Origin of the sequence: uncultured Granulicatella sp. (assembly GCF_963515095.1) — a bacterium.
In the GTDB taxonomy this organism is placed as follows: Bacteria; Bacillota; Bacilli; order Lactobacillales; family Aerococcaceae; genus Granulicatella.
Genome location: NZ_CAUPXD010000006.1, coordinates 1 through 57,671, shown reverse-complemented (window position 1 = coordinate 57,671; position 57,671 = coordinate 1). Strand labels below are relative to the sequence as shown.

Here is a 57,671-nt window from a genome sequence, read left to right as displayed (position 1 = left end):
ATATCTCCTTCAGTTTGAACTAATGCTTTTTTAGCATCCATCATCCCTACGCCAGTCATGTCACGTAGTTGTTTTACTAATTGTGCTGAAATTTGTGCCATTTCAATTTCCTCCTAAATGTTATAAATTTACAAAAAATATTTTTAAAAAAAGCTGTTTGGATGAAAGATTTCTTTTTCGATTCCAAACAGCCTACTGGTTAGTGATTATTCAGCGTTGTCGCCTTCAACTAATTTTTCAATATCTTCTAATGAAGTATCTTTATCTAAGTCTTCTTCGTCAACTGCTACGTCTTCACCTTGGTTACCTTCAACGAATGCATCAGCCATTTTAGCTACGATTAATTTAACCGCACGGATTGCATCGTCATTTGATGGAATAACAACATCGATTTCATCAGGGTCACAGTTTGTGTCAACCATAGCAACGATTGGAATGTTTAATTTGTGAGCTTCTTGAACTGCAATGCGTTCTTTACGAGGGTCAACGATAAACATTACATCAGGAATGCGTGGCATATCTTTAATACCACCTAAGTATTTTTCAAGTTTGTCTAATTCTTTTAATAGAACACCAACTTCTTTTTTAGGTAATACATCGAATGTACCGTCTTCTTGCATTTCTTTAATTTTTTTCAAGCGGTTGATACGTGTTTGGATTGTATCCCAGTTAGTCAACATACCACCTAACCAACGATGGTTAACATAGTATTGACCAGTACGGATTGCTTCATCTTTAACAGCATCTTGTGCTTGTTTTTTAGTACCTACGAATAAAGCAATACCTCCGTCTTGAGCAACTTCACGCATGTAGTTGTATGCGTCGTCCACTAATTTAACGGTTTTTTGTAAGTCGATGATATAGATACCATTTCTTTCTGTGAAGATGTATCTCTTCATCTTAGGGTTCCAGCGACGTGTTTGGTGACCGAAATGTACACCAGCTTCTAACAATTGTTTCATTGAAATAACTGCCATTTTTGTTTTCCTCCAATTTTGGTTTTATTTTTCCTCCCCAATTTTCATCGACAAGGGTACTTATTCCTAAGCACCACCCTTATCATCCAATTAGGTGTGAAATATGGTTTTTATACCGTTAGTTATATTACACTAATATGAATTAGAATGCAACTATTTTGATACATTCCTTATACTTTTTTTAAAGTAACACATTCCTCATCGTCCACTTCATGTAATTTCACTAAAATTTCCTCTTTTTTAGAAGTTGGAATATTTTTTCCGACATAATCTGGACGAATCGGTAATTCACGATGTCCTCTATCAATTAAGACTGCTAAACTAATCGTTTTTGGTCTACCGTATTCCATTAGTGCATTTAATGCAGAACGAACTGTTCTACCAGTAAAGATGACATCATCTACTAAAACGACATTTTTTCCATTTAATGAAAAAGGAATATTCGTTCCATTAATAATTGGATCTACCGTTGGATCTGGTTCGTGACGATCATCTCTATATAATGTAATATCAATTTCACCTAGTAAAACAGATTGATTTTCAATGGATTCAATTTTCTTTTGAAGTCGTTTAGCAATATGAACTCCTCTAGTTTTAATTCCAACAAGTACTAAATCATCAACTGACTTGTATTGTTCAATAATCTCATAAGAAATTCTCGTCATTGATCGATTCATCGTTTCTTCATCTAATAAGAATATTTCTGACATATCCATACTCCTCTACTGTAATTCTTGAATCTTTTCTTCAAATTCTTTTGGTAATGGACTTTCAAAATATAGTTTTTCTTGTGTAATTGGATGAACGAATCCTAAAGTCTCCGCATGTAAATATTGCCCAAATTCTGTTGCATTTTTTCCATTTGGATGGTACATCGGATCATTTAAAATCGGATGCTGAATAAAATCCATATGGGCACGTATTTGATGAGTTCTTCCAGTTTCTAAATTTAATCGTAACACACTTGTGTCTTTTAACGCTTGGATGACTGTAAAATGAGTAATCGCTTGTTTTCCTTCTTTTTGAACACAACGTTTTAGACGATTATGTGGGTCTCTAGCTAATGGGGCATCCACCGTTCCTGTAATATGTTCAAAACTACCTTCCACAATTGCCACATAATTACGAGTCATGGAATGATCCATTAATTGATTCGATAAACCAATATGAGCTTGTGGTGTTTTTGCTACAACTAATAATCCAGATGTATCCTTGTCAATTCGGTGCACAATTCCCGGACGATAGGTTTCAGAACCCTTGGATAATTGATCCACGTGGTAAAGTAATGCATTTACTAAAGTTCCAGTTGAATGTCCCTTAGAAGGATGTACAACCATTCCACTTGGTTTATTAATGACTAATAAATATTCATCTTCATAAACAATTTCTAATGGAATATTTTCTGCAAGAACCGTTAATTCTTCCTCTTCTTCAATTTGAATGGTAACATGGTCTCCTTCTTTTGCTTTATAGTTCGCTTTAACAATTTCTCCATTCACCGATACAAACTCTGATTTTAACCATTGCTGAATGACTGAACGAGTATGAGATAATTCTTGGGTTAGAATTTTATCGAGTCTTTCACTTTTTTCCAATGATAGTGTTAATTCAATGATCTTATTTTCCACTTTTTTCCTTCTTTCTTTCGACAATTAAAATATATAAGAATAATGCCGCTACCCCAACAGTTAAACAAATATCTGCAATATTAAAAATTGGGAAATCGATAAATTCAAATTGAAACATATCTACAACAAATCCTAATCGAACACGGTCAATAAAATTTCCTAATGCTCCAGCTAATAACAAACTATACGTTGTCAATGCAAATTTTGATTTTCCTCTTTCTTGAAACATTAAATATAAAATCGCAGAAACTCCAAAAGCTGTAATAATATAGAAAACAAATTGTTGTCCTGCTAAAATTCCCCATGCTGCACCAGTATTTTGAATATAAAATAACTTCACAATACCTGGTAATAATTCTTGTCCTGTATGTAATGCAAAATTAGAAACAATCCATATTTTCATTACTTGATCTGCTGCAATCAATAATAAACTTAAAACTAAATATATAATCATAAAATACCTCTTTCTACTCTCAATAGTTCTATTGTACCTATTCTATTAATCTTCGTCAAACAAGAGAATGTAGAATAGAAAAAATTCATATTTGAACCAAAAATTGTAAAATTATCCCCACTTTCACATGAAAAAGGCATCAAATCAGTTAATAATTTGTATATTTCACAAAAAAACTGTATAATGACAAAGTAATTTGTGTGTCTATAAATGAAGATGCGAAAAATAAGGAGTGTGTTATGAAAAAAATTGCTACGAAGGTATTCTTGATTAGTGCAAGTTTGCTAGTATTTGCAGCCTGCTCTAATACAAAGAAGAGTGCTGAAAAAACTGTTCAAGAAGTACAAGATACCTTACCTGTGGTTGTTGATCATTTAAACAACATCCAAACTTTTGAAGCAAATTTGCAAAATGATTGGGAAGATGATATCTCTGATGATTCAACTCTAGCAAATTACGCTAAGAAAAAAGGTAAAGTTTTTGATAATCTACAACAAAGAAGAGATATTCAAAAACAAATTACTAAAACGTTAAAAGTGATTCGTGATGATGCGTCTCACCTTAGTAATTTACAAGACAAAAACTTGCCAAGTGTTGAAATTAAAATTGTAAGCTTAAACTTGCAAAAAATTGTCGACAGTATAACGGATTATATCAAAAAATCCGAAGAACAATTAAATAATGAACAACAATTCTTTGTTGAAATTTCTGGAAATAAATTATCAAATGATGATTTAAGAGAGAAAATCAAAGTTTTGAATCAAGCGGCCATTGATCGTCAAAAAATACTTGAAGAAATTAACGAACCTCTGACAGCCATTGACAAACCAATCCGAATTCTGAAGGCTCGCTTGAGTGCAAGAAAGGAGTAGTTGAATATGGAAAAAATAAATAGAATTGTTCGTATTCTTTTATTAGGAATGTTCATCCTTCTTTTTAATTCTGTTCATGCAGAAGAAGAAGAAAATCCACAAAAATTAACCTTAAGAACTTCAAGTTTATTAAAAGTTCCCGTAAATTTTCCTACAACTAGTACTTATGATTCAGGAATTACGATACCCTATCCAAGAGATGGTGTTAAAGGGATTTATGTTCAAGCATTTAGAGCAAAAGGAGCTGAACTAGATAGAATTGTTCAGTATGTTGATAAAACAGATGCTAATGCTGTTGTAATCGATGTTCGTGATGGATATGGAAAAATTACAATGCCATTAGATACGGATAATCAAACAATCCAAAATAATACCGTAAATGAAATTACAGACACAAAACAATTACTAAAAACTTTGGAAAAACATCAAATCTATCCAATTGCTCGAATTGTAAGTTTTGGGGATCACTTAGTACCCTATCAAAATCCTGATTTAACATTCCGCACGCAAATGGGAACTGTTTGGGAAAATGATGAAGGTGAATCTTTTTTAAATCCTTTCCTAAAAGAAAATTGGGAATATATTGCTGAAATTGCTGTAGGTGCAGCTAAAGCAGGATTTAAAGATATCCAATTAGACTATGTACGTTTCCCGCTAGGGTTTGAATTAATTGAAAAATATTTAGATTACGACTTAGGGGATTACAATCATTACACTGATATGGATGAGGCACGTATTGCTGCAGTCACAGACTTTGTAGAATATGTTCGTGCTAAGTTAAAACCTTACGGCGTTCATCTTTCTGCCGATATTTTGGCACACGCGATTACCGCTTCAAAAATCGGTGGAATTGGTCAAAAATTCACGGATATTGCAGAACATGTTGATGTTATTTCTCCTATGATTTTCCCAAGTCACTGGGTAAATGGAGCTTTCGGTGTAAAAGAACCGGATAAACAGCCTTATGATATCGTGAGTCAATATATGAAAATTGAGAATGGGTATTTTAAAGATTTAAATCCCTCTCCTACTTCAAGACCTTGGATTCAAGCATTCACAGCTGATTATTTAGGCGAAGGAAACTATCAGTTATATACAGCTGATGTCATTAGTCAAGAAATTAAAGCTTTAAAAGAAGCCGGAATTAAAGAATACCTACTATGGAATGCAGCCAGTCAATATTCAACAGAAATTGATTTTTAAGACAAAGAAAAGACAGAATCGAATTTGATTCTGTCTTTTTTATACGCCAAAGACTTTCTATAGTAGTATGAGCATGATAAGCCACTGGCTTATCACGCAGGAAATTTTGAGACCAAGGCTCAAAATTTAGCTATGAAACTCGCAGAGCGAGTTTGCTAGCGTCCTAATACTACTATTACAAAGAAAGTCTATTAAAATTCATAGACGTTTCTTCATAAAAAATATGATCCACCCCAAAGACTTTATATAGTAGTATGGGCATGATAAGCCAATCGGCTTATCACGCAGGAAATTTTGAGACCAAGGCTCAAAATTTAGCTATGAAACTCGCAAAGCGAGTTTGCTAGCGTCCTAATACTACTATACAAAGAAAGTCTATTCAAAATTGTATACAAACTTCTTCAAGACCGTTTTCGTCAATCCATCCGCAACATTTAACAATATTGAACCATTACTTGTACGATCCACTAAACTTAAGTCCATTGGACGAATCTCTTTCATTTCTCCATTTATCGAAACAATAACATATTCTTGTTTTGACGTAATAGTACCATCTAAATAAACAACACGGTGAGGATTACTCTTCAATTCTCGTAAGACCATTAACCCTCTCTTAGCTCTTGTAAGCATAGAAACTTCTAAAATATTGAAGCGTTTCACCGCTCCACGTTGAGTCACCATAAAGGCTGAAACAACTTTATGATCTGGACTATAAACCATTGCACCAGCAACAAAATCATCTTTTCTTAAATTAATCGCCTTAACTCCACTTGCAACAGTACCTACAACAGGAACTTCACTTAATTCATAACGTAAGCCAAAACCACAATGCGTCACAATAAAAATTTCTTGCTCCTGATTTGGAACTAGCTCAATAGCTACTACTTCATCCGTTGCAGTCTTTAATTTAATGGCATTACTTGTACGAGTTTTATAGCCTCGATACGTATTAAATTCATTCAACGCAGTTTGTTTCACAAGTCCTTCTTTTGTAAAGAATACAACTGTCCAGTCTTGATAAGCATCATTACTATCTTTTTCTTTCACTATACCGGCTAAAATAATTTCATTTGTCGCTAAAGAAATGGATTGACTTAAATGATGCCCTACATCTTTCCATTTTGCTTCAGGAATTTCATGAACTGGTAGATGTAAATAATTCCCTTTAGACGTAAATAACACTAAACTATCTAAAGTTGATACTTTTTGAACTAGTAAGACTTCGTCCCCTTCACGCAATCCATTCTCTTCAGGAGCACTCGAAGCAAAGGAACGCGGACTAACACGTTTGTAATACCCTTGTTTTGTAGCTACTACATATACTTCTTCTTCCGGAATTAAGATTTCTGTTTCAATTTTAATTTCTTTAATTTCTGCTTGAATTTCTGTTAAACGAGGTGTCGCATATTTTTTCTTTAACTCACGTAATTCTTGTTTCATAACTTGTAATAACGTTTTTTCTGATTTCAAAATACTTGTTAAAGTCGCTACACGTTCATTTAAGTCTAGTTTTTCTTCTTGTAAAATTGTAATATCTGTATTTGTTAAACGATATAATTGCAAGCTTACAATTGCTTCTGCTTGTGTCATTGTAAAATCATAAGTTTCGACTAATTTTTCTTTCGCATCTTTTTTATCATTACTATTGCGAATTAATGCAATCACTTCGTCTAAAATCGATAAAGCTTTCATTAAACCATCTACAATATGTAAACGATCTTGGGCTTTATTTAAGTCAAACTGAGTTCTTTTTGTAATGACTTCTTTTTGATGGGCAATATAAGAATCGATTATTTTCTTCAATCCAACTTGCATTGGACGTCTAGCATCAATGGCAACCATATTGAAGTTATAATTAATTTGAAGCTCGGTATTTTTTAGTAAATAATTTAAAATTCCTTCTGCATTGGATTCTTTTTTCAACTCAATGACAATTTGTAAACCAGTACGGTCTGATTCGTCCCTTACTTCTGCAATGCCTTCAATTTTTTTATTTAAACGAATTTCATCAATTTTCTTCACTAATAAAGCTTTATTCACTTCATAAGGAATTTCTGTGACAACAATTTGACTCTTTCCACCTTTAATGGCTTCAATGGATGTTTTAGAACGAACCACTACTTTCCCTTTACCGGTTTCGTATGCTTGTTCTAATTCATCAATTCCTTGAATGATCGCTCCAGTTGGAAAATCTGGTCCTTTTACAAATTGCATTAATTCCTTAACTGTTGCTTTTGGGTGATCAATGGTATGAATGGTTGCATCAATGACTTCACCTAAATTATGTGTTGGAATTTCAGTTGCATAACCAGCAGAAATCCCTGTAGCACCATTGACTAATAAATTCGGAAATCGAGCAGGTAAAACTGTTGGTTCTTCTTCTGTATCGTCAAAGTTTAAGACAAAATCAACAGTTTTCTTATCTAAATCACGTAATAATTCTTCAGAAATTTTTGATAAACGAGCTTCCGTATAACGCATGGCAGCAGCTGGGTCTCCATCCATACTACCGTTATTCCCATGCATTTCTACTAAAACATCTCTTAATTTCCAATCTTGGCTTAAACGAACCATCGCTTCATAAACTGATGAATCCCCATGAGGATGATAATTACCAATTACATTACCGACAGTTTTAGCAGATTTTCTAAATTGTTTTTCGCTTGTATTCCCTTCTACAAACATCGCGTATAAAATACGTCTTTGTACAGGTTTTAATCCATCTCGAATATCTGGTAAGGCACGATCTTGAATAATATATTTGGAATAACGTCCAAAGCGATCGCCCATTACATCTTCAAGATTTAACTCTTGGATATCTTGTTGCAAGCTCATATTATTCCTCCTCCATTAAAAGTGATAATTGTTCAACAGATGATGGAGAATTTATTTCTTCTTTTGTAGCTTTAGAAACTTTTGGTTGTTCATTCACTGTTAAATGCCCCTCTGTTTCTAAAATACTCTTTCCATCTTCTAAGCTAAACTCCACGTGACTTTCAATCCATTTTCTACGTGGCTCAACTTTATTCCCCATTAATGTACTTACACGACGTTCAGCTTGAGCTTTATCATCGATGACAACACGAATTAGTGTTCTTGACTCAGGATTCATCGTTGTCTCCCATAATTGGTCTGCATTCATTTCACCAAGACCTTTATAACGTTGTAATAAGTAGCCTTTACCAACTTTTTTAATTTTTTCCTCTAATTCTTTTTCAGTCCAAGCATATTCTACAACTTGTTTCTTACCAGTACCTTTTGAAATCTTGAACAATGGAGGTAACGCTAAATAGACTTTTCCTGCTTCAATTAATGGCTTCATATAACGATAGAAGAATGTTAATAGTAATACTTGAATATGCGCTCCATCGGTATCGGCATCGGTCATAATGACAATTTTATCGTAGTTACAATCTTCAATATTAAAGTCATTCCCAACTCCAGCACCAATTGTATAAATAATGGTATTAATTTCTTCATTTTTTAAAATATCGGATAAAGATGCTTTCTCCGTATTAATCACTTTTCCTCGTAATGGTAAGATTGCTTGGAATTTACGGTCACGCCCTTGTTTAGCTGATCCACCCGCAGAATCTCCCTCTACTAAGTAAAGTTCATTCTTTTTAGGATTTTTCCCTTGAGCAGGGGTTAATTTCCCGGATAGAAGTGTTTCTTTTTTCTTTCCTTTTTTACCATTACGGCTCTCTTCTCTGGCTTTACGACTCGCTTCACGTGCTTCTCTTGCTTTTAGAGCTTTACGAATTAATTCTTGAGCGATTTCACCGTTTTCTGTTAAAAAGATTCCTAATTGTTCAAAAATCGTATTATCTACAATACTTCTTGCAGCTGGAGTTCCTAATTTATCCTTCGTTTGTCCTTCAAATTGTAAAATCTCTTCAGGAACACGTAATGAAACAATCGCTGTTAAGCCTTCACGAACGTCACTACCTTCTAGATTTTTGTCTTTTTCTTTTAATAGCCCCACTTTACGAGCATATTCATTAAAAGCTTTTGTTAAGGCAGTTTTCATCCCAACTTCGTGAGTTCCACCATCTTTTGTACGAACATTATTAACAAATGATAAAATTGTTTCAGAATAACCATCATTATATTGGAAGGCAAATTCTGTTTCTACTCCATCAATCGTACTATTGAAATCTACAATTGGAGATAAAGTATCTTTTTCTTCATTTAAATATTGAATAAAATTACGAATACCTTCTTCATAACAAAATACATCACTTGTATCCGTTCTTTCATCCGTTAAAGTAATCGTTAATCCTTTTAATAAAAAGGCTGATTCGCGTAAACGTTCCGCTAAAGTTTCATAAGACCAAACAATAGTTGAAAAAATATGTTCGCTTGGTAAGAAACGAACTGTTGTCCCTGACCCTTTACGATTTGTTTTTTCTTTTTTTATGGAACTAACTTTTTCTCCACCTGTTTTAAATGTTTGAGTATATAATACGCCATCACGTAATACTTCTACTTCTAACCAATCCGATAAGGCATTTACAACGCTGGCTCCTACCCCATGAAGTCCTCCAGAAGTTTTATATCCACCTTGTCCAAATTTACCACCAGCATGTAAAACGGTAAAAATAACTTGAATTGTTGGAATTCCTGAAGCATGTTTTCCGGTTGGCATTCCTCGCCCATTATCTCTTACAGATAGTGAGCCATCTTTATGAATTGTGACATCAATCTTACTTGCATATCCAGATAAAGCTTCATCGACTGCATTATCAACAATTTCATAGGCAAGATGATGCAATCCACGATGGTCAGTTGAACCGATATACATCCCTGGACGTTTTCGAACGGCTTCTAAGCCTTCTAATACTTGAATTGAATCATCATTATATTGGTTAGTGACTTTACTCATTCACGATTCTCCTTCTTCCTATTTATAAAACATATCTACTCTATCATACTTAATTTTTCAAATATTGCAAGAATTCTTCCTAGCAACCTTTAAAATCATACTAATTTTTTTAAAATATGCTATAATACAATGAGTATTATTTAAATTTAACGGATAAAGGAGAAAGACATATCTATGCTATCTATTTTTTTAGGTGCTACGATGGCATACTTATTAGGATCCATTCCTTCTGGATTATGGATTGGACGTAAGTTTTTTCAAATTGATATTAGACAACACGGAAGTGGAAATTTAGGAGCTACGAATTCTTTTAGAATTCTTGGTAAAAAAGCAGGAACGATTGTTTTATTAATGGATCTTTTAAAAGGTTCGATTAGTGTTCTTCTGTTAAAGCAAATGGATTTACACGGGGTTTCCCCTCTCATTATTGCATTATTTGCTGTAATTGGTCATACGTATCCATTATTTGCAAATTTCAAGGGTGGCAAAGCTGTTGCGACTTTTGCTGGAGTTATATTAGCGTATCAGCCTGTATTATTTCTAATTGGTTTAGGAATCTTTATTTTAACTTTAGCTATTTCAAAAATGGTAAGTTTTACAAGTATGCTAACAATTTCAATAGGTGTTCTTTTATCTCTATATTTTCAAGATATGGTTCTGACAACAATTGCACTACTTGCCGATATCTTTATCATTTATCGACACCGTACGAATATTCAAAGAATATTAAATGGTACAGAAGCTAAAGTTGATATATTTAAACGTAATAAAAGATAGGAAGAAAAATATTTTTTGGTTGTGAGGTCGCCAGTAGCCTCTTCGAGTCTCTTGGCTAAAATTCGAGCCTTGGTCTCGAATTTCACCTGTAATGGAAGCTAGTTCTCTAGCTTCCATTACTTTCACTACAAAAAATTTTTCCTCCTATTTTTTATACTCTAATACGTAATTTCACACTATCAAAATCTTATACACTTTCTTCAATTTCTTGTTGCAAATTGAGTCTCATAATCTGTTTCATCAAGTATCTTTCTTACTTTTCCTATATCTATTTCTAGACTGTGAATAATAGATACAATCTTATCTGCCCAGCCTTTAAGTAAACCTGTTAACGATAATTATTGTAAAAATCCTCTAAAATCTTCTCTTGTGGCAAACGTTTTGCTGTTAACCCATTATCTTGTACTTAAATTAATACAATTCGTAAACCTTCAAAATTAGCTGTGAATAAGAAAACCTCTAATAAATTCAACATCTCTCCAGTATTTGTTTTTCATATAGACGAGAAACTAGTCTAACGACTAAACAATAATATTCCTTTCGAATCTGTCAAATATTAAAAAACGATTAATGGTGTAAATAAAGATAGGAATAAAAATTTTTTTTGTAGTGAAAGTAATGAAAGCTAGAACCTAGATTTCATTACAGGTAAAACTCCAAGACGGTTTCACCGTCTTACTCATGACAGAAACAAAATTTGGTACTATACTTACCTTAGAGAACAATACTAATCCGTTCGAATTATTGGGGAATTGTCGTTCCTGTCAGGAAAACTGGATGAACAGGGGTCATGAGAAAACTCGATTATGCCTAGAGCATGAAAATAAAATTACATTTTACCTTCTGTTCCATTGTTCTTAAACAATTAGAATAGGAGGTTTTATTATGGATGTAATGCACCCAATTTGTTGTGGAATTGATGTACATCAGAAATCCATTGTTTGTTGTATTTTAGATGGCCCTCTAACTTCAAATGAACCTAAAAAATATCAAACAAGCTTTGGTACCACAACTAAAGAATTAAATGCAGCTCTTGATTGGCTACTTGAACATCAAGTTACCCATGTTTTCTTCGAAAGTACAGGACAATATTGGATTCCTCTTTTCAATATCTTTTCAGATTCTGGCTTAGAATTAATCCTTGCCAATCCTCAACATATTAAAAATGTCCCTGGTCGTAAGACAGACGTCAAGGATGCTGAGTGGATTGCACAACTTGGTCGGTGTGGTTTAATTAACCAATCTTATATTCCTTCTCAAGAAGTGCTTCAATTACGTTATTTAACTCGTTATCGTCTCTCAGTAAAACAACGTTTAACTCAAATAAAAAATCATATCCATGTTATTTTACAAAGAGCTAATATTAAAATAACAAGTTACTTAGCAGATATTTTCTGCAAGACAGGACAAGCATTGTTGACTCTATTTATTGATGGTGAAGTTATCAATGAAGATAATGTCGAAAGTTGCATACATGGTAGAATAAAAGCCTCTACTAGACAATTAATTGAAGCTATGGAAGGTAAACTATCTACAGTGGATCGTTTTCTAATTAAAGAATGTATGGAAGAATATCAACTTCAGAAAAAGATATCAGAAGAACTCAATAAAGAAATAAATGAATATATTTTAGATCATTTTCCTGAAGAATATCAACTTCTTCTAACAATTCCTGGTATTAGTGATAATTGTTGTGCCACTATATTAGCTGAAATTGGTCCAAATGTTGATGCTTTTAAAACAGAAAAGAAGTTAGCTTCATGGGCTGGAATGTGTCCAGGTTCTAACGAAAGTGCAGGTGTTAAAAGATCTTCACACACGACGCAAGGCAATAAATATCTTAAACAAGCCTTAGTAATGTCGGTGTTAAGTGTTCAACGTGCTAAAGAAGAAACCTTTTCACTTTTCTATCAGCGAATATCCAGCAGAGGAAGTAAAATGAAAGCTATTATCGCTTGTGGTCATAAAATGCTTAGAATTATCTATAAAATACTTCAATCGCACCAACCTTATAATAGTCAAAAAGCGTTAGGTCTGCGACAACAGACTAACGCTTAATCTTTGACAATTAAAAAAATTTTTCACTTATATTATAGCATAGGTAGTATCTTTTTGTCTTTTTTTGGTACTTTGTTTCAAATAAAATTCGAGACCAAGGCTCGAATTTTAGCCATGAGACTCGCTTGCGAGGCTGCTGGCGACCTCACAAACAAAAAATATTTTTTATTCCTATCTTTTATATATTAATGGCGATTTTACAATAAGTTCTATACTTACAAAACGAAAAAGGAATAACCTACTTTCTAGTAAGTTATTCCTTTTTTCTATAAATTTTTTAATTCAGCATTCAATGCTTGGTGAATGTGTTGGTTCTTGATACGTAAGAATGTTCCTTTTGTTCCTAAACTTCTACTCTCAAGTACACCTGCAGATTCTAATTTACGAATCGCATTCACAATTACCGTACGTGTAATATCAAATTCTTTGGCAATTTTTAATGCAGTGAATCGTAATTCAATCCCATCAAATAATGATAAAATAATTTTAATGGCTTCAATTTCGCTATAAGAAAGAGATTTTAAAGCTAGATGGACATTTTGTTTTTCTCGGTTTTCTTGTTCAATTCGTTTCGTTTGCCAGTGCAATAATTCTGTTCCAATTACAGTGGCAGCATGCTCTGCTAAAATCAAATCTCCCGCTGAAAATGATTCTTTAGCTTTCCCCATTACAACAAATCCTAAACGGTTCCCAGAAGCATAAATCGGAATGATCGTTGTTTTTGCTTCAAGATATTCCTGTTTTAATTCCACAGGAAAAATCGTTAATTCAGCATCTACTGATATATTTTCTAAATTTGTTTCAATAGAATTCAAAGCATTCATATAAAAATCAGGAAATTGTCTTGTTGAAACATATTCATGCATCCGAGCATTATTTAACTGGAATTGATCATGAAATCCTAGTATCCTACCTTCTGGTGAAGCAATAAATAAATCCACTTTCAATAGAGTCCCTAATACACCACTTAAAGTATTAAATGGTAAATCAGCCTTTTCATCTAATGTCCATAAATTATCATATTGTAAAACCGAATTGATTTTTCTTAAATCCTTTAGTACTTGTTGCAATGTTCTCTCTCCTTCCTATAAAATATAACGACTTAAATCACGATCAGCAGTAATCGTATTTAATTTTGATTCCACATATTGCTCAGTAATTTGAATACTTCCCATTTGCATCTGAGGAGCTTCAAATAATAATTCTTCTAATAATGTTTCTAAAATAGTATGCAATCTTCTTGCGCCAATATTTTCCATATTACTATTCACTTCAAATGCTGTTCTAGCAAGTGCTGAGACAGCTTCTTTTGTAAAGATAACTTCAACATTTTCAGTAGCCAATAATGCTTTATATTGTTTTAATAGAGCATTCTTCGGTTCTGTTAAAATACGTTCGAAATCTTCTTTTGATAAATCTTGTAATTCCACACGAATTGGGAAACGACCTTGTAATTCAGGCATTAAATCGCTTGGTTTAGCAACATGGAAAGCTCCAGAAGCAATAAATAAAATATGATCAGTTTGAATGGCACCATATTTTGTTTGAACTTGGCTTCCTTCTACGATAGGTAAAATATCTCTTTGAACACCTTCTCTAGAAACTTCCCCTCCATTATGTCCTTTTGCAGCAATTTTATCAATCTCATCAATAAAAATAATTCCTGATGTTTCTGCTAATTTTAATGCTTCTGCATGTACATCATCTTTATTCACTAATTGATTTGCTTCTTGTTCTGTTAAAATATCTAAAGCTTCTTCTACACTAACTGTACGTTTTGAACGTTTTTTAGGTGTCATTTGGTCTAACATGGATTGGATTTGCATCATTTGCTCCATTCCATTCGAATTGCCTGCCATACGTAATGGTTTTTCTTCTACTTCAATCGTAACTTCTTGATTTTTTAATAAACCATTTCTCAATTGTTGCTCAATTTCACGTCTTGATGCAGCAATTTCCTCTGTTACTTCTTCTTTTTCCTCTTGTGGTAGTTCTGTTTTTGGTAAGCCCATTGATTGGAATAAATTCATTAGAGAATCTTGTTGAGGATTTGCCACTTTTTTCATGATGCCAGGTTTTAAAATTTTTGCTAATTTACGAACAGCTTTATCATAAGCTTGAGGACGTACATCTTCTTGCTTTTGTTTCTGAACAATACTAATCGCATTTTCAACTAAGTCACGAACCATCGATTCTACATCACGACCGACATAACCCACTTCTGTAAATTTAGTGGCTTCTACTTTAACAAATGGAGCATCAACTAATTTAGCTAAACGTCTCGCTAATTCTGTTTTCCCTACACCTGTTGGTCCAATCATTAATAAGTTTTTAGGCGTCACTTCTTTTTGCATTTCTTCATCTAATAATAATCGACGATAACGATTACGTAGAGCAACTGCTAAAGCACGCTTGGCACTAGCTTGACCTACAATAAATTGGTCTAATTCTTGTACGACCTCTCTAGGTGTCTTACTAATTTTTGAATTCATTTTCCCGTCTCCTATACTACTTCTGTAATAATTGCATCATTTGTATACACATCAATTTCTGAAGCAACTTTTAAACTTTCTCTTGCAATATCTTCTGCACTTAAATTTTCATCCCCAAAACGTAATAAAGCTCTAGCAGCTGATAATGCAAAGTTCCCACCTGAACCAATTGTTAAAATCCCATCATCTGGTTCAATCACTTCACCAGTACCTGAAACTAATAATAATTGATCTTTATTCATTACAATCAGCATCGCTTCTAATTTTTGTAAAGTACGGTCAGTTCTCCATTGTTTTGCTAGTTCAATAGCTGCACGTTGCAAATTCCCTTTAAATTGCTTTAATTGATCTTCAAACATTTCTTCTAAAGTAATCGCATCTGCAACACCACCAGCAAAACCAACGACGACTTCTCCACCGAAAATACGTCTAATTTTTCTAGCGCTACCTTTCATAATAATTCTTTCACCCATGGTAATTTGACCGTCACCTGCAATAGCAGATTGATTCCCTTTTTTAACGGCACATATTGTTGTCATTTTAAAACCTCCTATGGTTTATGGTTAAATCTGGATGCATCAAAAGTATCTTCCTCTTGTTTTGCTCTAGGAAAATATAATTGATAATTTTGTTGCAAAGCATCTTTTGTGACATGTGTATAAATTTGAGTAGAACTTAAACTAACGTGTCCTAATAATTCTTGAACAGTTTTCATATCTGCTCCATTATTTAATAAATGAGTCGCAAAAGTATGTCGCAACATATGCGGATGAATTTTTAATTGTAATCCACTTTCTTGTAATAATTGATTTAAAATGTAGCGAACACCTGTTGTTGTTATCGGATCACCTAGATGATTCACGAATACAGAAGCATGTTCTTTTTTATATTGGCTCATTAAAGAAGTTCGACTTTCTTCTAGATACAGCTGTAAAGCTTCTGTAGCAAAATCTCCGATTGGAACATAACGTTCTTTTGAACCTTTCCCAATGACTAAAATAACGCCATTTTTTAAATCTAATTGCTGTAAAGTTAATTCAGTTAATTCACTCACTCGCATCCCTGTAGCATATAATACTTCAATTAACGCACGATTACGTTGGTCTAAAGGCTGATTTCCATCAATGGAAGCAATAAATTTTTCCATCTCATCTTCATAAAAAAATTCAGGAAGTCGTTTTTGTCCTTTTTTATAAGAAACACTCGCAAATGGATTTTCCTCAACAAATTCATGTTCTAATAAGTATTGATAGAACGATCGAAGGCTTGATAAAAATCGTGATATACTGGAACGATTATATTGTTGTTGATGTAATTTCCCAAGATAAATTCGTACGTCCACTGCTGTAACTTCTGATAATTGTGTTAATGGAATTTCTTTTAAAAAGATCAAAAATTGTTCAATATCTCGTTGGTACGCTTCAACTGTTTTTATCGAATATCTTCTCTCGACTGTTAAATATTGAATAAATGCATGAAATTGTTCTTCCATTTAACGACATCCTTTCTCCATATAAAACTGTAGCATAGTTTCTAACAACTGACAACTAAATTGTCAAAATTTTCCAAACAATTTTCACTACAAAAGAAATCTCCTTTGTTGCAAAGGACGCTAGCAGCCACCTGCGGTGTCTCATAGCTTAAATTTGAGCCTTGGTCTCAAATTTACCTGTAATAAAATTCGAGTCGAATTTTATTACTAATGCAACTAAAAAAAATTTCTTTTTCCGTTTTTTCTATAACCACATAAAAAAGAAGCCTTGCGGCTTCTTCATCATTTTTGAATTTCTTCTTTATAATCGCATTGGCTACATACAATTTGTTTGCCACTTTTCACTTTCTTTTCTACAAGATAGTGAGAACATTTCGGACATTCTCTTCCTACAGGTTTATCCCATGAGACAAATTCGCATTCAGGATAACGATCACATCCATAGAATAAACGATTCTTCTTCGATTTTCGCTCGATCACATGCCCTTGATGACAATGCGGACATGTTACACCAATCTCTTTTACAATTGCTGCAGTATGACGACAATCTGGGAAATTACTACATGCATAGAATTTACCAAAACGTCCTAATTTAATCACCATTGGATTTCCACAAACTTCACAGTTAAATCCTGCAGGTTCATCTTTAATTTGGACTTTCTCAATTTGAATTTCTGCTTTATCCACTTCAGCCTTAAAAGGTTGATAGAATCGATCAATAACTTGAACCCACTCTTGTTTGCCTGCTTCAATTTGGTCTAATTCTGATTCCATTTCAGCAGTAAATCTTGTATCTACAATATTCGGGAAATAATTTTGAATCATTTGATGAACAATTTCTCCCAATTCCGTTGGCTCAAAACGTTTCGCTACTAATTTAACATAATAACGTTTTTGAATCGTTTCAATTGTTGGAGCATAAGTCGAAGGACGTCCGACACCAATTTCTTCTAATGTTTTAATTAAAGTTGCTTCTGAATATCTAGCAGGTGGTTGAGTAAAGTGTTGTTCTGGATCTAATTTTTGTACAGATACTTTATCTCCCTCAACCAATTCAGGTAAAACATTAGATTTTTTAGAATCGGCATTATCTTGATACACTTTTTGATATCCAGCAAATTTAATGGTAGAACCATTTGCTTTGAATACTTGTTGATTTTGCTCTAACTCAACTTGAACCGTATCATAAACAGCCGCAGACATTTGACTTGCCACAAATCTAGACCAAATTAAGGTATATAATTTTAATTGATCTTTTGATAAATATGATGCAATCGAATCAGGAGTTCTCATAACTGATGAAGGACGAATTGCTTCGTGGGCATCTTGAGCTCCTTCAGAAACTTTTGTTGAACGTGTTGAGTTTGAATACTCACTACCATACTCAGATAAAATATAAGATTTTGCTTCGTCTTTAGCAGTTTGAGAAACACGAGTTGAGTCCGTACGCATATACGTAATTAAACCGACTGAACCTTGTCTTCCTAATGATACACCTTCATACAATTGTTGAGCGACCATCATCGTTTTACGAGTTCTAAAGTTTAATTTATTGGAAGCATCTTGCTGCAAGCTACTTGTTGTAAATGGTGCAGCAGGATTTCTTCGTCTTTCTTTTTTCGTTACCTTTTGAACAATAAATGGTGATTTCTCATCAATTTCTTTCAAGACTTGATTCACTTCATCTTGAGATTTTAATTCAACTTTTTCAGCAGTTGTTCCATAATAACTAGCTGAAAATTTCTTTGTTGATTTTTGGAAAGTTGCATCTAATGACCAATATTCTTCTGGAACAAAAGATTGAATTTCTCTTTCTCGATCAATAATTAATTTTACAGCGATACTTTGTACACGACCTGCACTCAAGCCTTTTTTCACTTTTTTCCATAAAATTGGAGAAATTGTATATCCTACTAGGCGGTCTAAAATACGACGAGCTTGTTGCGCATCAACTAAATCCATATCTAAATTTCTTGGATTTTTAAAGGCTTCTTTTACAGCATCCTTTGTAATCTCATTAAATTCTACACGAATCGGTTTAGTCGTATCTAATCCTAATAAATGTGCTAAATGCCATGAAATAGCTTCCCCTTCTCTATCCGGGTCACTTGCAAGGTAAACAGCATCGGCTTTACTCGCCTCTTTTTTCAAAGATTTGATTAAATCCCCTTTTCCACGAATAGAAATATAATGAGGCTCATAGTTATTTTCAATATCGATTCCCATTTTACTTTTTGGTAAATCACGTAAGTGACCTTTACTTGCCACTACTTTAAAATTTTTCCCTAAATATCTTTCAATTGTTTTCGCTTTTGTTGGTGATTCGACAATCACCAAGTTTTTCTTAACCATATCGAAACTCCCTTCACAGAAGTATATGCTTGTTTTCAATAATCGTTATTCATCATAGCGAACGAAAGTTTGTTTGTCAAATCAAAAAACTATAAGAGTTAAAATTTTATGGAAAATAATGCAGAGAATTTAAAATATCATTTGCATTTCTTATCGGAAAAGCTCCGGCAGTAATCAGTTCATTTGTTCCTTTAGAATATTCACTTGTAATATTACCCGGTAAGGCAAACACTTGACGATTTTCACTTAAAGCAACATTAGCTGTAATTAAACTTCCACTATGCATTTTTGCTTCAATCACACATAATCCATGGCTTAATCCTGCAATAATTCTATTTCGATAAGGAAAATGAAATTTTAAAGGTGGACTATCTAATGGATATTCAGACAGTATCAGTCCTTTTTTTCCTATTGCATCATACAAACTTTGATTTTCCTTAGGGTAGCAAATATTAATGCCATTTCCGATAACTGCAATCGTTTCCCCTTTTAAATCTAATGTTAGTTGGTGAGCTAAACTATCTACTCCTCTTGCCAATCCACTAATAATGGATACTTTTCTTTCAAGTATATCAGGGAGTAAATATTCTAGCGCTTCTTTACTATAGGGAGTATGATTTCTTGCACCAACAATTCCAATAGACAAACGATTGAATAACTCCAGTCTTCCCTTGTAAAATAGTACAACTGGTGGCAAATAAATTTCTTTTAAACGTTTTGGATACAAAGCATCTTCGTACATCAAAAAATGAATCGCTTCTTTTCGATACTGTAATTCCAAATTGGCAAAATCTGTATTCCTTAGCCAAGCAATCTCTTCTAAACTTAATTCCTGATGAATAGCTTCTAATGTAAAAGTACCTTCTGTCCATTCATTTTGACATAAACGTTGATACAACTCCCATCTTTGTTGGCTACTCCCTTTATCCCTCATTGCTAGAGCAATCATTAATGTTCGTCTTGTCCATTCCATAAAAATAACCTTCTTTCTCGAAATAACATTTCTACTTGTTATATACGAAAAAAAAGGCTAAAAATATTTTTTTATTGCAAAAAATCTTTAATTGGAGCAAAAGTTTTTCGATGAATTGGACAAATTCCTTTTTTATTTAGTCCTTCCAAATGTTTTGGCGTTCCATAACCTGCATTATTAGAAAAATCATAGCCAGGATATAATTCATCAAATTCTTGCATCATTTGATCACGCACTTGTTTTGCAACAATACTTGCTGCTGCAATCGATATACTCTTGGCATCTCCTTTAATGATGCCAATTTGAGGGGTATTCACATCAATTTTCATCGCATCAATTAATAAATAATCTGGTTGAATCTTTAATTCACTGACTGCTTGTTGCATTGCTAAACGACTAGCTTGATAAATATTGACTTGGTCAATAATATCTGCATCCACAATTCCAATTCCAATGGCAATAGCTTTTTCTTGAATCAACCGATAAATTTCTTCTCGTTTAGAAGCAGATAATTTTTTAGAATCATCAAACCCTAAATCTTCAATATTTTTCGGTAAAATTACTGCAGCAGCTACTACAGGACCTGCTAATGGACCACGGCCAACTTCATCAACCCCAGCAATAAAACTAGCACCTTCTTGATAAGCTAATCTCTCATAATATTGCATTTCAATAAAATGTTCTGCACGTTTTTGTTCTTTTTCAATTCTTTTTTGACACGATTTAAGTGCTATTTGCACTCCTTTTCTCATATCTAAACTTAATTGTTGAAACATTGGATCTTCAATCGAATGAATCGAACTTAAGATTTCTTTAATTTGACTAATGGTATATTTTTCAGTCATTTTATACACCTTCCAAACTAATTGGTGCAGTATCTAATGTATATCGACCTAATTTACCACCACGAATATCAAAAATAATACGCTCACTTGCACGTTCATAATCATCTTTGAACCCTAACTTTTTCGTAATGAGCAATAATAAATCTACATCAGATAATTCTAAATCAGCTTCACTTAGACCATAAGGTTTTCTTAAAGCATCTGTATAGTATGTTCTAAAGATATTAATCGCAAATAATGCTATATCATCCATATGTAATAATGAATCTTTAATCGCTCCTGTTACAGCTAATTTATTCCCAATCTCTTGATTATCAAATTTTGGCCATAAAATACCAGGCGTATCTAGTAATTCAAAATCATTACCAATTTTTAACCAACGTTGTCCTTTGGTAACACCAGGACGATTCGCAGTTTCAGCCTGATTTTTTTGAATCATACGATTAATAAATGTTGATTTTCCAACGTTTGGAATTCCTAATACCATTAAACGAATCGGACGAGGACGAACTCCTTTTGCGGCTAATTTTTCAAATTCTTCAGCCATCAATGCTTTAATCGCTGCTTTTACTTGATTCAATCCTTTACCATCTTTAGCTTCAACTGTTAAAACTTCAATACCTTCTTCTTGATAATAGTTCATCCATTTCTTTGTTTGAATCGGATCGGCTAAATCCGTCTTATTTAATAGCATTAATTGTTTCTTTTGTCCTTTAATCTCATTTACAATTGGATTACGACTTGATTCCGGGATACGTGCATCAACTAATTCGATTACAACATCTACTAATTTTAGTTTTTCAATTGCTTCTCTTTTAGCTTTTGCCATATGTCCAGGATACCATTGTATCGTTGCCATCAATTTCACCCTTTCTTACTACTTGTAACTTTATTCTGAACTATTTTAACATACTCCCTTTTTATTTCAAAATTATTCATAGTCATAGGCGAACTTTTAGTGTATAATCACAATACTATTTTTATTTTGAAAGGAAGAAAGCTATGAAAAAATTGATTCAACTGATTGATAAATTTGATGGTCCTCAATCAACGTTAAGTAATGAAGAATTTTTCATTCGTGAAAAATTGTTGCTCTACTTAAAATTATTTTGGGTATTTTCCATTGTTATCTTTGTTTTATTAGGAATCATAGTCAGTATTTCTTATTTTTTCTATTTCTTTTATTATGCCATTATTTTATGGATTATTACGAAAGTGTTAGATATGTTGCTATATTTTTACTTGAACAAAAAGCCTTGAAGGGGCAATCCTACTCCTTCAAGGCTTTCATTTTTCATTATCCAATTGTTGCTTTAAATTTAACTTTCTTAATTTTAAAGTCAATTCCCTTTTCTTGAATTGTCTTTTTAAAATCTTGAACAAAAACACGAGCATCATTATCAATTTGAATATATAACTCGTATCCTTCTGGAATTTTCTTAACTTCAACATTGGCAGCTTGATACTGTTTTAAATTACAATGTCGATGAATATCATGAATAACATTCAAATGACTAATCATTCCCGTAATATTTAATTGATACATTTTTCTATGAACGCTGAGTTTACGATGTGTCAATAATTGAACTATTACCACTACGGCGCAACAAATACTGCCAAAGAACCAGAATCCACCACCAATAGCCATTCCGATTCCCGAAGTTGCCCATAAACCAGCAGCTGTCGTAACACCACTAACACGCATATCACGCATGTAGATAATACCACCACCGATAAAACTGATACCACTAACGATTTGCGCAGCAATACGTGTCGTATCTGCAGCGTCTGGAGTTTCCCAAAATGCTTCTTTTGAAACAATCATCATTAAAGCAGAAGCTAATGCAACAATGACATGGGTTTTCACCCCCGCTTGTTTATTGCGTGACTTACGCTCATATCCAATCGCCCATCCGCATAAACATGCGAGAATAATGGATAAAAAATGACGTAATTCTAACAACACATCAAATTGATGTAAAAATATTTGATTCATTAAACTTCTCCTTTCCATTCTTCCTGATATCGTTCTCATAGAATGCTTATTATCGTATAATTTTTACAAGAAAAAGTCAAGCTGAATGCTGTGGTTAATATAATATTTTAAGTTTTTGATTATATTGATTTAACCACCAATACTTTGATATTTCTTTAATCCTTGTTTCCAAAAGAATTGATAAACTAAATAAAATATAATCCATCCGGAACTAAAATTGATTAATGTTTCTAAAGTAAATCGATTAGTACTCAGTAATAACTCATGGACAGGAAAATATCCAATAAAACTAAATGGTATAATCATTAATACAGCTTTTAACCATTGAGGATAGATTGAAATTGGATAATTTCCAAGTTGAGAAACTTCCCAAAAAATACTTTTAAGCCCATCATTTGATACCCACCAAAATGCAGTAGAACTTAAAAATAAATAAATAGCATATCTAACAAAAATAGAAGAAAGTATAAAGAAAAGTAATTTAATAAAGAAGATACTTGTCCATAATCCAGATAATTGAGTGATTGATCCTATTAATAACAATAAAGCTACTACCGTTTCAAATACAGATTCTTCATCTAGTTGAAAAATAATAAATTGAAATAAAATATTTAAAGGTCTTACTAAGAAAATATCTAGCTCTCCACTTTGAATCATATATGGAATTTCAAGTACAGTTACAAAAAATATTTCCCATAGGGCATTTACTAACATCAAATATGAATAAAAAAATAACACTTCGTATCCACTAAACTCACCTAAAAATCCTGTATTCATAACAATGATATAAAGAACAAATAAGGTTGAAATTGTTTCTAGAAAAAAGCCCATATTTCCTAAAACAAAATCAATAGGATACATCATTATTCGTTTGATATCCATTCTTATAAATTCAGTATAAATTTTTCTATAAAATTTTAACGAACGAATTATCATGTTACCCTCCCATAATTTCAAGTTTTGAGTAGACTCTTTTTTGTATAATGAATAAAACTAAGAGAAAGAAAAGAATCCAACATAATTGAATTAAAAGTGCAGTCGTATAAGAAAATAATTGACTTCCACTTAATATTGCACTAGGAAAATATTGTAATGCAACAAAAGGTAGTTTTAATACAATTGATTTTAAAGGTTCTGGATAAATATCTATCGGTAAAACTCCCCCTCCAAGTAATAATATTAAGCCAGAAATTAAACTTTTAGTTCCATTTATACTAATTAAATACGGAGAAAGTAATCCTATAATATGACCAATAATTAATGAAAGTATCCAACTGAAACATAAAGATAATAATGCCAACAAAAGAACACTATTCACAGTCATGAGATTTATTTTGAAAAAAATAATATAAATAACCCAAATCGGAATAATTCGATAAATAATCTTATAAAAACTATTTCCAATTTGAATAGAGGAATTGACTAAAAACAGCATTTGTGGACGCTGTAAATAATTAGCTATTGTTCCCTTTAAAATAATATGATTCATAAAATCAGCTGAAGAAAATAAAGGTAATAAAGACGATAATGTTAAGGCAAACATAGAATAAATAATAATTTGTTGTGTATTCATTCCATTTGTTTTTTCAACATATGTCCAAATATAATACTGAATTACAATAGCAATAAATGTACTCATAATCGTCATAACATTATTCATGCGATATCTTTTATTAGACTTAAACTGGTAAAGTATGTATGCTAATAAACCTTTCATTCTAACACCCTCTTTACCGTCATTAATTCTGATAAACTTAAATGAACAACTTCTAAATTATCAGGATGAACATTATTTCGAATAAATTCAATCGCTAATTCTTCTGAAATTTCACGAGTATCAAAAAAATATTCAGTAGAAAAAATATTCTTTGCTAATACTTTTATAGTTGAATTCTCTATCAATTCATGCTGTCCTTGTTCGTGATAAATGATAACTTTTTTCAAATAAGAATATTGATTTTTAAACTCTTCAATACTTCCTTGATATGCATTGATGCCTTTGTTCAGAATAATAATTCTTTGACAAACTTTCTCAATCTCTTGAAAATCATGACTAGTAATCATGAATGTCGTATTTTTTTGCTCATTAACTTTTAAAATAATTTCCATCATTTTTTGTTTTGTTTGAACATCAATACCAATTGTAGGTTCATCTAAAATGACTAACTTAGGAGAATGAAGCAAAGCACAAACAAATTCTCCACGCATACGTTGTCCTAAAGAAAGTTCTCGAACTGGTTGATTTATATAGGCCTTTACTTCTAATTCATTTATTAACCATTCTAACCATTTATCATCTTCAACAGAGGTTTTAGAATAAATTTTTTGTAAAAATTTGAAAGAATCTAACAGTGGTAAATCCCACCAGAGATGAGATTTCTGTCCAAACATAACTCCAATTTCAGAAGCGTTTTTTCGACGATTCTTGAACGAATCTTTTTCAAAAACTGTTACATTACCAGAATCTGCTGGGATAATTCCTAACAACAACTTTATTGTCGTAGATTTTCCAGCACCATTCTCACCAATGTAACCAACAATTTCTCCTTCATTAATTTCTAAATTTAAATCTTGAATAACTGTTTTCTTTGCCTTTTTTGTAAATAATTTTTCTTTAAAAGACTTTTTTAATTGTATATCTGAATCTATATATTCTTTATATACATTTTCAAAACGAATCATACTCTTCTCCATATATCATAAATAAAATTTTATCCGTACAGACACTATATGCACACACCACCAAAGACTTCTCATAGTAATAATTATATGAGACTCGCAAATGCGAGGCTGCTTCCATCCCTTACTACTAAATCTAAAGAAGTCATTATAATACATCATAAACGTACAGACACTGTATGCCCACACCACCAATGACTTCTCATAGTAGTAATGATAAAAGTAGCCTGATTGGCTACTTTTATAGGGGAAATTTGAGACCTTGGGCTCAAATTTTAGGAATGAGACTTGCAAGCGCAAGGCTGCTTCCGTCCCTTACTACTATATTAGAAGTCATTATTAATAATATTATTACTTTTTGAAGAAATTCCTCATCGTAAACAATGGTTTACTACGTACAATATTTTCTTCTCCAACAAATGTACGCATTTCTTTTAAACATTTCCCTGCATTTTTCACCACAAAATTAAATGAACCTGCAGATTTCGTATCTATAAAGAACCCACGAATATAACGATCCTTAAAGAAAATTTGAGCACGTACTTTGTCAATCTCATTCCAAGGAATTTGAATATAATCCTCCGGATTTTTTTCATTATAAAACTCAAATGCTCTATCCCCAACGAGAATATCGCCATGTTTATTTCCAATCCAGCCAACAAAAGCATTAGCCTTTGTTGTATAAATAACTTTTGTATTTAATGACTGTGCCATAACATTCTCCTTTTTACTAAACTGATAAATCTATTTTATCATAAAACAAAAAAAGATGAACAGACATTTAAATCTGTTCATCTCAAAATTGTATCTTAATTACATAATCCCTGTTACACGACCAAGAATACCTAGTGCAAATAATCCAAAGATAATTAAAATTGGACTTACTTTACGTTTTAATAACCACATACATGCGAATGTTAATAATAAAGCAGCAAAACCTGGAATTAATTGGTTTAAGTTATCTTGTAATGTTGTAACTTTTTCAGGAGTTAATGAAGTACCACCTGCTAATGCAGATAAGATTTTTTGTAATGTTGAACCATCTACAGTACCTTCAGGGAATTGAATGTATGCTCCTTCAGATAATTTAGCACGAGCAACTACTAATGGGAAGTTAATTGAAGTCCAACGTTGAACTAAAATCCCCATTACGAACATCCCTAAGATTGAAGCACCTTTAGTGATAGTTTGTAAAATACCACCTGATAAGTCACTTGTAATTTCAGAACCTTTTTGATATCCAACTTCTTGTGTGTACCATAAGAAACCGATACGGATTAAGTTCCAAGCAATAAAGAAGAATAATGGTGCAATTAATGAACCGCCAGTTGCCAATGAAGCAGCAATTGCTCCAAGGATTGGACGAACTGTAAACCAGAATACAGGATCCCCAATACCTGCTAAAGGTCCCATCATACCAACTTTAACCCCTTGAATAGCAGCATCATCGATATCTGCTCCATTTGCTTTTTCTTCTTCAAGAGCTAAAGTTACCCCAAGAATTGGAGCAGCAATATATGGGTGAGTATTAAAGAATTCTAAATGACGTTTTAAAGCATCACTTGCTTCTTCTTTGTTAGGATATAATTTTTTAAGTGCTGGGATTAATGAAAATGCCCAACCACCATTTTGCATACGCTCATAGTTCCATGAACCTTGAAGGAACTGAGAACGTAACATAACGCTAATACGATCGCTTTTCGTTAATGAAACTTTTTTCTCTGACATATCTGTTCCTCCATTCTAGTAATCATTTAAAATATCACCAAGTGGGTCTCCTGAACCAGAATTTGATCCTGAACCACCTGAGTTATTTTTTTGTAAGTTTAAGTAAATTACAGCAATTGCTAAACCGATAATACCAGTTGCAATTAATGTTAATTCTTTAATTGGTGCTAAAGCAAAACCTAAGAAGAAGAAAGGCCATACTTCTTTAGTTGCCATTAAGTTAATAACCATTGCATAACCAACAGCTACTACCATTCCCCCACCAACTGTCATACCACCAGTAAACCATGCTGGTAATGAACCTAATGCAGCTTGTACTGCTGAAGAAGGAATGAATAATAAAGCTCCTGCTGGAATTGCAATACGTAAACCTTGTGTAGCTAAAGCTACATAGTGCCAAAATTCAACACCACGGAAGTTCCCTTGTTCTGCTGCTCTATCAGCTTGGTGAACAAGAACAACTGATAAAGTACGAACAATCATAGTTGTTACTAAACCAACAGTTGCTAGAGTGATAGCTGCTGCAATGGCGATATTACGACCATCTGTAGAGAAGTCACCAGCTTTTACATAAATAATGGCAGATGCTACTGAAGCTAACGCTGCATCGGGAGCAACCGCTGCACCGATATTAGCCCAACCTAGAGCTAATAATTGTAAAGCTCCACCTAAAATAATACATTCAGATAAATGTCCTGTTGCTAATCCAATTAATGAACATGCAATAATTGGTTGATGGAATTGGAATTGGTCTAAAATACTTTCCATACCAGCTAAAAAGGCAACAACTAGGACTGCAATAATTGCTACAATATTAAAATCCATAATGACCTCCTATTAAATGTTTAATCCTTCGCCTGCTTTTGCAGCGATTAATTTGAATAAATCAGAAGGAGAATCTCCTGATACTTTTCTAACATCAAATTTTACGCCTAAATCACGTAATTTCTTATACGTATCAACATCTGCTTGGTCAACAGATAATACATTATTAATTTGAACTTTACCTACTGAATGAGCCATAGAACCAATATTTAATTCTGGAATTTCTACACCTTTTTCAATAACTGCTAAAGCATCTTGTGGATTTTCAAATAATAATAATGCTTTTGTATCGCCAAAACGTGGGTCGTTATAAACTTGAACTAATTTATCCAATGGGATAACGTGAGCACGAACTCCTGGAGGAGCTGCTTGTTCAATTAATTTTTTACGTAAATCGTCTTTTGATACTGAATCAGATACAACGATAATACGATTTGGATTTGTTGCCTTAGTCCAGTTAGTAGCAACTTGTCCATGAAGTAAACGAGTATCAATACGAGCTAATACAAACTTAATTTTGCCATCCCCTAAAACTGTTCCTTCTGGAATAGCTCCTTTAGGCGCAACCGTTTGTTCCTCTGCTACTTCTTCTTTCTTTTGCAATTCTTCTGGGCGAACTTTCACACCTTCAATTGCAGTTGGAGCAATCGCTTGAGCAATTTCGTGAGCTGTATTCATTGAGAAACGACTCGCATACGCTTCGATTAACATTGGTAAGTTTAATCCAGCAACAATTGCACGATGTTCAGGAGCTTCTTCAAACAATTTATTTGCTTGATTGAATGGACTACCGCCCCATAAATCGACTAAGAATAAGATTTCTTCTGAATCAACTTTCTCAATGGCTTCTTGCAATTTTCTTTGCAAATCATCTGGTCCTTCACTTGGCATAAATACAACAGATTCAACTTTTTCTTGTTCTCCAAAAATCATTGAACCAGATTGCTTAATACCAGCAGCAAATTCACCATGGCTTGCAATAATAATTCCAACCATATGATTTCCTCCTATAAATCTATATTAATGCATCCTTTTATGCACCATTTGAAGTTTAACACTAATTTTTCTATTTGTAAAAGAATATAATGTTTATACAACTTCTTTATACCGTTTCCTTGAAAATATCCTAAATGAATATAAATAAAAAAGACTTTTCAAAGTAGCCTTAGCCAATAGTCACCGTTAGGTGGCTGCTTGCGTCCTAATACTACATTAAGAAAAGTCAATTTCTATACCTTATTCGGAATATAAATAACCGTAATTCTTTTGTCCTCCAATTCGACCAAATGGCCAAATTGTAAAGACTGCTTTTCCTTCAATCGCTGAACGATCAATAAAACCAATCATCCGACTATCTTTAGAAACACCACGATTATCCCCTAAAACAAAATACTTCCCTTCAGGAACTTTTGATTCACCAGTTAGACTCTCTAAAGTGAAATCATCCATAAATACCGTTTGTTTTGCCAATGCTTCAGTATTGATAAAAGGTTGATCTACTTTTTTACCATTAATATAAAGTACCCCACTCTTCATCTCAACTGTATCCCCAGGCATTCCAATAACACGTTTAATATATTCAACATTTTCATCTGGAGCCTTTAGTATAACAACATCAAATCGATGAATATCTCCAACTTTAGATAGCACCATTCGATCACCATTATGTAATGTTGGATACATTGAAGCACCGCTTACCGTAAAGGGTCTACCAAGGAAGAAATATACTCCTCCAACAATAATGAAGGCTACTATAAATGACCAAATCCAAGACCATATGATAGACAATATAGAAGGCTTATAGTCATACTCCTCTTCATAACTCATTCAAATCTCTCCTCATCATTCAGAATATAAATAAGAAAAATCTTTTTGACCACCAATTCGATTCAACGGCCAAATCGTAAAGACTGCTTTCCCTTCAATGGCAGAGCGATCAATAAATCCAATCAAACGACTGTCTCTTGACACTCCACGATTATCCCCCATTACAAAATATTTCCCTTCAGGTACAGTAGTTTCACCTGTTAAAGCTTCTAAATTAAAATCATCAATATACACGGTTTTATTTACCAGTATTTCAGTATTAATAAATGGTTGCTCCACTACTTTGCCATTAATATATAGCTTTCCTTCTTTTATTTCAATCGTATCTCCAGGCATACCTATCACTCGTTTAATATACTCTTTATCTTGGTCTGGTGCTTGTAATACAACCACATCAAAACGATTAATATCCCCTAATTTTGACATAAACATACGATCATTATTATGTAATGTCGGATACATTGATTGACCACTTACCGTAAAAGGTTTCCCTACAAAGATAAATAACAAGGCTAGAATTGCAAATGATACGGCAAAAGAGCCTAACCAACTGAATAATTCTTCCCATATAGTAGGTTTAGGAAGTTTTCTTTTACGCATATTACGTGGAATAAATGAACTAACTTCTTCCATGGAAAAACCTCCATTCTATTTTAGTAATTCTTTTGCGGCTTGATACTGTGTATCGTTTTCTTGGATTAAAACTCTAACACTATTCATTAATTTTTGAGCAGTTTCTTCATTCACTTCTCCGGTTACAGTAATTCCTTCTTTTTGTTGATAGAGTCTAACTGCATTTTGAGTAGCTTCATCAAAATAACCATCTGCTGTAACTGAATAGCCTAATCCTTTTAGAATTGTTTCAACTGATAAGACATTTTGGGAAACAGTCCCAAGTTTTAAAGTTTCTCTTGCATCAATAATTTTTAAAAATGCATAATCCGGTAAATTCACTTCTTTTGTTGGAGTGACACCTTCTTTATGAATCCAATTTCCTTTTGGTGTTAACCATTTAGCATTCGTATATTTCAATTCACTATTATCAGCAATATCAATTACACTTTGAACAGTTCCTTTACCATAAGTTTTAGTTCCAACAATTTGTGCTCCTGCTCCTTCTTTTAATGCAGCAGCTAAAATTTCCGAAGCACTAGCACTTCCTTCATTCACTAAAAGGACATATGGTTGAGTAATTTTAAAGGTTCCAATATCTGAAGAAGCTTTATAAATTTTTTTCTCTCCAAATCTATCTTCTACTTGAACAATTGGTTCACCATCTTTTAGGAACATATTGGCAACTTTATATGCTTGATCTAACAGTCCACCAGGATTGTAGCGTACATCGAACACAAAAGATTTTGCACCTTTACTAGTTAAATCTTTAACCGCTTTTTCTAATTCTTGAGCGGTATTTTTAGCAAAGCTTGTAATACGAATATGTCCAATTGTAGCATCCTCTTTATCTAATTCAGCTTTTACAGTATTAATGGCAATGCTAGCTCTCGTTAATTTGACTTCTAAAGAAGTTCCAGCACGTTCTATCGTTAACACAACATCTGTACCAACTTCTCCACGTACTTTCTTCACAACTTCAGAAATGGTCTTACCTGTCATATCTTCGCCATCTACTTTTGTAATAACATCATCCGTTTGAAGACCGACTTGTTGAGAAGGGCTTCCTTCCATTGTAGTGCTAATCACAACTCTACTTTGATCTGACTTTAATTCAGCTCCAATTCCACCAAATGACCCATTAACCGTTTCATCTAATTGAGCTGTTTCATCATTTACTAAATAAGTTGTGTAAGGGTCACCAACCGCCTCAGCCATTCCTTTTAAAGCTCCTTGAATCAACTGTTCATTCGTAACATTTTTATCAACATAAGCTTGTTTTAAATAGAAAAATACTTTTTCAATTTGAAACATTTCTTGCTTCGATAACTGATGCTCTTGATTTTGATTACCAATCAACTTTGGTAATTGAGTCCAAACAATGCCAATCGTTAATCCAATCGAAAGCAACATTGTTACAATGATTGATACAATAAAAATCCACAGTCGTATTCCTTTTTTGGGAGCTTTAACAACTTTTTCTTGATTTTCTTCCATACATTTACCTACACATTAACCGTTATGAACTGTTTCTAAAGCAATTTCCATCATTTCATTAAATGTTTTTTCACGCTCTTCAGCAGTTGTTTCTTCACCTGTTAAAATATGGTCACTAATCGTTACAATGGCTAGAGCTTGTTTTTTATGTTGAGCAGCTAATGCATATAAACCAGCAGCTTCCATTTCAATGGCAAGTACACCATATTCTTGTAATTTTTGTTTGTTTAATTCAGCATTGTAGAAACGATCTGAAGATAAAATATTTCCAACGTGTACAGTTGCACCACGTTCTTTAGCTAAATGATACGCTTTATCTAATAAATCAAATGAAGCTAAAGGTGCGAAGTTTACTTGTCCTTGGAAAATATTTGTAATAATTGATGAATCTGTTGTAGCTCCTTGAGCTAATACGATATCACGAACATTTACATCCGGTTGAATTGAACCAGCTGAACCAATACGAATAATCTTTTCAACACCAAATTCAGTATATAATTCATTGGCATAAATCATCATTGAAGGAATACCCATTCCACTACCTTGAACAGATACTCGTTGTCCTTTGTAAAATCCTGTATAACCAAACATATTTCTTACGCTATTATATTGTTCTACATCTGTTAAATAATGTTCCGCAATGTATTTTGCACGAAGTGGGTCTCCTGGCATTAATACTACCTCTGCGATTTGTCCTTTTGTTGCATTAATATGTACACTCATGTGTGATCTCCTAACTGTCTTATAGACTTTTAAATTTTTCTTACTGTAGATATTCTACTATATTGTCATTAGAAATTGAAATAGAAAAAATAAATTCATTTGTTTTTAAATTAATTTTTTTTGCTTTAATCGTATTTCCTTCATGAAGTCCCGATAAATTTAGTAGAAAATACTGTTTTGCCGTATTTAATTGAAACCATTCAGGAAACTCCATTTGTTGTAATCTACCTAATGCTAAAAATACTGGTAACGAGAAACCTCCTAATTGAACAGACTGTATTTTTAACTGTATAGCTCCTTCTTCGGTTACATATGGTACAGTCGTCATTTTATAAGGAACAGTAACCCCTAATGCTTTAGCATCTCCAGTAATTTGAATGACTGAATCATTCATCACAAAGTTTGGAAAACTTGGATTTTCTATTTGATTCTTTTTCGTAACAATTTCTAAAATATTTTGAATTTCCGTTTTACTTAAAGTTACTTCCATCCAATTCTCTCCTTGTTCTACAATTTGCGTTGTTGAAACTTGATGCTTAGTTCGGCTAGGAATTAATGAGGAAATCATTACAAATAAATTGATTGCAATTAAAGCTAAAAAAGCAATTTTCCAATAATTCCTTTTCTTTTTAGTTCTTCTTAATAGTGTCATTCTATCACCTCTTTCATCTCATTACAGCAATTCATATAAAATCTTAACCTAATCTTCTAAAAGAAATGCTTGAAATACATTATTCCCTAAAAACTTTCCTTTATGAGTTAACGCAATTCCCTCTATTGTTAATTGAATCAATTCCTGTTCTAACAGTTCCTCAATAATTTCTTGATAAATATCATTGATATTTCTTCCAAATCTTCTTTTAAATTCTTGGTTTGAAACACCTGACATTTTTCTCAATCCTAAAAACATAAATTCTTCGATTTGAGATTTTTTACTTAGTACATCCTTTTGTAAAATTGGAAGTTCAAAATTACGTAATGGTTCTAAATAATGTTGAATGGGGCCACAATTTTGATAGCGTTCTTGATTTAAATAACCATGAGCACCAGCACCAAATCCTAAATACTCATCTGCTTTCCAATAATGTAAATTATGTCTAGATTCAAAACCTGGAAGTGCATAATTACTAATTTCGTAATGATGCCGTTCAAAACTTTCCATAGAATCCATGGCTAATTGAAACATATCTGCTTCTTCATCTTGTGTTGGCAAAGGAAGTTTCCCTTGTCTCATTAAATTATAAAAAACTGTTTTTTGTTCTAAAATTAAAGAATAAATTGAATAATGTGGTAAATCTAAATCCATTGCTATTTTTAAACTATCTTCGAAATCTTGAATCGTTTGTTGAGGCAATCTAAAAATTAAATCAATACTTATATTCTCAAATCCAATTTTTCGAGCATTTCCTATGCTTTCTAAAACTGTCTTTTTACTATGTTTACGTCCAATTTTTTTTAATAATTCATCATTAAAAGATTGAACTCCCATACTAATACGGTTAACTCCATATTCTTTCATTACTTCTAACCGTTCCATTTGCCCATCATCTGGATTTAATTCCATTGTAAATTCGCAATTCTTCTCTAGTGGTAAATAGCGATGAATTCCTTCAAATAATGTTGCTAATTGCTTAGGTGTTAAAGTTGAAGGAGTTCCTCCTCCGATATATAACGTTTCTAAAGGAGAGAGGGGATGAGCCTTTGCTCGTAATTGCATTTCTCTTACTAATAAATCAACATATTCATCAACCGGTTGCCCCTCAATAAATACCTTATTAAAATCGCAATAATAGCAAATATGAGAACAAAATGGAATGTGAATATAAGCTGCTCTTACTGCGTTCATTTGTTTCTCCTTATTCTTTTGGTTTATTTTCCCGAATTTGTTGAATCACTGCTTCATCTGGGGTGATATATGTATTTTGTTGTCCTTCATACACAACAAATCCTGGCTTAGATCCATTTGGCTTTCTAATTTTTGAAACAGAAACATAATCCACAGGAACAGTTGCTGAATGACGATATTTTGAATAGTAAGCTGCTAACATCGCTGCTTGTCCAATTGTTTCATCGCTTGGACTTGCCGATTCTACAATGACGTGTGATCCAGGAATATTTTGGGCATGTAACCATAAATATTCTTTTTTGGCTTGTTTTAACGTTAAGGTATCATTTTGTAAATTATTTCTACCCACTAAAATTCTTGTTCCATCATTTGAGTAGAAAACATATGGTTTTGAAGGTTTTGTTTTTTGTTTTCCTTTTTTCATAGCGGAACGCTTTAAGTAACCACTTGCTACTAATTCTTCTCGAATAATTTCTAAGTTTTGCACATCTGCTTCTTCAATTTGATATAGTACTTGTTCTAAATATTGAATTTCTTGATGAGTAACTTCCTGTTGTTTTTCAATATGTTCAATTGAATTTCTTAATTTTTGATATTTTTTAAAATAAGCTTGTGCATTTTGAGAAGGTGTCAACCATGTAGACAATTGAATCGTCAGTAATTCATTATTATCGTAATAATTTTCCACTTGAATTTCAGTTTGACCTTTTTCGATTTGGTACAGGCAAGTATTTAATAACTCCCCTTTAATACGGTATTGTTCAGCTTTTTCACTTTTTTGTAAATCTTCTTCAAATTTAACCAATTTTTCGCGATTTTTTTTCAATTCTGATTTCAACATTTGAAGTAAATTCCCCGCCAACTGTTGAATTTTCTCTTCCTGAACTTTATGAACATAATAGGCAGTTACTAATTCAGATAATGTTTCAAATGATTGATTTTCAGCATTTTGGAATGAATAATATGGACAAACTGTGAAATAGCTTTTTCCATTCAAAAGTTTTGCTAAAGTAGGCGTTGGTTTCTCATTATTTTGTTCTAAAAACTTCCATAAACTCTCAGCAATCGTCTCATCAAACATCATGGATCGTTCAACAATTTCATTTGCTGTTAATGTACTCAACCCTTGAACAAGACTCATTAATGATTTTGCAAGAGAATCTTCTCCTAATCCCTTTGTTAATCTAGCATCTAGTTCAAATAACGTCATTTCAAATGGATTCATTTTCGTTTGATGAGGAGGTAATTGATAAGTAGCACCCGGTTGTAATGTACGATAAGTATTTTGACTTAATGGGATACGTTTTAAACAATCAATAATTTGTTGGCTTCTTCGATCAACTAAGAAAACATTACTATGTTTCCCCATCATTTCAAGTGTCAAACGCCATTTTGCTTCATCTCCAAGTTCATCCCTTGTGTCAACATCTAAATGAATAATTCGGTCAGCTCCAACTTGAGTAAAATCTTGAATAATCGCCCCTTCAAGATATTTTCTTAAAATCATACAAAAATTAGGAGCAATTTCAGGGTTATCGCCTTTTTCTGTAATAAATTGAAATCGTGCCATCATTGGATGAGCACATAATAATAGTAAGTAATTTTTACGATTGGAACGAATCGTTAATTGAATTTCATAAGGAAGGGGCTGATGAATTTTACTAATTCTCCCTCCTATAATTTCTTTAGAAACTTCATCCGTCATCCATTTTGTAAATAAACCATCAAATGTCATAAGTTCCTCCATATAGATAAAAAAATAGATTTGAATTTATCTAATTATAAATCCAAATCTATTATATTTTGTATCGTCATTAGATTAGATTTTACTGTTAAACTCTACTCTATTGTAACGATTTTTAGAAAATTTATCTACTGATATGATAAGAAACCTCAGACAATAAATACAATTGGCTTTTCTAAAGTAGCTAAGGACGGCATCAAACAGCTCTGCTGTTTCATGCCTAAAAATTGAGCCTAAGGTCTCAATTTTCCCTGCACTATAAACCTATCTGGCTTATAGTGCTAAAGCTACAGAGAAAAGCCAATTTTATTTTTGACAGATGCTGATGAATTTTCGAAAAAAAGTATGGACTTTTCTAAAGTATATGCTGACGTAAAATGATCACATAAAAAGTCACAAGATGTTTAAACACTTCCGTCAAAATATAATTGAAATTTCGTTTTAGCAATGAAATTCGCATTTGCGAAGCTGCTTGCATCCTAAGCTACTAAAGAAAATTCATATTATTTATCTTCATGATTCACATAATAATGCTCTAAAAAATAAAGATTTTCTTGAATACGTCGTGCTGTTTCAGTATTTTGTAAACCATTTTCAAAAGCTTCGTGTAATGAAAATTTTAAACCGTCTCTATACCAAAGTGCATGATTTTTAATATCATAACCTAATGCTGACAATAACGCTAATCGCTCTCCTCTTGCTTCCGGAGCAAAAGAAAGTTTATCTTCTGACATTTTTACACCAGTTTGACTAGATAGATGCTTACGATACATATATAAACTTTTTTTCACAAAAATTATTTTTTCATATTGTAAAAATAATTTATACATAATAAAGGTATCTTCTGCTAATTTATTTAATGGAAATTTCACATGATCAAATAAATGCTTTTTAAATAATTTTCCCCACGAAGTCACAAAAGATAAATCAATTCTTTCTAATTCCGGAAGATTGTCAATCAGTTCATCGCGAAAGTATAATTTCTCAATATAATCTTCATCCGTAAAATGAATATAAAAACAACCATCTTGTTCTAAATATTGATGATAGCTTCCTATAGCAATATCTGCATCATATTCCACTAATTTTTCATATAATAGTCTTAATTGGTGGCGATCCATTATATCATCTCCATCAATAAACACGACATAATCTCCATTAGCTTCTTCAATGCCACGATTACGTGCACCAGATAACCCTTTATTTTCTTGTGAAATATAAATAATCCGTTCATCCTGTGTTGAATAATACTCACAGATTTCAGAACTTCTATCTGTAGAGCCATCATTCACTAAAATCACTTCAACATTAGGATAGGTTTGATTTAAAACACTTGTGATACATTCTTCTAAATAATTTTGAACATTGTAAATAGGAATAATCACACTAATAAGTGGTGTTGATAGTTGCCTAATCGTTTGTATCATCTCTTCTGGTGTTTGAGAATTTGTTATAATTTCATATTCAGGATTTTTACTCGTACAATCAAAAGCCAAAATTTTCTTATGTTGTCGAATAAATTCCTCAACGAACCTCTGTTGATTATTTCCAAAATGCGTATCGAGATAGGCATCACAAACATTCATTAACTCATCAAGTACATCACCTACAATCTCAGGATAGAGATATACATTCGAATACTGATTAAGTTGCAATAATTTATCACCCATTTGTGTATAAGCTCCAATATGAAAAGCAACATCTGGTAGCGATTCTACTAATTCTTTTATGTAAAGAAAATCTTGACTATCCGTAAATGAAAAAAGATTTACAACATATCGTTTGTATAAATTTTTAAAATCAAATTCCCCCATATAGTGCATTTGAATTTGCTCATAAGTAAGAGACAAATAGTCAAACCATACATTTCGATAACGATAACCAACAATACTATTCCATGGTTTTCGGTGAGTCGTATAATGGATGACTTTCGGTACATCTTTTGATATAAAATGTTGGGTCCAATTTCCATAAAATGCATAAGTATCATGACCTACTTGCAAATTATACAGTTGTTCTAAAGGAAGCCAATTCTCTCCAAAAACATGATTCAACACTTCTTGATCACCCATTAAATTCTGTCCATTTCCAACATTTTCAATCGTTTGATGAATAAGCTTTTTAGTAATAGAAGCATGACGCCATTTTTGATTATCGATTACCATCATACCAGAATTAAAACCTATACCTTTAGCATCTTGAACTGCCGCCAAAAAATGTCCTTGCAAATCTAATTCAAACAATTCATCTAAAGGCTGATGAACAATCATATCGCAATCTAAATAGAGGACTCTATCTTCCTCAATGAGTTCTGGAATCCAATAGCGAGCAAAACCAATAGGGGAAATATGATCAAATGTAATCCAATCGGATTGCACAGTATTCTCTTGTAACTGAATGCCTTCTAACACACTTCCAAGATTCGTAACTTCTGTTTTCAATCGTTCTAACCATTCTGATGATACATCCTGATGAATAAAATAAATTTTCACACCTTGATGATGATATAAGATAGATTTTATTACCGTTTCGATTGGAGTCAAATAAGTAGCATCCCCTGTTAAAACGAATGTTTTCATAACTGCTCTCCTTTAATCTGCTCAATAAAATTTTGAATATCCTTTACTAATGTTTCTTTCTCTGCCAAATCATATTTTCTACTATAGTCACTCTCATCATGAGAAGTTTGATAAAAAGAAAAAATAGTAATTTGTTTTTCTTTACAAATTTCTATAATATTAAGAATTTCATTTTCATAATTAATATCTAAGTAAAAATCAATTTTCTGAATGATTTCTTCTGCTTTTATCATTTCAATCGCAGGATAAAAGGCAATATTGGTATAGGAACGAAGTTTCCATATATCTTCTCCAAAAAAGGTATGCGCTCCAACATGAAATTGAACTTGAGGGAATGAGGTTGCTAAATATTCCAGTTGTTCGACATTTGCAGTATTAGTAAAAATCGCAGTGTTAACATTCGGTAAGTTCACTAACTGATTCCAATGAAGATAAGCCATTGGTTTTTTCAGAAGAATATCTGACCATTCAAGCATATAATATTTCCACCAAATATCACGATAACGATTCATTCGAACTTCTTTCCATGGTTTTTCCTTCAATGTATAATGAATAACAACTGGAAATTCTTTACTTTTCTCAAACCAATCAGAAGATCCGATTAAATTTAAGTAATTATCTGCCCCCACTTGTAAATTATATTTTACAGGGAGTTTTAACCAACGTTCTTTAAAATATTCATTTAATACGCCTTGATCTCCGTAAACAGTTGCTCCAATGTCATTAGTTAGCTGTAATAAAGATTCTAAGCAACGTTCTTTTCTAAATTTTGTAACATCTATTACTAACAGCCCAGCATTAAATGTTATCTCTTCTTTTGGTAAATCAGGAACGGCACCAATCATATAATGATCTAACGATACCTCAAACAAAGGTTGTAAAGAATCTGTTACAATCATATCGCTATCCAAATAAATAGCTCGTTCTTCTTGAACAAATTCTCCAATAAAATATCTATAATACGTTCGATAATTAATATGAGAACTTGGAAGAACAAAATGACTAACTGAATCTGCATTTATTTTTACATCTGTTACTTTACAATCAATCACTTTCAATCGACGATTCATCATTAAGAACCATTCTTGAGGAATATCATCATTAAAAATATAAAAATGGATCCCTTTATTGTACATACAAATGGACTTCATTGTTGTACTTATTTTTTCTATATATGCATTGTCTCCACATAATACAATAGCATGATATGACATATTGATTCCTCACAATTCATTATAATTCATTTCCACCCTTATTTAGCCAACTAATGACATCCCAAGCTTGTAAAGGAGTATTGATAATTCCAACTTCATCTTTTTCACTACCTTCTACTACTTGTTGATGCATTAAATGTGGATATTTTTTATGTACTAAAATAATTTTATTATGATAGGGTAATTGATCTACTTTCTCTAATAATTCATCACTTATACCATCTCGATTATCGAATTTAAAATAAATATTATTCCAATTCATTCGTTTTTTTCTTCTATTCCACTTATCTCTTGCTTCCTCTACACTCTCATAATGCAGAAAATGTAAGGTAACATCTCCTAAATGTCCTACAGGATAAAAATATTGACCAAGTTGAAATAACTTTAACTCCTCATCAAACACTATTGGTAACTCTAAATAAGAACGAATATCTTTAGTCAAACGATAATAATCTTCTGGTAAGATAAACAGTCCCACAAATGGTGTTGTGTATGGGAGTCCCATTTGTTTATAAATTAAGCCTCCAACGCAATTATTACTAATAATTGTAAAATCTAATGATAATAAATCTAAAAAAGGAAAAATACCATTTTCTGCTGTGATTAGCATTTGATAAACACGATTTGATTCTTTAATAGCTCCTTCGTTTTTTAACCATTCAGAATAATTCGCTAATAATTGAATATACTGTTTTTTTGCCTTATCCATAGAAAAAATATTCAAAGATTGTCCAACTTTCATTAATTCCTGAAAACTTTGTAATGATTCTTTATAATAAGATTGAACAGGAATTTGTTGAGAGATTCTCACAGAGGTTGGATAATTCACATAGGCAATATTTTGGGCTTCAATCGCTAATCTCCAATTTAGTTGAGAGGATATCCATGTACATAAATTATAAAACAATCGCTTATGAAACAATTTTCCTTCAAGTGATCCGTAAAGGGAAAAATTAGCAACTTCACTTGTCGCATTGTTTTCTAAATAAGTTTCTTTTGAAACAGATTTAACAATCCAGTCCTGTCCAAAATTATAAAAATAAAATTGTCCATCAGAGTAGTCAGCATAATTTCCCATTGTAATATCCGCATCTGTTAAAGCAGCTGTATGATATAATTTTTCAATAGATTCTTCAAACATTGAATGATAATCATCAATAAAAATCACATAATTAGTATCTGATTGAAGTAATTCTTCTACTTGAAATTCTGTCATTCCCATTGGTAAACGAGAAGTTGTATCTTCATTGAATACTCTTATGATAAGATTAGGATACGTTTGCTTTTTAATAATTTCAAGAATACGTTCTAGTTGGTTAGAATCTCCATGATATAAAATGATAATCATTATCACTGGCAACATGAACTACACTTCCTTTAAATAAGTTTTGATTGCATCTATCATTTGATGAATTTCAAAAGGTTCATATTTCTGACTATAGTCACTATTGTCATGACTAGTCGTTGTAAAAGCGAAAATTGGCTTTTCAAGTTCTTTTACCTTTTGAATAATGTCATAAATTTCATCTTCATCATTAATATCTAAATAGAAATCCATATTTTCCAAAATTTCTTCAGCATTAAATGGACTAAAATTAGGGTATAGGGATAAATTCAAATGACGTTGCTGATCAATCACACTTGGTGCAAAGTCTGTATATGCTAAAATACTGAAATGAACTTCCGGTAAAGCATCTAATAACAAGTCTAACTGTTCCATATTTGCAGAATTAGTAAAAATACACGCATGATAACATGAATGAGATACTAATGTTGAAAAGTCGCGTTTGACAATATCATTTGATAACAAAATGTCACTCCAGCTAAGTCCGTAATAAAACCACCATACTTTCCTAAAACGTGTCAAAGTTATATGCGTCCAAGGTTTAAATTCCATTGTATAATGAATAATAACAGGGAGATGATTTAAACGATATTGAGAAGAAAACCAATCATGATTTCCTCTCAAATGCATAAAATTATCAATTCCAACCATAAAGTTATATTTTTTATCCAAGTGAATCCACTGATTTTCAAATAGCATATTTAAAATTCCTTGGTCACCATAAGTGCTTTCATGATGAATTTCTGTTAATGCTAATAATTGATGAGAAATATTTTCCTCACGCCATCTTTTTGTAGGTATTACTAACATACCTGCATTAAACGTTTCAAGAAATCCTGTAGGAATATAGTCACGAACCGCAGCAATAGGATATTCCTTCAAATCAAGATAAAATAAATCATCCAGTGAATCTGTCACAATCATATCCGAGTCTAAATAAACAATTTGATCTTCTACAACAAAATCAGCAATGAAGTATCTAAAAAATGTAGCATAGCTTAAAAATTCATTAGGAAGATGATAGTTTTTTAATGAATGTGCTGTAATTTTGATATTAACTATTTCTGAGCCAATAACAGAAAGATGTTTTTGCATTATTTGAAACCATTCTGTAGGTAGTTCATCGTTAAAAACATAAAATCTGACTTGATGGTTATAAACAGAAACTGATTTTATTAACGTTTCTACTTTGTCCATATAATGATTATCTGCACATAAAGCAATCGCTTTTTTATATGTTTTCATCTTTAAAGTCCTTTCTTTTTAAGTAATCTCGAATAGCGAGAATCATCCCTTCTGTATTTGTAGGTTCAAATAATTGACTTTCCTTACTATCATCGTGAGTAGTAGTCGTAAAAGCGAAAATTGGCTTTTCGAGTTGTTTTACTCTTTGGATGATATTGTTACACTCATCAAAATAATTAATATCAAGATAAAAATCCATCTTCTCTAACACTTGTTTTTCTTCAAATGGATCAAAATTTGAATATAAACATACATTTGGATAGCGTTCTAACTCCATTACTTCACTAGCAAAATAAGTGGGGGCTAATATATTAAACTGAACTTCAGAAAGTTCCTTTACAAGAGTTTCTAATTGTTCCATTTCTGCTGAATAAGTAAAAATTGCTGTATGATACTTCAAGCTATCTACAAATTCTTCCCACTTTAGTTGAATAGTCGGACTATGAAGCAACACATCTTCCCAACTAAATCCATAGTATAACCACCATACTTCTCTAAAACGATTAAATTTTAATTGTTTCCATGGTTTGTTCCAAAGTGTATAGTGAATCACTTTTGGTACTTTAGAAAACAGCGTATACCATGACATATTTCCTTGACGAAATTCAACATGATCACTTCCAACCTGTAAATTGTAAGTTAACGGCAATGATTTCCATTGTTGCTTAAAGTAAGTATTTAAAACACCTTGATCTCCATAGGTTTGTTCATGAATTTGTTCAGTTAATGTAAGCAGTTCTTCACTAATATTTTTTTCTCTCCATTTTAAAACATCTATGACCATTAAGCCTGAATTAAATCCCTCAGGGACAGTTGGTAAATCAGGAACTGCAGCAATATCATAACCATCCAAACTCATCGTCCAAAGTTCTTCCAATGAATCTGTAATAATCATATCACTATCAAAATAAACCGCACGATTTTCCTCAACATAATCAGCTATTAAAAACCGAAAATACATTGCTTTATGTAAATGAAACTTTGGTAAGAAAAATTTATCAAATTTCCAAGCAGGTACTTTAACATTCACAACTTGGGAGCCAATTGCCTTTAACCTCTGATTCATCACTGTAAACCACTCTGTTGGGATATCCTCATTTAATATATAAAATTTCAAATGACGATGATGCGCACAAATTGATTTCATCGTTGTTTCAATCATTGGAAAATAACCTGCATCACCATTAAGTACAACTGCTTTTTGAACCATATTCCATCTCCCCTTTTTCATTGAAAAATTTATAACGATATCTGTCTGTAAAAATCAATAATTCATTATCATTAATACGAAAAGAATAATTGCAAAAAGAATAGCGCACACTAGCACGGTCAATTTAATTCCTGTTCGTGTCTTCCAATAACTTGCTTTCTTGTTTTGAACGGTCAAATCATTTGAAAAATTTTGCATTTGACGTGGCAAACTTCCTATTAAAATTATTAATAGAATAGAAAGAATTGTTAATAGTGTTAAAAAAAGCTGATTCATCTAATCACCTCAACAAACCTAATAACGTTATTAGTAATCCAAAAATAATCACTAAGCCTAACGAAATCGAAAAAGTTTTATTTAATTTTGAACTAATCGTATCTTTTTCTTCTTCTATAGGATGTTGTTTCATATATTCAAGCTTTGCTTCTATTTCTTCATAAAATAGATTATCTTTTTCACTCATAATGAATCCTTTCTACTTTCCATCACGGACGCCAGCTGATTTACGTTGTCGAATCAGCTCTTCTTCAAAAGTTATTTGATTTTCAATACATCTTTTAAGTAATTCAATCATGTTATTTGTATTCTCTACTTCAAAAATATGTTCTTGAGCTACATATTGACGTTGATGAATGGTATGACTATACGCTAATATTAGTTGATTTGCTAGGAAAGCTCTCCTTATTGATAGAGGAACTTCCTGGTAATGATTGATATCTAAATAAATATCACATTGTTGATATAAATCATTTAATTGTTCTTGAGAAACAGTTTGATGCAACACAACATTTTTATAACGAATATAATCCATTAATGTTGCAGACATCTCCGTTGGAGCGGCTATATGGAATGTCAATTCTGGTATACTTTCAACAAGTGTTTGAAGTTGTTCGATTTGATCGGAATTCGTAACAATAAGAGCTTGTTTTTTATATTGATTTTCTTTTGTCCATTCATACATATACTCAAAAGGTTCAAACATATTTTTATATTCAGAAGAAACAAGTTGTTGAATACGATGATACGTTTCAGGAATCGGTACAAGAATCTTATTGCAACGGATAGAACGATTTTCAAGAATGAATTGCATATTCCCCGGAAGTTCATGATTGATTTCTTCTTGCCAAACTAATAAATCATTGCCAGAATTTTCTAAACCTAACGAAACAAAAAATGAAGCAGCTAAACTATTGAATATAATTTGACTCAAATCATATTGACGTTCTTTTAAAAAAGAAATATAAAAAGCCACACGATCATGAAACACACGCATTCCTTCTTCTACCATTAGTAAAATATCTTGCGTTACATGGTTTTCAATAATACGCTCGTATCCCAATTCATCATAATAAATCGTTTGAAATGGTTGATTTTCCTCCATATAATGAGTTTTAGCAAAAATTTCTCCAAATTTATTATAATGGTCAACGCTTTTCACATTGCCATGATTATCAAGCCATTCAACAGCTTTTACTTGACGAAAAGGAGAATCTGGTAAATAAACAATATTAGCTCTTGTTTTATTTTGTTGACGAATCCATCCGCGATGAGCATCTCCTTGAATTTCCCAAAAATCTGGAACAATAACTTGATTGAAGAATAATGGTTTACCTACTTTTTGACGATTACCTAAATAGTACAAAAAGGGATTTTCGATATAAGAAGGTAGAAAACCATCTGGTTCTAAGGAAATAACTACATTTTTCTGTCCCAGTCTATTCAAAGTATAAACTAAATCCTTTGCTAACTGTGTCCAAGCATCTACAATAATCATTTAGCAATCTCCTCTACCAATAATTTTTTCCATTTTTCCACAAGATTTTTTGTAAGAAAATCCTCAGCAAGACGATAACTTTCATTTCGCATATAGGATAACGCATTTGTGTGATAAAGGCGAATGATTTCTTCCGAAAATGACTTCGCAATCACATCTTCAACACGATGTTTACTTAACGGAATCAGATATCCATTTTCTTCATTGTTTATAAAAGTTTGATTTCCATAAGGAACATCAAAACCAATCATCGCTAAACCTGATCCAATGGCTTCTAGTAATGTTAATCCAAACCCCTCACTTGTAGATGCCGTTAAATATACTTCATATTGTTGATATACATCCGTTAAATCACAATGCCCCATAAGATGTATATATTCTCCTGCATGATATTTTTCAATTGTTTCTCTAATTTTTCCTTCTTCTCCACCACTACCATAAATATCAAAGGTTAAATTAGGAATAACCTCATGTGCTAGTGCTACGCCTCTTACTAACCAATCTACATGCTTCTCACCCGCTAAACGAGAGGCTGTCATTAAAGAAAATGGTTTGCGATAGTCACTCATCTTCAAACAATCAATACTCCCTACCGGAAGAACAATAATTTTCGGATTATGTGGAGTATATTTTGCAAACTGCGCTGCTAATACATCTTTTTGAGCTTGAGTTGATACAATGAAAAAATCAACTTTATCAGCATTCGTAAACTGATAATCATAAAAATTATTCCACAAAAGATAGTCATCTGTTTGAATAGCATCACTAAAATGTTCCGCATGAACGACCACTCCAAGTTTAGCTCCATCACGTACCGCACGTTCAAATACTATTGAACCAATATCCGTTTCTCGATCTAAAATAATGATATCCTCTGTTGTAAATTGTAATTGTTCAAGAAAATAAGCGATGAACTCAGTTCTTCCATAACATACATGATTCTTAAAACGAAAGAGCACTTCTTCTCCATTTTCAATCAGAATTTCGTAAGCCGTTGTTCCATCTGAGTTATAAATCGTACGATTATAACAAACTGCAACACCATCTTTCGGAACAAAAAATTCACTCAAGTAACGTTTCGTTGAATAATAATCTTTCCGTAAAAGATTTCCACGAAAAACAAATTCAGCATGCTCAACTAATTGATTAGAGTTACGTACGAAATAACAAGTTACAAATGAATCGGTTTCTGGATAAAAATACCGGACTACTCTATCGCTTAATTTCTCACTATACTCTGGAGTACCTACAACACCAGATAAAACTTCTTCAACTGTCATCGTTGTTGGATGAATCGGAATGTCACTAAAAAATTGGTAAAGCCAAATAATCTCTGAATGACGAAATCCCATATTTTGAGTTAAATGAGCAATATTATCTGCTAAAATTAAATCCATAAAAATAAATTTAGCATTTTCATTCGTATGTCTAAGAATATTTGCACGATAGGCTTGAGCATATTCAACACCGCTACTAGCCCAGCCAATTCCAAGATTAATATTATAAACTGTCATAATTTTAAGGGAAATTCATATAAATTTTCCCCTTATCATTCACCTCCAACGTACTTAATAATAAATTTTGAACTACTTGTTTTTTTATAGAAGATTTCATATCTTCAAATCCTTCATACGCTTCTTGATAGTATTCTACCAATGGATTTTTTTGTGACACATAATAACCGCTCATGGCACTTCTAAGTTGTTGTAAATAATCAACTTGCTCAATCCAATTGGCATCAATTGCTTTTAATATCGCTAGTCTATGAAACTCTTGAATACGATCAGAAGTTTGTAATAAGCTATACTTCTGCTTTAATTCATCATTTGCAATTCTATGAATCAACTCCGAAACTGCTTGAGAATTAGTTACATCCACCTCTTCAAAATAAGCTTGGTAACTAATATTATCTAAAATATAACGATATAAATCATTTGCAGTTTCATATTGATTTTTAGAGGCTTCTTCTAAATGTTCATACAGAATATTTTTAATTTCATTAGAAACATCAATCTGCCCTTCAATCATCAAGTTCCGACGAGCATACATCATTTCACGTTGGATATTCATACTCTGTGCATATTCAACAATAGATTGACGCTGCGCTTTTCCACTAGCTTCACTTGCTTTTTGAGCATTTTTTATAATTTTTCGGTATTTTCTTTTTTTCAGTTCATTAGGAGTAAGATTTTGTGTTTTTACGGTGTAGTTATTATAATTTTTTCTTACCCAACTTGGTCCCCATTTACGAATAACATCATCTTCAAGAGAGATAAAGAATTTTGAAATGCCAGGATCTCCCTGTCTTCCACTTCGTCCACGAATTTGTAAATCTACACGTTGATTTTCCATTCTTTCAACGCCAACAACGACCAAGCCTCCAAGGTCTCTCACTTCTTTAGAAAGCTTAATATCAGTACCTCTACCAGCCATAGATGTAGCAACTGTTACTGCACCAAACTGTCCTGCTTCTTTAATGATTTGCGCTTCTCTAGCAGCATTATTGGCATTCAACAAATTATGAGCAATTCCTTCTCTTAAAAGTAAATTTGAATAAATGATGGATAATTCAACTGAACCTGTAAAAACAAGAATTGGATTTCCTTTTGCATGATAGTCAAGAATCATTTGTAAACTCGCCACAATTTTTTCTGGGATTGTCGCGTATAATTGATCGGGTAAATCTCTCCGTATTACTGGTTTATTCGTTGGAATTTGTACAACTTTCAGAGAATACGTCTCCATAAATTCTTCACGAACTGTCCAAGCCGTTCCAGTCATACCAGAAATTTTTTTAAACTTTTTAAAGAAGTTTTGGTAAGTAATGGATGCCATAGCTCTTGTTTCTGGAGAAAGCGGCACTGATTCTTTTGTTTCAATGGCTTGATGCATTCCACCTTCTAATTTAGTACCTTCTAAAGCACGACCAGTGGCTGAATCCAATAAGAGGACTTCTTTTTTATTACGAACAATATAATCTTTATCACGTGTATAAAGTTCGTGAGCTTTCAGCGCTAAATAAATATGCCGAACCATTTCTTCGTATGATTGCTCAAATAAATTTTCAACACCAAAATATTGTTCCGCAGCAATGATTCCTTTTCTTGTAAGCCAAACTTGTGCTTTCTCTTTATCTACTTTATAATCAATATCCTTATCTAATGTAGTCACTAAAGTATTCACAACTTGATAAAAATTAGAATGTACACGTGGTGCTCCAGAAATAATCAACGGCATTTGTGCTGTGTCCAATAAAACTGAATCAATTTCATCAATCACAACAAAATTAAATTCTGGTAACACTCGATCTGAAAGACTAGAACTAAGGTTTTCAATAAGATAATCAAATGCTAATGTTGCATTTGTAGTATAAACAATATCAGCTTGATATAAATCTTGCTTCGAATCTTTGTTATCAGATGACAATTCATCTTCCTTATCCTCTTCGCCACCTACAAAAGCAACACTTAACCCAAGAAATTCATATATTGGTCCCATTTCTTCAGCATCTCTTTTAGCAAGATAACCATTTACTGTTACAAGTATAGCACTTTTTCCTGACAATGCATTAAGATATAAAGGCATTGTAGCTGTTAACGTTTTACCTTCTCCAGTTGCCATTTCTGCAATACGACCTTGATGAATGACTATCCCACCCATCACTTGAACATCATATGGAAATAACCCTAAAACACGACGAGAAGCCTCCCTACAAACTGCAAAAGCTTCCACTAAAAGACTGTCAAGCGATTCTCCATTTTTAATCCGTTCTTTAAATTCAACTGTCTTATGTTTTAATTTTTCATCACTAATTGTTTCTAATTCAGGTGCTAACGCATTAATTTTTTTGACAAGCTTTCTTAGTAGTCGTTGATCACGATTCATTATCATACGTATTCACTTCCTTTATCTCTAAATGGTGAAATTCTAAGGCAGTCAATCCTGCGCTAATGAGTTGGATTTTGTATGAATACGCATTTTTAGGATAATCAAAAAATAATTCATTTGATTTAGTAACTTCATAACTCACTACATCTCCATAGCGATTATAAAAAGTAATTTTTGTAAAAACACTTAAATTTGGAGTTGGAATCATATCAAGAATCAAGTGGTATGGTTGATTTTTCTTCAACAAAGGTAATGGAGTAATTTTTCTAGTAGCTTGATAATTTCCAATCGAATACCATTCCTGAATAACTTCTCCTGGAGGAAGTAATTCATTATCAAAAAAAACATGATTACGTGCATAAAATGTTAGAATGGTCCCAAAATCATAAGAATTACTATCTCCCCAATAAATAGAATTATTTTTCTTCTTACGTATATTCAACATTATTTTCTACCAAAATCCCTTTCAAGTATATGTTTATAATAGATTAAAAACCAATGGACTGCAGCATCGGCAGCATCAGAATGTCGACCAGATAATCCTTTACCAATAATTTTTGTGTGTGAATGATGCAGATGAGATAAAATATCAAAATAAGCAGTAGGATCATAATCATCTTCTTTCATATACACAATTCCAAACGTCGTATTCTCATAATTTCCAGAACTAAATTTTTCCCAAAAACGATTTTGTAATTTTTGAACATGATTACTAGACAAGCCTTCTGTGAATTTTCTTAACACATAAAGTGAAGTCGCGAAACTTCCGGGGCTAAACGTTTTATTCAAAACTGCCATCTTCCCTAAATTAGCAAGAGGTTTTCCTATAATAACAGCATGAGGGTTAAAATCTGATGCATAATACAACGAACCATAAGTTCCCATGGACAATCCTGAAAAAATCAATTCTCTATTTGTAAATCCTAACAAATCTAACTTGTTTTGGATTACTTCCCGAACCTTTTGTTCTAACTCCAAACTCCCCATATAAAAAGCTCCCCCAAGTAATCGTTGATCAGAAATCAATAAAAATGGAGTCTTCATATTCTTCATCATGAAATAACCCTCAAAGCCTTCAGCTGAACGAAAACCTGAAAAATAAACACAAAGTGGTGGCTTCATATCTCCTGGATGGAAAAAGTAATTAATTTCATCTTTTGAAGCATCACTTACAATATCTCCACCTAGTAAGAACTTTCCAAATCCCATTCTACTCCATCTAACATGTAAGACTCCTATATCAATCTTTCCGCATCCACGAGCTTTTAATGATATCGCAACTTGTCCATTGTTAGTTTCTTCTAAAACAATTGCTTTTTGTATTTCTTCATGTGAATAGACTACTTCACTAATGACTTGTTCGATTGAACCTTCTTGAATTTGACGTACACATAATTGTAATTCAACTTCTTCTGAACATTCATGCTCAAACCAAATTTCTAAATTCAATCCAGTAAAATTCTGACGATTAATTCTCCAAGAACCAATTGGACGAAACTGTTCCAAACCAAAATCACCTTCAATTGTAAGATGACTCAAACTATGACGTGTAACAACTTGTTTTAAAGTTGGCTGAATAGTAAATTCTGCTACAGACATTTTATCTCCATATTGTCCATTAAATAGCGCGTTTTTAAGAAGATGATAACACTCAGTGTGATTAGACATATCTATTGGGAAGAATCCATACAGTTTGCTCCAATTTGGTAAACGAGTTTCTGGGATTTCTCTATTATAGAAAACAGTATAGGGTTGAATCCAATTTTTTAACAATGATAAAACTGCCATTCCGTTTGGATTTTCTATTAAAATTGCATTTATTTCTCCGATAAATTTCTCTACAGAAAGATGAGTTGGACGAATTTCCACTTTTGGGTTTTTATTTATTTTATCATTATCTTGAATTTGACGCATTTCAAGTGTTACCATTTCAAATTCTTGCAAATTTGTTATAGTATCATGGACAAAAAACCATTGATTTTGGTCTTCTTCTTGTTGTATCTCAATTGTATCCATCCAATTCTGTGAACCAATTTGTAAAAAGCGCATACTATCCCCTACTTTCTGTTACTCTTTGCCATTTTTCTACAAATCTATTCCCTGTATTTTCACGAATTTTTTCAATAGCATGAACAAGTGCTTCGTTCCAATATTTTAGTTGATCTAAATAATAGTGAGCTGGTTCATCAAATTCTTGTGGAGTTTGAATAATATACCCATTTTCCAAATGTTTTACATATTCAGTCTCTACTAAATTAATTTGAGGAATGCCAGCACTAATACTAGCAATTTGAATATAGACATCAGGTGTTCGACTAAAATCAATCACTAATCTTGTTATATCCAACGTTTTAATAACATCTAACTCACTCATCAATTGTGTAAATTCAATTCTTTTTTGCCATTCTTCTTCTCCAGGGAGAATATTTTCTTTATCATCTTTAATTTTTTCATTAGCGAATAAATTAATCTTGTATTTTTCCAACCAAGATTCGATTTGCTCTTGATATGGAGCAATATCTGCATTAATAATTCCTACTTTTAATTTAGAAAACTGATTTGAGGTTACATATTGCAAAACAGGAATAATCATTTCCATTGAAAAATCTTGAGGATTTACATGAAAATATAATAACTCCATTTTATTTTGTTGACTAACTCCTAAGCGTAATCGTGTGTCAAACGCTGGCATATAATGAATTTTTTCTTTCATCATTGGAAGTTGCTCTTTTAAATATTGAGTAGTATCTTGACGGTCAACTAATATAGCCTTACTTCGATGAATAAGCCCCTTTAGAGCAAGAAAATTTTCTCTACTTTGTCTCTCGATAAAAGTTGTTGTTACAAGTGATACATCATCTGGTAATAAAGGTAAAACTGTTATTTCATGATGAAGGGCAGATGGTAAAATTACTTGGTCTCCATTTTTTAGATGAATCCCTATCCAAATTCGTAATCTTTCTTCGATAAATAAATCGAATGATGAATAGGTTAATGATATAAATTTATAACTAAGTTGTGGATTTACAATAATTTGTCCATTTTCAAGCAAACGAAATTGCCACATACCTTCTGCATTAAAAAATTCATGAGAAGAAAACTGACCGTTTTCATATACAATAACACTCGATAAAAAACCACGATCATCATAAATTTGTGTACGAATCAGTTGATTATTCTCATAAAAATTCAAGTGGGAAATAATACTTTCTTGAGTAAATTCAATTGTAGCAAAATGTTTTCCGAAACGATAAACACTTACTACAAAGGGAGTATAAACAAATTCACACCACTCATCCCATTCAAAATCTTCTATCTGTAACGTACGTGATTCAACTGATGTAATGCCCTGTAAATCATCAAATAAAGATATATGAGGAATTTCATACATATCGTGACGATGCAAATGATATCTTAATTGAGGAATATAACTTAATAACATTAATTTTAATGGGACATTTTGACTATTTAATATTCTTACTTGATGAATCGTTTCATCAAATTCTATTTTTTGTCCCGTGAAATACCAAGGGATTCGTGGTGATTGCCATGATTGTTCCTGTTCATACCATGCTGGAAAAAAATAATACATCAGTTTTCCCTCCTTCATTATTTAAAAGAATTTTTTAACAGATTCCTATTTTCCATACAGCAATTTAAATTTTATACTTCGTATTCACAATCATTGCTTGAACTTCATTTTCAATTTGTAATACCATTCCATTAAAAATCAGAAAAATTCCAGGAATCATTCCAAGACGTATTAATCTTGGATCTTTAATCACTAAAAGAATGGGTAGAAAAGCCATCATAATCAAATAAATATTCCCAACGAAAGAAAAACGCCATAAAAGACCTGTAATATACTTTCTTGTATCCTTTCCAGGATAAATTCCATAAATATATTCCCCTTGCTTCATCATATTTTCTGCTACTTTATCTGGATTTACATTAATAAATGCAAAAGAATAACCTAGCAATACAATAATTAAAAAATAAATTAGAAACCAACCTGGTGTCCCAATATTAATTTCTTCGCTGATTCGTTGCAATAAAGTATTCTCTGGATAAAATACTTGTAAAAGAATAAATACATATTGAGGGATTGCTACAATTGTCATCGCATACATCACTGGCATACCACCAGCAGGATTTAAATTCATTTCATAATAAGAATATTTTTTAAAACGATTATGTATACTAACCTTATTAATTGGAATACGATATTTTGCTTTTTCAAAAATAATCGAAGATAGAAATAAAACAACTGTTATTATTCCAATAATGATAAACCAATACGATTCTAATGGAACTTGAGTGAGTGTATCCATAACATCTTGAGGTAAGTAAGCAATCATCCCTGGAATAATTAGCATCATTGATCCTCCTACCCCATAAGCAGCATTTAAATCGGACAACCATACCATCAAAAAAGTTCCAGCCACTAACACTAACACTGACACTACCATTACTTGTGGAGTCGAATATCCTTCAATAAAAGTTGCTTTCAATACAATCACTAGCGCTTGAATGATACTAATAGTAGCAGTCATTATCATCTGAGCAGTTTCTTGATATTTAACAGGCAATTTGTCACATCCAAACATTTTGGTCACTACAATCATCTGCCAAATTAACATGGCTGACATCCAAGGAGACAATCCTAAAGAAAATAGTGACAGTTGCCTTAAGTTTCCTCCTGTAATGGCATTTGCAAATATAATAGAATCTGAAGCCCCACCTATTAAAAAAACTTTTGAAATGTCAACATACGGTATCACTAATTTATTTCCTAAAAAATAACAAAAAATAATCAATAATGACCAAGTAAATCTAAGACCTACATACCAATAATTTTTTTTATTCATCAAAATCACCTAGATTATTTTTAAATGTAAATTGAGTATATTTTTTCTTCAATTGTAAAGCTTCTTCTGTATATCCATTTTGTTCTAATAGGGAAATATTACTTTTAATAGCAAATTTATAAACGGCATAAAAAGATTCTATCGGGTACTCCAATTCAGGATGTTCTTGAATATAAGCGAATCTTTCCTCAAGTGCATCAATGTAGGATAAATGACTTAGGTCATAATTTTGCGTTAAACTTTGAGGATTATAGCGATATACATATAATGCTTGATGAAGTGATACAGTTTTATTACTGGCTAAATACGCTTTCCATGTAAAAAATTGTTCTTCGGCATATCGGATTCCATCGGGAAATCTTAATCCATCTAATACACGAGAAGAAAATAAAGTTCCCCATACTGTAGAAAACATAAGTAATGGAAAATCAGCAAGACTATCCATTTTTACTAGCGCTTCCGTTTTTGACCATTCACGTACAACATTGTTTCCTAAGTAATCTTCAAAACGATAAACATTAAAACAATTGTCCATCCACAACATATAAGCACCTATCACAACCTCAGCATCCGTTAACTTTGCTGTCAAAACGAGTTTTTCTAATGCATTTTCTACTAGAAAATCATCAGGATCTACAAAAAATATATAATCTCCATTAGCAAAGTCTAATCCTAGGTTTCTAGTGAAGGCAACACCATGGTTTTCCTGTTCAATGAATATAAATCGTTCATCACCAAGAGTTAAAGTTCGGGCGATTTCAATACTGTTATCAGGAGTTCCATCACTAATCACAATCACTTCAAAATTCTTATAAGTTTGCTGTAATAAACTATTCATACAATCAGCAATGTAAGCTTCTACCTTATATACAGGAATAATAATACTAATTAGCGGTGTCATTTTTCTCTCCTTCTAGTAAATCTGTGCCACTATTTGACTATCGTAAATAGGGTCATTTGTAAAAATAATATTCTCATCAAAATTATGTTCTGCAGTATGTTTATGTGGTAATTTTACTTTTGATGTAGCTCCCATCTTAAACCATTCATACTCCGAATCAATATGACCAATATCAATCGCCCAGTATCCTTTTTGAGCAAGTCGATACGAAAGCACTTTTGCTGTTGGACCTAACATCAATAAGATTAATTTATTCTTACCATATTTTTGGGCAGCAATTTCTAAATCATCTACAAATTGATAGGCATTAGAAGAAGGTCCAATAATTCTTGTAATACTTTTTGCATTGTCAAATAAATCATTTCCAACTCCACTTCGACTTGTTTTACCTTCAATCATTAAAACATCCCGATTTTGCCATAATCTACGAAGTTTTTCAAAATATTCTTTACAGTGAGACTTATCTATTAAATCCATATATGGACGCGAGATAAATGTAGAACCATACCAACGATTCCTACTTAATTCACGATAAAACGATTCATAATGTGACAGATGATTTATCCAAAAATTTTGAGCAAATTCATTGTATCTCTCCAATGATTCGAAAACATCGGATTGACATACTACAAAACTTTCATCACTAGGGCGTTGATAAATGATTCTTAACTCATGTGCAAGTGTTTCGTCATAATCTTGATACGGAATAGATTGTCCAGTCATTATTTCCATCTCTCCATCACCAAATCGAGCAACGCTCGCTTCATTAGTTTCAATAAAGTGCAAGGTGTCAAGAATAGAAAGTACTTTAATTGGCAAATTAGGATTCGTAAATTGTTTTGTTATTTGAGAATCACTAATACAGTTTAAACTAGCAAAATGCGCACTACAGTTTTCTGTTTCTTCAGGTAATATACGTACAACATAATCAGCTTGATGATGATAAAGTACTGAGCCATTTTGTTGAAAACATTCTTTTAAGATTGATTCTTCTAACTCAACTCGTGATAGATTAGGAATCTTAATTGATTGTAAAAGAGATGTTTTAATAAATGTATTTCCTAATCTACGGTATGCTTCATCTTTTGAATTCAAATATTCCAGTTGCTGATACACTCGCTTAGTTGTCTGAATAATACGATTTTGTTCTCCAAACACATGAAATAGAAACTCTGAACTTTCTGGTAAAAATCTAGAATAATTGCCAACGATAATATCAATCTCAGGAGTTCTAAGTGATTTTTGAAAATTTTCTACATAAGTAGGTTCAATCCAGTCTTTTGCATGAACGATAGTAATGTATTCTGATTCAATAGTTGAGATAACTTGCGACAACGCATCAAAAAAAGCTCCGGAATAAATATAATGCTTTATTCTAATTGGTTTTTCATCACTATGAGAAATTGTATCCATTGAAAAAGTTGCTTTTTCATCTTGTAAAAGAACTAACTCAAAATTATTTTTAGTTTGTCGAAAAATAGAATCAAGGCATTGTTTACAACAAAACTCATTTGTAGAATCTATTGTCAAAATCATTGTTAAAGAAGACATCATTTACAACCTCTCTTCATTGAAATATAAACTTTTCCTAGAATTAATAATTTTTTATTAACTCTAGGAAAAGTCGCATTGCTAAAAGCAATGCGAGACTTTTCTAAAGTTTAGATTTTACTCTAATTCCTCATCTTCATCTTCTTTGCGTTTCATTAGTCCTAATCCTACAAGAATGGCCATCGCTGCGTTTCCAAACACAGATGAGAACTCTCCCTTAGTTCCTGTTTTCGGTAAGGATGCTTGTCTTAACGAATCAGTATTCGTTGGTACCGTACTTGTTGAGTCACTATTCGAATGATTAATATTATTCGTACTCATTGAATGTGAATGACTCTCTAAAATACTTGTTGAATCACTATTACTTACTGATGAACTTCCACTGATTGATTCTGAAGAATAATTCGAATTTGAATAGTTCATAGAAACACTAGTTGATACTGACAACGATGTACTCAATGAATTCAATTCACTAATTGGAAACTCAGAAAGCGCTGATTGACTTAATGGATCTCCTTTAGATGTAATAACAATAGAAGACGCACTTGTTGACGCTGATGTACTTGCACTTGTTGACGCTGACGTACTTGCTGATGTACTTGCACTTGTTG

At 32.3% G+C, this 57,671-nt stretch carries 52 protein-coding genes (1 of these 52 running past the window's edge); 5 read left to right on the top strand and 47 right to left on the bottom strand.

Going from position 1 to position 57,671, the window contains the following annotated elements:
- The 5 genes from tsf to lspA all read right to left on the bottom strand — a co-directional run.
- Positions 1-101, bottom strand: the beginning of a protein-coding gene (gene tsf / locus RWL86_RS02765) for a translation elongation factor Ts (RefSeq protein WP_314077068.1). It extends 781 nt beyond the left edge of the window; the window shows 101 of its 882 coding nt (coding positions 1-101); the start codon lies at positions 99-101; its stop codon lies beyond the left edge, outside the window.
- 105 nt (positions 102-206) lie between these two features.
- Positions 207-977 (bottom strand): 30S ribosomal protein S2, encoded by a 771-nt coding sequence (gene rpsB, locus RWL86_RS02760; protein ID WP_006702658.1) that lies wholly within the window; start codon positions 975-977, stop codon positions 207-209.
- A 170-nt stretch (positions 978-1,147) separates the two neighbouring features.
- On the bottom strand, positions 1,148-1,687 hold the full coding sequence (gene pyrR, locus RWL86_RS02755; RefSeq protein ID WP_314077067.1) for a bifunctional pyr operon transcriptional regulator/uracil phosphoribosyltransferase PyrR: 540 nt from the start codon (positions 1,685-1,687) through the stop codon (positions 1,148-1,150).
- A 12-nt stretch (positions 1,688-1,699) separates the two neighbouring features.
- Positions 1,700-2,593 carry an RluA family pseudouridine synthase gene (locus tag RWL86_RS02750; RefSeq protein ID WP_314077077.1) on the bottom strand — a complete coding sequence of 298 codons (894 nt, stop codon included), beginning with the start codon at positions 2,591-2,593 and terminating at the stop codon, positions 1,700-1,702.
- 1 nt (position 2,594) lies between these two features.
- Positions 2,595-3,059 (bottom strand): signal peptidase II, encoded by a 465-nt coding sequence (gene lspA, locus RWL86_RS02745; RefSeq protein WP_314077066.1) that lies wholly within the window; start codon positions 3,057-3,059, stop codon positions 2,595-2,597.
- A gap of 239 nt (positions 3,060-3,298) precedes the next feature.
- On the opposite strand from lspA, the gene RWL86_RS02740 reads away from it, so the two are divergent.
- Together RWL86_RS02740 and RWL86_RS02735 are read left to right on the top strand one after the other, a co-directional pair.
- Positions 3,299-3,931 carry a YkyA family protein gene (locus RWL86_RS02740; protein WP_314077065.1) on the top strand — a complete coding sequence of 211 codons (633 nt, stop codon included), beginning with the start codon at positions 3,299-3,301 and terminating at the stop codon, positions 3,929-3,931.
- A gap of 6 nt (positions 3,932-3,937) precedes the next feature.
- Positions 3,938-5,134, top strand: coding sequence for a putative glycoside hydrolase (locus tag RWL86_RS02735; RefSeq protein WP_314077064.1), 1,197 nt, complete (start codon positions 3,938-3,940; stop codon positions 5,132-5,134).
- Positions 5,135-5,509: 375 nt separating this feature from the next.
- Here RWL86_RS02735 and parC read toward each other — a convergent pair whose 3' ends face one another.
- Positions 5,510-7,969: a DNA topoisomerase IV subunit A gene (gene parC, locus RWL86_RS02730; protein ID WP_314077063.1), complete on the bottom strand. Its 2,460-nt coding sequence runs from the start codon at positions 7,967-7,969 to the stop codon at positions 5,510-5,512.
- Between the two features lies 1 nt (position 7,970).
- Positions 7,971-10,019, bottom strand: a complete 2,049-nt coding sequence (gene parE / locus RWL86_RS02725) for a DNA topoisomerase IV subunit B (protein WP_314077062.1) — start codon at positions 10,017-10,019, stop codon at positions 7,971-7,973.
- Between the two features lie 174 nt (positions 10,020-10,193).
- Here parE and plsY point away from each other — a divergent pair, with 174 nt between their 5' ends.
- On the top strand, positions 10,194-10,796 hold the full coding sequence (plsY, locus tag RWL86_RS02720; protein WP_314077061.1) for a glycerol-3-phosphate 1-O-acyltransferase PlsY: 603 nt from the start codon (positions 10,194-10,196) through the stop codon (positions 10,794-10,796).
- An 885-nt stretch (positions 10,797-11,681) separates the two neighbouring features.
- Positions 11,682-12,854, top strand: a complete 1,173-nt coding sequence (locus RWL86_RS02715) for an IS110 family transposase (RefSeq protein ID WP_314077060.1) — start codon at positions 11,682-11,684, stop codon at positions 12,852-12,854.
- A gap of 266 nt (positions 12,855-13,120) precedes the next feature.
- Here the strand turns inward: RWL86_RS02715 and codY are convergent, their stop codons facing one another.
- The 8 genes from codY to ylqF all read right to left on the bottom strand — a co-directional run bounded on the left by codY (position 13,121) and on the right by ylqF (position 21,867).
- On the bottom strand, positions 13,121-13,924 hold the full coding sequence (codY, locus tag RWL86_RS02710) for a GTP-sensing pleiotropic transcriptional regulator CodY (RefSeq protein ID WP_314077059.1): 804 nt from the start codon (positions 13,922-13,924) through the stop codon (positions 13,121-13,123).
- A 15-nt stretch (positions 13,925-13,939) separates the two neighbouring features.
- The gene (gene hslU, locus RWL86_RS02705) at positions 13,940-15,346 is read right to left on the bottom strand and encodes an ATP-dependent protease ATPase subunit HslU (protein ID WP_314077058.1); all 1,407 of its coding nucleotides are present in this window, start codon (positions 15,344-15,346) and stop codon (positions 13,940-13,942) included.
- Positions 15,347-15,357: 11 nt separating this feature from the next.
- On the bottom strand, positions 15,358-15,885 hold the full coding sequence (hslV, locus tag RWL86_RS02700; RefSeq protein ID WP_006702671.1) for an HslVU peptidase proteolytic subunit: 528 nt from the start codon (positions 15,883-15,885) through the stop codon (positions 15,358-15,360).
- An 11-nt stretch (positions 15,886-15,896) separates the two neighbouring features.
- The gene (xerC, locus tag RWL86_RS02695; protein WP_314077057.1) at positions 15,897-16,838 is read right to left on the bottom strand and encodes a tyrosine recombinase XerC; all 942 of its coding nucleotides are present in this window, start codon (positions 16,836-16,838) and stop codon (positions 15,897-15,899) included.
- 282 nt (positions 16,839-17,120) lie between these two features.
- Entirely contained in the window at positions 17,121-19,190 is a 2,070-nt protein-coding gene (gene topA / locus RWL86_RS02690) for a type I DNA topoisomerase (protein WP_314077056.1), read from the bottom strand.
- A 106-nt stretch (positions 19,191-19,296) separates the two neighbouring features.
- Positions 19,297-20,163, bottom strand: coding sequence for a DNA-processing protein DprA (dprA, locus tag RWL86_RS02685; RefSeq protein WP_314077055.1), 867 nt, complete (start codon positions 20,161-20,163; stop codon positions 19,297-19,299).
- A gap of 71 nt (positions 20,164-20,234) precedes the next feature.
- On the bottom strand, positions 20,235-21,008 hold the full coding sequence (locus RWL86_RS02680) for a ribonuclease HII (RefSeq protein WP_314077054.1): 774 nt from the start codon (positions 21,006-21,008) through the stop codon (positions 20,235-20,237).
- A gap of 1 nt (position 21,009) precedes the next feature.
- Complete coding sequence (ylqF, locus tag RWL86_RS02675) at positions 21,010-21,867, bottom strand: ribosome biogenesis GTPase YlqF (protein WP_314077053.1); 858 nt, start codon at positions 21,865-21,867, stop codon at positions 21,010-21,012.
- 143 nt (positions 21,868-22,010) lie between these two features.
- Here ylqF and RWL86_RS02670 point away from each other — a divergent pair, with 143 nt between their 5' ends.
- Positions 22,011-22,268 carry a hypothetical protein gene (locus RWL86_RS02670; RefSeq protein ID WP_314077052.1) on the top strand — a complete coding sequence of 86 codons (258 nt, stop codon included), beginning with the start codon at positions 22,011-22,013 and terminating at the stop codon, positions 22,266-22,268.
- A gap of 37 nt (positions 22,269-22,305) precedes the next feature.
- Here the strand turns inward: RWL86_RS02670 and RWL86_RS02665 are convergent, their stop codons facing one another.
- The 32 genes from RWL86_RS02665 to RWL86_RS02515 all read right to left on the bottom strand — a co-directional run.
- A complete protein-coding gene (locus RWL86_RS02665; protein WP_314077051.1) occupies positions 22,306-23,004 on the bottom strand; it encodes an MgtC/SapB family protein in 699 nt (232 codons plus the stop codon).
- A 129-nt stretch (positions 23,005-23,133) separates the two neighbouring features.
- Positions 23,134-23,940 (bottom strand): ABC-2 family transporter protein, encoded by an 807-nt coding sequence (locus tag RWL86_RS02660; protein ID WP_314077050.1) that lies wholly within the window; start codon positions 23,938-23,940, stop codon positions 23,134-23,136.
- A gap of 1 nt (position 23,941) precedes the next feature.
- A complete protein-coding gene (locus RWL86_RS02655; protein WP_314077049.1) occupies positions 23,942-24,721 on the bottom strand; it encodes a hypothetical protein in 780 nt (259 codons plus the stop codon).
- The gene (locus RWL86_RS02650) at positions 24,718-25,686 is read right to left on the bottom strand and encodes an ATP-binding cassette domain-containing protein (RefSeq protein WP_314077048.1); all 969 of its coding nucleotides are present in this window, start codon (positions 25,684-25,686) and stop codon (positions 24,718-24,720) included. The genes RWL86_RS02655 and RWL86_RS02650 overlap by 4 nt, the downstream gene beginning before the upstream one ends.
- Before the next feature lie 348 nt (positions 25,687-26,034).
- Positions 26,035-26,397, bottom strand: a complete 363-nt coding sequence (locus RWL86_RS02645) for a DUF956 family protein (protein WP_314077047.1) — start codon at positions 26,395-26,397, stop codon at positions 26,035-26,037.
- Positions 26,398-26,496: 99 nt separating this feature from the next.
- A complete protein-coding gene (locus RWL86_RS02640) occupies positions 26,497-27,411 on the bottom strand; it encodes a PTS system mannose/fructose/sorbose family transporter subunit IID (protein WP_314077046.1) in 915 nt (304 codons plus the stop codon).
- 15 nt (positions 27,412-27,426) lie between these two features.
- A complete protein-coding gene (locus tag RWL86_RS02635) occupies positions 27,427-28,239 on the bottom strand; it encodes a mannose/fructose/sorbose family PTS transporter subunit IIC (protein WP_211228175.1) in 813 nt (270 codons plus the stop codon).
- 9 nt (positions 28,240-28,248) lie between these two features.
- A complete protein-coding gene (locus RWL86_RS02630; protein WP_314077045.1) occupies positions 28,249-29,232 on the bottom strand; it encodes a mannose/fructose/sorbose PTS transporter subunit IIA in 984 nt (327 codons plus the stop codon).
- Between the two features lie 240 nt (positions 29,233-29,472).
- Positions 29,473-30,063, bottom strand: coding sequence for a signal peptidase I (lepB, locus tag RWL86_RS02625; protein ID WP_314077044.1), 591 nt, complete (start codon positions 30,061-30,063; stop codon positions 29,473-29,475).
- Between the two features lie 15 nt (positions 30,064-30,078).
- Positions 30,079-30,696 carry a signal peptidase I gene (gene lepB / locus RWL86_RS02620; protein WP_314077043.1) on the bottom strand — a complete coding sequence of 206 codons (618 nt, stop codon included), beginning with the start codon at positions 30,694-30,696 and terminating at the stop codon, positions 30,079-30,081.
- Between the two features lie 15 nt (positions 30,697-30,711).
- On the bottom strand, positions 30,712-32,172 hold the full coding sequence (locus RWL86_RS02615) for a S41 family peptidase (protein WP_314077042.1): 1,461 nt from the start codon (positions 32,170-32,172) through the stop codon (positions 30,712-30,714).
- A 15-nt stretch (positions 32,173-32,187) separates the two neighbouring features.
- On the bottom strand, positions 32,188-32,895 hold the full coding sequence (deoD, locus tag RWL86_RS02610; protein WP_314077041.1) for a purine-nucleoside phosphorylase: 708 nt from the start codon (positions 32,893-32,895) through the stop codon (positions 32,188-32,190).
- 40 nt (positions 32,896-32,935) lie between these two features.
- Positions 32,936-33,547, bottom strand: coding sequence for a DUF2140 family protein (locus tag RWL86_RS02605; protein ID WP_314077040.1), 612 nt, complete (start codon positions 33,545-33,547; stop codon positions 32,936-32,938).
- Positions 33,548-33,595: 48 nt separating this feature from the next.
- Positions 33,596-34,741 (bottom strand): radical SAM family heme chaperone HemW, encoded by a 1,146-nt coding sequence (gene hemW, locus RWL86_RS02600; RefSeq protein ID WP_314077039.1) that lies wholly within the window; start codon positions 34,739-34,741, stop codon positions 33,596-33,598.
- A gap of 10 nt (positions 34,742-34,751) precedes the next feature.
- Entirely contained in the window at positions 34,752-36,476 is a 1,725-nt protein-coding gene (locus RWL86_RS02595) for an NFACT RNA binding domain-containing protein (protein ID WP_314077038.1), read from the bottom strand.
- 512 nt (positions 36,477-36,988) lie between these two features.
- Complete coding sequence (locus RWL86_RS02590) at positions 36,989-39,064, bottom strand: glycosyltransferase (protein WP_314077037.1); 2,076 nt, start codon at positions 39,062-39,064, stop codon at positions 36,989-36,991.
- Positions 39,061-40,278: a glycosyltransferase family 8 protein gene (locus RWL86_RS02585; protein ID WP_314077036.1), complete on the bottom strand. Its 1,218-nt coding sequence runs from the start codon at positions 40,276-40,278 to the stop codon at positions 39,061-39,063. Before RWL86_RS02585 ends, RWL86_RS02590 begins: the two co-directional genes overlap by 4 nt.
- 19 nt (positions 40,279-40,297) lie before the next feature.
- Positions 40,298-41,641 carry a DUF1919 domain-containing protein gene (locus RWL86_RS02580; protein WP_314077035.1) on the bottom strand — a complete coding sequence of 448 codons (1,344 nt, stop codon included), beginning with the start codon at positions 41,639-41,641 and terminating at the stop codon, positions 40,298-40,300.
- Between the two features lie 3 nt (positions 41,642-41,644).
- Positions 41,645-42,868, bottom strand: a complete 1,224-nt coding sequence (locus RWL86_RS02575; protein WP_314077034.1) for a glycosyltransferase — start codon at positions 42,866-42,868, stop codon at positions 41,645-41,647.
- Entirely contained in the window at positions 42,855-44,078 is a 1,224-nt protein-coding gene (locus RWL86_RS02570) for a glycosyltransferase family 8 protein (protein WP_314077033.1), read from the bottom strand. The genes RWL86_RS02575 and RWL86_RS02570 overlap by 14 nt, the downstream gene beginning before the upstream one ends.
- Before the next feature lie 54 nt (positions 44,079-44,132).
- A complete protein-coding gene (locus RWL86_RS08425; protein ID WP_399534321.1) occupies positions 44,133-44,354 on the bottom strand; it encodes an accessory secretory protein Asp5 in 222 nt (73 codons plus the stop codon).
- A gap of 4 nt (positions 44,355-44,358) precedes the next feature.
- On the bottom strand, positions 44,359-44,541 hold the full coding sequence (asp4, locus tag RWL86_RS02565; RefSeq protein WP_314077032.1) for an accessory secretory system protein Asp4: 183 nt from the start codon (positions 44,539-44,541) through the stop codon (positions 44,359-44,361).
- 12 nt (positions 44,542-44,553) lie between these two features.
- Complete coding sequence (gtfB, locus tag RWL86_RS02560; protein WP_314077031.1) at positions 44,554-45,852, bottom strand: accessory Sec system glycosylation chaperone GtfB; 1,299 nt, start codon at positions 45,850-45,852, stop codon at positions 44,554-44,556.
- Positions 45,849-47,366 carry an accessory Sec system glycosyltransferase GtfA gene (gtfA, locus tag RWL86_RS02555; RefSeq protein WP_314077030.1) on the bottom strand — a complete coding sequence of 506 codons (1,518 nt, stop codon included), beginning with the start codon at positions 47,364-47,366 and terminating at the stop codon, positions 45,849-45,851. The genes gtfB and gtfA overlap by 4 nt, the downstream gene beginning before the upstream one ends.
- 4 nt (positions 47,367-47,370) lie before the next feature.
- Complete coding sequence (gene secA2 / locus RWL86_RS02550) at positions 47,371-49,743, bottom strand: accessory Sec system translocase SecA2 (RefSeq protein ID WP_314077029.1); 2,373 nt, start codon at positions 49,741-49,743, stop codon at positions 47,371-47,373.
- Positions 49,727-50,185 carry an accessory Sec system protein Asp3 gene (gene asp3, locus RWL86_RS02545; RefSeq protein WP_314077028.1) on the bottom strand — a complete coding sequence of 153 codons (459 nt, stop codon included), beginning with the start codon at positions 50,183-50,185 and terminating at the stop codon, positions 49,727-49,729. The genes secA2 and asp3 overlap by 17 nt, the downstream gene beginning before the upstream one ends.
- Entirely contained in the window at positions 50,185-51,789 is a 1,605-nt protein-coding gene (gene asp2 / locus RWL86_RS02540) for an accessory Sec system protein Asp2 (protein ID WP_314077027.1), read from the bottom strand. Before asp2 ends, asp3 begins: the two co-directional genes overlap by 1 nt.
- Before the next feature lies 1 nt (position 51,790).
- Complete coding sequence (gene asp1 / locus RWL86_RS02535; RefSeq protein ID WP_314077026.1) at positions 51,791-53,332, bottom strand: accessory Sec system protein Asp1; 1,542 nt, start codon at positions 53,330-53,332, stop codon at positions 51,791-51,793.
- 64 nt (positions 53,333-53,396) lie between these two features.
- Complete coding sequence (gene secY2 / locus RWL86_RS02530; RefSeq protein WP_314077025.1) at positions 53,397-54,608, bottom strand: accessory Sec system protein translocase subunit SecY2; 1,212 nt, start codon at positions 54,606-54,608, stop codon at positions 53,397-53,399.
- Entirely contained in the window at positions 54,601-55,509 is a 909-nt protein-coding gene (locus RWL86_RS02525; RefSeq protein ID WP_314077024.1) for a glycosyltransferase family 2 protein, read from the bottom strand. Before RWL86_RS02525 ends, secY2 begins: the two co-directional genes overlap by 8 nt.
- A 12-nt stretch (positions 55,510-55,521) precedes the next feature.
- Positions 55,522-57,063 (bottom strand): SP_1767 family glycosyltransferase, encoded by a 1,542-nt coding sequence (locus RWL86_RS02520; protein ID WP_314077023.1) that lies wholly within the window; start codon positions 57,061-57,063, stop codon positions 55,522-55,524.
- A 114-nt stretch (positions 57,064-57,177) separates the two neighbouring features.
- Positions 57,178-57,671 (bottom strand): LPXTG cell wall anchor domain-containing protein (locus tag RWL86_RS02515; RefSeq protein WP_314077022.1); only part of this gene is annotated, 494 nt, incomplete at its 5' end.

Coding starts and splice junctions, on each gene's coding strand:
- rpsB (WP_006702658.1), bottom strand. CDS start 977: ATGGCAGTTATTTCAATGAAACAATTGTTAGAAGCTGGTGTACATTTC.
- pyrR (WP_314077067.1), bottom strand. CDS start 1,687: ATGTCAGAAATATTCTTATTAGATGAAGAAACGATGAATCGATCAATG.
- lspA (WP_314077066.1), bottom strand. CDS start 3,059: ATGATTATATATTTAGTTTTAAGTTTATTATTGATTGCAGCAGATCAA.
- RWL86_RS02740 (WP_314077065.1), top strand. CDS start 3,299: ATGAAAAAAATTGCTACGAAGGTATTCTTGATTAGTGCAAGTTTGCTA.
- RWL86_RS02735 (WP_314077064.1), top strand. CDS start 3,938: ATGGAAAAAATAAATAGAATTGTTCGTATTCTTTTATTAGGAATGTTC.
- parC (WP_314077063.1), bottom strand. CDS start 7,969: ATGAGCTTGCAACAAGATATCCAAGAGTTAAATCTTGAAGATGTAATG.
- parE (WP_314077062.1), bottom strand. CDS start 10,019: ATGAGTAAAGTCACTAACCAATATAATGATGATTCAATTCAAGTATTA.
- plsY (WP_314077061.1), top strand. CDS start 10,194: ATGCTATCTATTTTTTTAGGTGCTACGATGGCATACTTATTAGGATCC.
- RWL86_RS02715 (WP_314077060.1), top strand. CDS start 11,682: ATGGATGTAATGCACCCAATTTGTTGTGGAATTGATGTACATCAGAAA.
- hslU (WP_314077058.1), bottom strand. CDS start 15,346: ATGAATTCAAAAATTAGTAAGACACCTAGAGAGGTCGTACAAGAATTA.
- hslV (WP_006702671.1), bottom strand. CDS start 15,885: ATGACAACAATATGTGCCGTTAAAAAAGGGAATCAATCTGCTATTGCA.
- xerC (WP_314077057.1), bottom strand. CDS start 16,838: ATGGAAGAACAATTTCATGCATTTATTCAATATTTAACAGTCGAGAGA.
- topA (WP_314077056.1), bottom strand. CDS start 19,190: ATGGTTAAGAAAAACTTGGTGATTGTCGAATCACCAACAAAAGCGAAA.
- dprA (WP_314077055.1), bottom strand. CDS start 20,163: ATGGAATGGACAAGACGAACATTAATGATTGCTCTAGCAATGAGGGAT.
- RWL86_RS02680 (WP_314077054.1), bottom strand. CDS start 21,008: ATGACTGAAAAATATACCATTAGTCAAATTAAAGAAATCTTAAGTTCG.
- ylqF (WP_314077053.1), bottom strand. CDS start 21,867: ATGGCAACGATACAATGGTATCCTGGACATATGGCAAAAGCTAAAAGA.
- RWL86_RS02670 (WP_314077052.1), top strand. CDS start 22,011: ATGAAAAAATTGATTCAACTGATTGATAAATTTGATGGTCCTCAATCA.
- RWL86_RS02665 (WP_314077051.1), bottom strand. CDS start 23,004: ATGAATCAAATATTTTTACATCAATTTGATGTGTTGTTAGAATTACGT.
- RWL86_RS02660 (WP_314077050.1), bottom strand. CDS start 23,940: ATGATAATTCGTTCGTTAAAATTTTATAGAAAAATTTATACTGAATTT.
- RWL86_RS02655 (WP_314077049.1), bottom strand. CDS start 24,721: ATGAAAGGTTTATTAGCATACATACTTTACCAGTTTAAGTCTAATAAA.
- RWL86_RS02650 (WP_314077048.1), bottom strand. CDS start 25,686: ATGATTCGTTTTGAAAATGTATATAAAGAATATATAGATTCAGATATA.
- RWL86_RS02645 (WP_314077047.1), bottom strand. CDS start 26,397: ATGGCACAGTCATTAAATACAAAAGTTATTTATACAACAAAGGCTAAT.
- RWL86_RS02640 (WP_314077046.1), bottom strand. CDS start 27,411: ATGTCAGAGAAAAAAGTTTCATTAACGAAAAGCGATCGTATTAGCGTT.
- RWL86_RS02630 (WP_314077045.1), bottom strand. CDS start 29,232: ATGGTTGGAATTATTATTGCAAGCCATGGTGAATTTGCTGCTGGTATT.
- lepB (WP_314077044.1), bottom strand. CDS start 30,063: ATGAGTTATGAAGAGGAGTATGACTATAAGCCTTCTATATTGTCTATC.
- lepB (WP_314077043.1), bottom strand. CDS start 30,696: ATGGAAGAAGTTAGTTCATTTATTCCACGTAATATGCGTAAAAGAAAA.
- RWL86_RS02615 (WP_314077042.1), bottom strand. CDS start 32,172: ATGGAAGAAAATCAAGAAAAAGTTGTTAAAGCTCCCAAAAAAGGAATA.
- deoD (WP_314077041.1), bottom strand. CDS start 32,895: ATGAGTGTACATATTAATGCAACAAAAGGACAAATCGCAGAGGTAGTA.
- RWL86_RS02605 (WP_314077040.1), bottom strand. CDS start 33,547: ATGACACTATTAAGAAGAACTAAAAAGAAAAGGAATTATTGGAAAATT.
- hemW (WP_314077039.1), bottom strand. CDS start 34,741: ATGAACGCAGTAAGAGCAGCTTATATTCACATTCCATTTTGTTCTCAT.
- RWL86_RS02595 (WP_314077038.1), bottom strand. CDS start 36,476: ATGACATTTGATGGTTTATTTACAAAATGGATGACGGATGAAGTTTCT.
- RWL86_RS02590 (WP_314077037.1), bottom strand. CDS start 39,064: ATGAAAACATTCGTTTTAACAGGGGATGCTACTTATTTGACTCCAATC.
- RWL86_RS02585 (WP_314077036.1), bottom strand. CDS start 40,278: ATGTCATATCATGCTATTGTATTATGTGGAGACAATGCATATATAGAA.
- RWL86_RS02580 (WP_314077035.1), bottom strand. CDS start 41,641: ATGTTGCCAGTGATAATGATTATCATTTTATATCATGGAGATTCTAAC.
- RWL86_RS02575 (WP_314077034.1), bottom strand. CDS start 42,868: ATGAAAACATATAAAAAAGCGATTGCTTTATGTGCAGATAATCATTAT.
- RWL86_RS02570 (WP_314077033.1), bottom strand. CDS start 44,078: ATGGTTCAAAAAGCAGTTGTACTTAATGGTGATGCAGGTTATTTTCCA.
- RWL86_RS08425 (WP_399534321.1), bottom strand. CDS start 44,354: ATGAATCAGCTTTTTTTAACACTATTAACAATTCTTTCTATTCTATTA.
- asp4 (WP_314077032.1), bottom strand. CDS start 44,541: ATGAGTGAAAAAGATAATCTATTTTATGAAGAAATAGAAGCAAAGCTT.
- gtfB (WP_314077031.1), bottom strand. CDS start 45,852: ATGATTATTGTAGATGCTTGGACACAGTTAGCAAAGGATTTAGTTTAT.
- gtfA (WP_314077030.1), bottom strand. CDS start 47,366: ATGACAGTTTATAATATTAATCTTGGAATTGGCTGGGCTAGTAGCGGT.
- secA2 (WP_314077029.1), bottom strand. CDS start 49,743: ATGATAATGAATCGTGATCAACGACTACTAAGAAAGCTTGTCAAAAAA.
- asp3 (WP_314077028.1), bottom strand. CDS start 50,185: ATGTTGAATATACGTAAGAAGAAAAATAATTCTATTTATTGGGGAGAT.
- asp2 (WP_314077027.1), bottom strand. CDS start 51,789: ATGCGCTTTTTACAAATTGGTTCACAGAATTGGATGGATACAATTGAG.
- asp1 (WP_314077026.1), bottom strand. CDS start 53,332: ATGTATTATTTTTTTCCAGCATGGTATGAACAGGAACAATCATGGCAA.
- secY2 (WP_314077025.1), bottom strand. CDS start 54,608: ATGAATAAAAAAAATTATTGGTATGTAGGTCTTAGATTTACTTGGTCA.
- RWL86_RS02525 (WP_314077024.1), bottom strand. CDS start 55,509: ATGACACCGCTAATTAGTATTATTATTCCTGTATATAAGGTAGAAGCT.
- RWL86_RS02520 (WP_314077023.1), bottom strand. CDS start 57,063: ATGATGTCTTCTTTAACAATGATTTTGACAATAGATTCTACAAATGAG.